This is a genomic window from Parazoarcus sp. PS-13 R2A (assembly GCF_057621855.1).
Window position 1 is genome coordinate 115343 of sequence record NZ_JBYEXN010000008.1, and the last position, 56760, is coordinate 172102.

The window sequence follows — 56760 nt, forward strand, 5'->3', positions numbered from 1 at the left end:
CGCGGACTTCTGGGAGACCCACGCCAAGGGCATGGAGTCGTGGAAGAACGACGGCCACACCTACTACCGCCTGCAGGGCCCGCTGACTGCAGACCTGCAGGTCAACGAATTCCTTTACCAGGATGGCGAAACACCGCTCGAAACGCTGGTGAAGGAGCAAAGCGGTCGCGTCGTGGTGCTGGAAACCCTCACCGACTACAGCCACCAGAAGAACAACATCTGGGGGATTACGTCGCGCAACCGTGAGCAGAATTTCGCGCTCAACCTGCTGATGAACCCCGAGATCGATTTCGTCACCCTGCTCGGCCAGGCCGGCACGGGCAAGACGCTGCTGACGCTGGCAGCAGGTCTGACCCAGGTGCTCGAGACCAAGCGTTACTCCGAGATCATCATGACCCGGGTCACCGTGCCGGTGGGCGAGGACATCGGCTTTCTGCCCGGCACCGAGGAAGAGAAGATGGCGCCGTGGATGGGCGCGCTCGAGGACAACCTCGACGTGCTCAACGGCACGACGGGCGAAGGTGGCGACTGGGGTCGCGCCGCAACACGTGACCTGATCCGCAGCCGGATCAAGATCAAGAGCCTGAACTTCATGCGCGGGCGCACCTTCATCAACAAGTTCCTGATCATCGACGAAGCGCAGAACCTGACGCCCAAGCAGATGAAGACCCTGATCACCCGCGCCGGCCCCGGCACCAAGGTGGTCTGTCTGGGCAACGTCGCCCAGATCGACACGCCCTACCTCACCGAAGGCTCGTCCGGCCTCACGTTTGCGGTCGATCGTTTCAAGGGCTGGCTGCATTCGGGCCACATCACCCTGCAGCGCGGCGAACGCTCCCGCCTCGCCGACCACGCCGCAGAAGTGCTCTAAGTCAGCCGGTAAGGCACAACCCGGGGTCACCCGGGCCGGGCGCGAAGGCGCTCAGGCCTGGGTGACCCCGGTTCCGTTTGCGCCCGCGTTTAGCGCACGGACACGCATCGACAGCGCCCTTGTGGGATGCTGCCCCGATGAAGATTCAAGTATTGCCGGCATCACGCCGTTAACCAGACATGCCCGCTCGACAACTGCTGCCAGGCCCCGGCCGGGCATGGGTTGCCGGGCCCTCCGCCAATACGGAAGCGCGCCCCATGAGCACTACGAACACCAGAGCAGCGGGGAAGGAATCCTTTCTCGACCCGCGACGCCCCATCGTCACCAAGACCGATCTCAAGGGTGTCATCACCTACGCCAATCCGGCCTTCGTCCAGATCAGCGAATACAGCCGCGAAGAGCTCATCGGCTCGAACCACAACATCGTTCGTCATCCCGACATGCCCAGGGCTGCGTTCGCCGACCTCTGGCGAACCATCGCAGCGGGTGCGCCATGGCGCGGAATGGTGAAAAACAGGACCAAGTCCGGGGGCTTCTACTGGGTGGACGCCTACATCACCCCGGTAACCGATGACGGTCGGCACATCGGCTACATGTCCGTACGCAGCGCGCCCAGTCAGCAGGCACGAAGCGAAGCGGAAGCCCTCTACCGTGCAGTCAGTGAAGGCCGCCAGACACTGCAGCCGACCGCCATTGGTGGAGGCGTGTCGCTCGGCGCAACAAGTGCTGCCGGCCTCGCGCTGATCCTTGCACTGGCCGCGGCTCAGGCCTTCGTGGACGGCTGGGTGGGGTTTGCGCTGCTGGGCGTTCAGGCGGCGCTCGCTCTCGCGCTGTGGATGTCGATCAAGACAGCCGTGGTCACGCCGCTGAAGAACATGCTCGGCCTGTTCCGCCAGATTGCCGAAGGCAATCTCAAGGCCGAGGTCGACGACGCCGGCTGCCGCGAAGTCCGCGATCTGCGCACGGCCCTGCGTTCGATGCAGGTGAGCCTGCGCGCCCTGATCGGCGACGTGGTTGCATCCGCCAGCGACACTGCAGCGGAAGCAAGCGCGCTGCATCAGGGGGCCAACAGACTGCATCAGGGCTCGTCCGATCAGGCGGATCAGGTGTCGTCCTCCGCCGCGGCGATGGAGCAGCTTGCGGTATCGGTAGGCGAAATCGCCAGCGCAACCGAAGACAGCGCCAAACAGGCCGGTCAGGCGCTGAAGATCACGCAGGACGGGCAACGCAACATGTCGCTAGCAGCCGAGAACACGCGCCTGGTGGTGTCCGCCGTCGAGGAGAACCAGCGCATGATGGCGGCACTGGGGGCGTCGGTGAAGAAGATCGGTGCGGTTGCCGAGGCCATCAGCGGCATTGCCAAGCGCACCAACCTGCTCGCACTCAATGCGGCGATCGAGGCCGCCCGTGCAGGCGAGCAGGGCCGCGGCTTTGCGGTGGTGGCGGGCGAAGTCACCGAACTGGCCGGTCAGACCCAGCGCAGCACCGAAGACATTGCCCGCCTGGTGACCGAGATCGCGGAGCGTGAGTCCAGCGTCACCGAGAGCATGGCCGGCCTTCAGTCCGGCGTGAGTCGCAGCGTCGAGGCGATTCAGACGCTTGCCGGCGAACTCGAGCAGATCTCGATTGCAAACACGGCCGTGTCATCGAATGCCGAGGACGTGAAGCACATGCTGTCGCAACAGCAACAGGCGTCGACCGACGTCGCCGGCATCATGGAGCGCATGAGTGGAATCACCGAGCGCAATCTCGGCACGGTGGCCGACGTCGAAGCGGCTGCGGCAGGCCTGGAAGACACTGCACGCGAGCTCAAACTGCTGGTGGCGCACTTCGAACAGCGGATCTGAGGCGCTCGCAATCCGCTCAGGCACCCGGGCTTGTCGCAGATCAGTGCCGGGGTGCCGGGTCAAAGCCTATAATCCGGCGATTGATATCTGATTCACAGGCCATGACTGTTACAGCCCCCGACATGCTGGTCGGCGCCAGCTCAGACTTCCTGAAGCGCTTCTCCCCCTTTAACCGGATGGAGCCGGAAGCGCTGGCGTTTCTGGCGCAACGGGCTGCGCTGGCTTTCCATGCGCGCGGGAGCGAGATTCTGACCCCGGAAATGGGGCAGGCGAGGCACTTCTACATCATCCAGCGCGGCAAGGTGCAGTCGCGTCAGACCGGCGCAACCGTGGTCACCGAATACGCCAGCATGTCGATGGGCCCCGGCGAGTGCTTCCCGATCGGCGCCATTTCGGCCAGCCGGCCCTCGACCAACGCCTACGTTGCGGTCGAAGACAGCTTCTGCTTCCAGATCACCGCCGACGACTTCATGCAGCTGATGCAGATGAGCCCGGTCTTCCATCTGTTCTGCACCCAGTACATTGCCAGTCTGCTCAATCAGTCGCGGCAGCAGCTCCAGACCACCTTCTCGCAGCGTGCGGCAGAACAGCAGACCATGACCACGCCGCTGGCCCAGCTGGTCAAGCAGGAGCCGGTCTTCGTCGGCCCGGATTGCAGCACCCGTGAAGCCCTGGAAAAGATGGCAGAGCTTCACATCGGCTGCATGGTCATCGCCGATGCCGAGCAGCGTCCGCTCGGGGTGCTCACCCAGAGCGACCTTCTGCCACGCTTGCTGCTGCCCGGCGTAGACCTGTCCCTCCCGATCAGCGAGGTCATGACCGCCAATCCGCATGAGCTGCTCAGCACGGCTTCGGCCTATGATGCCGCGCTCGCGATGGCAACCCACGGCGTTCGCCACCTGCTGGTCATCGACGCCGATGGCAGGCTGCAAGGCGTGGTGTCGGAACGCGATCTGTTCTCCCTGCAACGCATCAGCCTGCGTCAGATCCGCGCCGGCATCGAGAGTGCGACCGACGCCAAAGCGCTGCAACGCGCAAGCCAGGACATCCGTCAGCTGGCGCTGAACCTGATCGCCCAGGGCATCGGCGCCGAACAGCTCACGCAGTTCATCTCCGCGCTCAACGATGCGCTGACGCGCCGCATCATCAGCCTCGCACTTGAACATCACGACCTGTACGGCATTGATTTCGCGTGGCTGTCCTTCGGCTCCGAGGGGCGACATGAGCAGACGCTGTCGACCGACCAGGATAACGGCATCATCTGGGTCTGCCCCGAGCTGCAGGAGCTCGAGAAACTGCGGGTCCGGCTGGTCAAGTTTGCGCGCGAGGTCAATGACAATCTTGCCGCCTGCGGTTTCCCGCTGTGCAAGGGCAACATCATGGCGAGCAATCCCGACCTGTGCCTCACGCTGGACGAATGGCGCAGTCGTTTCGGCAGCTGGATTCGCGAACCCGATCCGCAAGCCCTGCTCAATGCGTCCATCTTTTTCGACTTCCGCGTCCTCTACGGCAACGAACGGCTGGGCGACCACCTGCGCGCCTGGCTCAACAAGAGCGCAAAATCGAACGCCACCTTCCAGCGCATGATGGCGAGCAATGCGCTGCAGGTCGTGCCGCCGCTGGGCCGCATCCGCGACTTCGTGCTCGACGATGACGGCATGATCGACCTGAAGAAGTCCGGCGCACGCCTCTTCGTCGACGTCGCCCGCATCCTTGCACTGCGCACCGGCGCCGAATCGAGCAGCACGGTCCAGCGCCTGCGACGGGCAGCGGTCAAGATGGGCGTGCCCAACGAAGAAGTGTCGGCCATCATCGACGGCTTTCACTTCATCCAGCTTCTGCGCCTGCGCTCGCAGCATCTCGATACCGAGCACGACGACGTCACCGACAACAAGGTGAACCCCGAGACGCTCAACGAACTCGACCGTCGCATCCTCAAGGAAGCCTTCCGCCAGGCACGCAAGCTGCAATTGCGCCTCAAACTGGATTACCAGCTATGAACTGGCTGGCAAAACTCATGGGCGGGCGCGACGGCGCCACAAGCCCCGACACCAACGTGCTGCAGACCATAGCGGACTGGAAAGCCCTCCCCGCCTGCGACCCCAACCGCCCGCATTTCGAAGCGAGATACACCATCGTCAATACCGAGGCGAGCGGTCTCAACCTCGATCACGACACCCTGCTGTCGGTTGCCGCGATCGGACTCAACGAAGGCATCCTCACCCCCGACGACAGCTTCTACGCGTCCCTGGAACCGCACCCCGCGGCAACGCTGGCCGAGTTGCTCAGGTTTGCAGGCAAGGAACCGCTGGTGGTCTTCAATGCGGGATTCAACCGCAGCATGCTCGAGCGCGCCTTCGACACCCACCTCGGCTTCGTTCCGGAGCTGATCTGGCTCGATCTCTTCATCCTGCTGCCGACGCTCTTCCCCGACAGGATCAACCGCAACGCGCGGCTTGCCGACTGGATGGAAGCCTTCGACATCGAGACCTTCCAGCGCCATCATGCGCTCGGCGACGCATTCGTGATCGCCCAGCTCATGCTTGCCGCGCAGGCCCGTGCGCTGGCACAAGGCGTCAGTACACCACGTGCGCTGGTCGAGATGGAACGGGCGCGACGCCAGCTGCAGCGCCACACCTGACGCGCTGCGCCGCGCACTCATCGTGCCGGTTCGGGCCACCGGGTAGTCTTGCGTCATCTTCGCGGTTTACAGGCACCGCCGTGGTGCGTATAGTCCGGGCGATGCGAATTTCCGTCCACCTTCTTCCCCTGCTGCTAAGCGCGCTTCTCGCGCTACCGGCAACCGTCTCCGCGCAGACGGCACCCACGGACGAAGTGACGGAACAGTCAAACCTCATCGTGCGCTACACCAGCGCTGCCCAGAATCTCGTCAACGAGAGCATGGGCTACCTCGGGATTGGCTACCGTTTTGGCGGCACCTCACCCGAAACCGGCTTCGACTGCAGTGGTCTGGTTCAGGCCGTCTTTCGCAACGCCCTCGGCCTTGACCTGCCGCGTACCGCCCATGAAATGGCAAACCGTGGCGACAAGGTAGCGAAACAGGAACTCAAGCCTGGCGATCTGGTGTTCTTCAACACCATGCGTCGCGCTTTCTCGCATGTCGGCATCTATCTCGGCGACGGACGTTTCGTGCATTCGCCGTCCAGCGGCGGCAGCGTGCGGGTCGAGAGCATGAGCACCAGCTACTGGGCGAAACGCTTCAACGGCGCCCGCCGACTGCTCGACGACGACGCATCCGGCACGGGCTCAAGCGCCACACTCACCAACTGAGCGGTGGCGGCATCCGCTGCCGCCTGAGGCCAGCGCGCGGCACTGCTTCCCCGCCCCCCTTCCCAGCCTTCACACGGCTGCGCGCTCAATGCCTGCGCCGGCCGGTAGCGCTGCGCTCGGGGCAGGCACCGCAGCGATCGCAACTGTCCATCGCAATCCGTTTGTCCAAAGCCTGCTGCAGTGCGCACACCGAGCGCCGGCAACAGACCAGGCTCACCCCTTCGCGGCTGGCCGCCTCGCGGAAGCGCTGCATCACGTTGTGCCCGATGAAGTCGGTAAACAGAATCACCATCTCGATGCCCGCGGGCAAGGGCGCACTGCGCCGCTGGTGCGCACTGTCCCTGCCACTGACGTGCGCAGCGATCCGGATTCCAAACTGCTGCAACACATCGGGAATGTTTCCCAGACGATCGGCACCAACGAGCAGGGCATTCATGATGAGTCCTTATTGAGAATGATTCGCAATCATGATGACCATTACAAGATCCATTTGCAAGTGCGAATTAATCTCGTTACCATCCAGACATCGACAACTCGTTCTGTAAGGCAAACACTTCATGATCAGAAAGGCTCTCGCATCCGCCCTGCTCGCAGGCTTTGGCATTTACGGTGCTCAGGCTGTTGCGGCCGACAACGAGGTCAACATCTACTCGGCACGGCACTACCAGACCGATGAAGCGCTCTACGGCAACTTCACCAAGCAGACCGGCATCAAGGTCAACCGGATCGAAGCCAAGGAAGACGAATTGCTCGAGCGTATCCGCAACGAAGGCGCGAACAGCCCTGCGGACGTCTTCATCGCGGTCGACGCTTCGCGCCTCGCCAACGCAGACGAAATGGGCATCTTCGCCCCGGTGAAGTCGAAGCTGCTGGAGGAGCGCATCCCCGCACATCTGCGTGCCGACAACTGGTTCTCGTACTCCACCCGTGCCCGCGTCATCGTCTACAACAAGGACATGGTGAAGGCCGAGCAGGCGCAGACCTATGAAGGCCTTGCAGACCCGGCGCTGAAAGGCATGGTATGCACCCGTTCCGGCAGCCACCCCTACAACCTCTCGCTCGGCGCAGCGCTGGTGCAGCACGATGGCGCGGCCAAGACCGAGGAATGGGCCAAGGGCATCGTCGCCAACTTTGCGCGCGCACCCAAGGGCGGCGACACCGATCAGATCAAGGCGGTTGCCGCTGGCGAGTGTGGCATTGCCATCGCCAACAGCTACTACCTCGCCCGCCTGATGAACTCCACCAAGCCCGACGATCAGGCCGTGGTCGCCAAGATCACGCCGGTATGGCCCAACCAGAAGTCCTGGGGCACCCATATCAACGTATCCGGTGCGGGCATGCTGAAGACGTCCCCGAACAAGGCGGCTGCGGTCAAGTTCCTCGAATACCTGGCATCCGATGAAGCCCAGGTGTATTTCGCCGATGGCAACAACGAATGGCCGGTGGTCGCCAGCGTGAAGGTCAGCAATCCCGCGCTCGACAAGCTCGGTGCATTCAAGGCCGACACCCTGCCAATCCAGAAACTGGCCGACACGGTCGGTGAAGCGCAGAAGATTTTCGACCGCGCCGGCTATCGCTGATCACGCGTCCGCGAACGCAAACAGCCCACGCCACCCTTCCGGGGTGACGTGGGCTGTTTTCCTTCGTGCCTGGCCAGCACAGCGGGCGCAAGGCCTGATCCACAAGCACTCATCCAGCCTTTGAATCCCTGCCTAGCGCATCGCGCCTCCGTGGCAGCACGGCTTCCTCCCCCGATCATCGATCACTGCACGCTCTACCGGCACACAACACAGCCGACGAAGCGTGCCCATGGCAAGCGCAGCACGCGCCCCTGCCCGACCCATCAAGCTGCCGGTAGCGAGGCCCCGACGAAAGGCTGCTGCGACGCTCCAGCGCCTCAGCCTGCTCGCCGCCCCTTGAGGATCTGCTGCGAAATCACGAACATCGGCAACAACCCCACGACGACGATGGTCAGGGCCGCAGTCGAGGCCTCGGTCAGACGCTCGTCAGAGGCGAGCGTGTGCGCCTGCGTGGCCAGCGTATCGAAGTTGAAGGGGCGAATCACCAGCGTGGCAGGCAGTTCCTTCATCACATCGACAAACACCAGCAGCGAGGCGGTCAGCAAGCTGCCGCGCAGAATCGGAACATGCACCCGCCGCAGCGTTGCCCACTTCCCGTAGCCGAGGCTGCGTGATGCGTCGTCCATGCTCAGCGTGACCTTGCCCAGCGAGGACTCCACCGTCTGCAGGGATACGGTCAGGAAGCGCGCAAGATAGGCGTACACCAGTGCCGCGATGCCGCCCGTCAGCAGCAGCCCGGGGTTTACACCAAACGCGGCTTCCCACCACGCGATCAGCCAGTTGTCGAGCCGCGTCACCGGAATCAGCACGCCGACCGCAATCACGGAGCCCGGGACTGCATAGCCCAGCCCGACGATCCGGTTCAGCACCAGCGGCAGCCGCGAACGTGCCATGCGTGCAGCGTAGGCCAGCACCACCGCCAGCACCACCGCCAGCACCGCCGTCACCGCCGCCAGGGTGAAGCTGTTGCTCGCGAGTTGCACGAAACGCTCGCCGAACTGCGCATCGCCATCGCCGAAAGCCATCCGCAACAGCAGGCCCGCCGGCAGCAGAAAGCCGAAAAACAGCGGCATGAAGCACGCAAATGCCGCAACCGCGCCCGCCAGCGGCGAGAGCCGATGCCGTATCGTCGAACCCGCATTGCGCGATGTGTTGTTGAAACGCGCCCGCCCACGCGTCGCACGTTCGAGCGCCAGCACGATGACCACGAACAGCAGCAGTGCGGCCGACAGCTGTGCGGCGGCAATGCGGTCACCGAGCGAAAACCAGGCACGATAGATACCGGTGGTGAAGGTCTGTACGCCGAAGTAGGCAACCGTGCCGAAATCGGCAAGCGTCTCCATCAGCGCCAGGGCGGTGCCGGCGACCACCGCCGGACGGGCCAGCGGCAGCGACACGCGGAAGAAGCATCCCCACGGCCCGAGGCCAAGCGAACGCCCCGCCTCGAGCATGCCGCCGGCCCGCTCCAGAAAGGCAGAGCGCGAAATCATGTAGGCGTAGGGATAGAGCACGAACATGAACATGACCACCGCGCCACCCACCGTTCGTACGTCAGGAAACCAGTAGTCGGCCCGGCTCCAGCCAAACGTGTCGCGAAGCCAGGTCTGTACCGGCCCGACAAACTGCAGAAAGTCCGTATACACATAGGCCATGACGTAGGCCGGCACGGCCAGCGGCAGGATCAGCGCCCACTCGAAGACGCGCCGCCCGGGAAAGTCATGCATGGTCGTCAACCACGCGGTGGTGACCCCGATCGAGGACACGCCAAGACCGACGCCAATGCACAGAATGACCGTATTGCTCACGAACTCGCCCAGCACCGTGTCGGCCAGATGCGACCATGTGGCGGTCGTCCCGCCAACGAATACGTTCGAGAACACCGACAGCACTGGCGCTGCGATCAGCATCGCGATGACGACGGCCACCGCTGTCAGCCACGACATGCGCAAACCAAAGCGCCCTTCCCATCCCCTGACTCTCATCCTGCTCCCGATATCCCGTATCGCCATGGGCTGAGGCGATCTTACAAGTAAATTATAATTGATCGCATTTCGATCGCTGCAATGCAATAATCCCACAACCTGCACTGGACCGTTAAATCATGTCCCTTCTGCAACTCGTCGACATCGATCTGGCATACGCCGGCAACCGTGTTGTCAAAAGCCTGTCGCTCAGCCTCGAAAAAGGCAGCATCGGCTGCCTGCTGGGTCCGTCCGGCTGCGGCAAGACCACGGTGCTCAGGTGCATCGCCGGTTTCGAACCGGTGTCTGCGGGTGAAATCCTGCTCGACGGGGCGGTCGTGAGTCGCAAGGGCTACAACCTCGCCCCCGAGCGCCGGCGCGTGGGCATGGTATTCCAGGACTACGCCCTCTTCCCCCACCTCACCGTCGCCGAGAATATCGCCTTCGGTCTGCGTGACCGCGGACGCGACGAGAAGCGCGACCGGGTGGACGAATTGCTGGCGCTGGTCGGGCTCGGCACGCAGGGCAACAAGTATCCGCACGAGATGTCGGGCGGTCAGCAACAGCGCGTCGCCCTTGCACGCGCACTCGCACCGGCGCCGAGCCTGCTGCTGCTCGACGAGCCCTTCTCCAACCTCGACGTGGAGCTGCGCGAGCGTCTTTCGCACGAGGTGCGCGACATCATCAAGGCCACCGGGACGACAGCGATTCTCGTGACCCATGACCAGCATGAGGCATTCGCGGTCGCCGATGAGATCGGCATCATGCACGAGGGCCGGATCCAGCAGTGGGACACCCCCTACAATCTTTATCACCGTCCGCAGAATCGCTTCGTCGCCGACTTCATCGGCCAGGGCGTGTTTCTGCCCGGCATGGTGCTCAACGACGGCCGGGTACAGGTCGAAATCGGCACCCTGCGCAGCGACGTGCCCATCGAATGCACTACCAGTTGCGACAACTGCGAACGCAATTGCAGCCTCGACGTATTGCTGCGCCCCGACGATGTCGTGCATGACGACGCCAGCCCGATGCGCGGCGAGGTGGTGCACAAGGCCTTTCGCGGCGCGGACATCCTGTACACCCTGAAGCTCGCCAGCGGGGCGAAAGTGCTCTCGCTGGTACCCAGCCACCACAACCACGCCATCGGGGAGCGCATCGGAATCCGCCTGGACGTGGACCACGTCGTGACCTTCAGGGGCAGCGAGGCCGGCGCAGGCACCCTGCAACTCGTTCAGCTCCCGGGATGATTCCATGGCTGGCCGGCGCACCGGCATTTCCGCCGCTTGACTCCGCGCTCGTCGAACCGAACGGCCTGCTTGCGGCCGGCGGAGCGCTGACGCCCGAGTGGCTGCTGGCTGCGTACCACAGAGGCATTTTCCCCTGGTTCAGCCACGGCGAACCCATCCTGTGGTGGAGCCCCGACCCGCGCCTGGTCCTGGCACCTGCGCACATCCGGATTCGACGCTCACTGCTCAAGGTGCTGCGCCAGCGACGGTTCGAGGTCCGGATCGACACCGCGTTCGCTGCCGTGATGGCCGAATGCGCAGCGCCCCGGGAACCTGAGGGCGGAACCTGGATCACACCCGACATCCAGGCCGCCTACTGCCGCATGCACGAACTCGGCTATGCCCACAGCGTGGAATGCTGGCGCGACGGCAAACTCGTGGGCGGGCTCTACGGCATGGCGGTCGGGCGCGCATTTTTCGGCGAGTCGATGTTTTCGCGCGAGACGGACGCCTCGAAAGTGGCCCTCGCACACCTCGCCCGCGTGCTTGAACAGCGCGATTTCGCCGTGATAGATTGCCAGATGACAACGCCTCACCTGCTTTCCATGGGGGCACGTGAGATTCGTCGCAGCGAGTTCGCGGCAGGCCTGGAACGATGGACACGGGAAGGCGAGCCACCGGGACAATGGTCATCCGGGCCGCTGCAAGGAATCGACTGGCACCATAACGCTGCAGGAGGAGCCGCAGGCGCACATCTATGCAACAGGACTACCCCTACGCCCTGATCCAGTTTTATGCGACAGCGCCCTATGCCTGCTCATATCTGCCCGACCGCGTCGCGCGCTCGCAGGTGGCCTCGCCCGGTCATCTGATCGATCCTCAGGTGTACAGCGACCTCGTTCGCAGGGGTTTTCGGCGCAGCGGGCTGTTCACCTACCGCCCGCACTGTGATCACTGCCAGTCCTGCGTGCCGGTGCGAATCGCCGTCAACCGCTTCGCCCCCGACCGCAGCCAGCGCCGTGCCTGGTCCCGTCACGCCGGCCTCGAAACCAATGAATGCGGGCTTGAGTTTTCCGAAGAGCACTACCGGCTGTATCAGCGCTACCAGGCTTCGCGCCATGCCGGCGGCGGCATGGATCTGGACAATCGGGAGCAGTACACGCACTTCCTGCTGCAAAGCCATGTCGATACCCGGATCATCGAGTTCCGCGACGAAGGCAAGCTGTGCATGGTGAGCGTCATCGACCGCCTGACCGACGGCCTGTCCAGCGTCTACACCTTTTACGATCCGGACGCGGAGCGCTGCGCATTCGGCACCTACGGCATCCTGTGGCAGGTCGAAGTCTGCCGCCGCCTTCGCCTGCCCTATCTGTATCTCGGCTACTGGATTGCCGAGAGCCGGAAAATGGCCTACAAGGCGCGCTTTCGCCCGATTGAAGCCTATCGGCGCGGGGAATGGGGCCCGCTTGAGGTCGAGGCATAGGCGCTGCGCTGAAACATTGCGGACAGCCGCATCGCTTCGCACCGGCCGAATCGTTACAATCCGGCCCCATGCTCTACAACATCGCCCGCCCGCTCCTGTTTTCGCTTGACGCGGAAACCGCCCACGAGTTCACGCTCGCTTCGCTCAATCTCGCCGGCCGCATCCTGCCCGCCGGCAAGCCGGCCGCGTCCGACGCCGTCGAAGTGATGGGCCTGAACTTCCCCAACCGTATCGGCCTCGCTGCCGGTCTGGACAAGAATGGCGAAGCCATCGACGGCCTCGCCCTGATGGGCTTCGGTTTCATCGAGATCGGCACCATCACGCCGCGCCCGCAGCCGGGCAATCCGCGTCCGCGAATGTTCCGCCTGCCCGAAGTGCGCGGCATCATCAACCGCATGGGTTTCAACAACCACGGCGTCGACGCACTGGTTGCCAACGTCAGCAGGGTCAAGTTCAAGGGCATTATCGGCATCAACATCGGCAAGAACTTCGATACGCCGATGGAGAACGCTGCGGACGACTACCTGATCTGCCTCGACAAGGTCTATCCGCACGCGAGCTACGTCACCGTCAATATTTCGTCGCCCAACACCCAGAACCTGCGACAGCTTCAGGGCGAGTCGGAACTCGACGACCTGCTCGGCAAGCTCAAAACCGCGCAGACCCGCCTGGCCGACACCCACGGCCGCTATGTTCCGCTGACGCTGAAGATTGCCCCCGACCTCGAACCCGAGCAGGTCATCAATATCGCTGACGCACTGCGCCGCCATCGCATCGACGGCGTGATTGCCACCAACACCACCATCGCGCGCGACAAGGTGCAGGGCGTGCGCTACGGCGAACAGCAGGGCGGTCTGTCGGGTGCGCCCGTGTTCGAAGCGTCGACCGCTGTCGTGCGCCAGCTGGCCCAGGCGCTTGGCGGCGAGCTGCCGATCATCGCTGCCGGCGGCGTGCTCGACGGCCGTGGCGCCAAGGCAAAGATCGACGCCGGAGCGAGCCTGGTTCAGCTCTATAGCGGACTGGTCTATCGCGGCCCCGAACTCGTGCGCGAATGCGTGCGTGCATGCGCCTGAGGCGCTAACGCACTTAAATGCATAAAGCTATAACGCGTCCGGGCTTGAGTGGCCCGGTGCTCAAGGGGATAATCCAGCGGTTAATCCCGGCCATCGGATCATGAGCAGTTATATTTTCGTTGTCATCGGCGCAGTTCTGGTCAACAACGTGGTTTTCGTCCGTATTCTCGGCCTGTGCCCTTTCATGGGCGTCTCCAAGAAACTCGAAACTGCGGTTGGCATGGGTGCGGCCACCACCTTCGTCCTTACACTGGGCGCCGGTTCCAGCTACCTGATCGATCACTACCTTCTGGTACCGAATGATCTCGCCTACCTGCGCACGCTGTCCTTCATCGTGGTGATTGCCGCAATCGTCCAGCTGACCGAACTCGTCATCCAGAAGACGAGTCCCCTGCTGCACCAGGTGCTGGGCATCTACCTGCCGCTGATCACCACCAACTGTGCCGTGCTGGGCGTTCCGCTGCTCAACGTCGGTCTGCGCCACAACCTGCTCGAGTCGCTGCTGTTCGGTTTCGGCTCCTCGGTCGGCTTCACCCTGGCCCTGGTGCTGTTTGCAGGCATCCGTGAACGTCTCGACGGCGCCGATGTTCCGCAGCCGTTCAAGGGCACCGCGATCGCCATGATCACCGCAGGCTTCATGAGCCTGGCCTTCATGGGCTTCGCCGGACTGGACCGTTTTCACTGATGCGGGTCGCCACTCCACCCACGACGAAACACATTCCTGATCTGGCGCAAGTCCGCGCAGCGCGCAGCAGACTACGCTCGCACCCACTGATCGACTGAAACCGAATGCTCTCTGCCCTACTCATCATGACCGGGATTGCCCTGGTGCTCGGCGCAGCACTGGGCTATGCCGCCATCCGCTTCAAGGTGGAAGGCGACCCCCTGGTCGAGAAAATCGATGCCATCCTGCCGCAGACACAGTGCGGCCAGTGCAGCTATCCGGGGTGCAAGCCCTATGCCGAAGCCATCGCGAAGGGCGAGGCCGACATCAACCAGTGCCCCCCCGGCGGTGAAGAGGGCATCCGCAAGCTCGCTGACCTGCTCGGGCGCGAGTTCAAGCCGCTCTCCGAAGAGCATGGCGTGGAAAAGCCCAAATCCGTGGCCCTGATCGACGAACAGACCTGCATCGGCTGCACGCTGTGCATTCAGGCCTGCCCGGTGGACGCCATCGTTGGCGCCGCCAAGCAGATGCATACCGTCGTCGAACCCCTGTGCACCGGTTGCGAACTCTGTCTTGCGCCCTGCCCTGTCGACTGCATCACCATGGTGCAGGTGCCCGACACGGTGCAGACCTGGAAATGGAAGTATCCGGTCATCGAACTCAGGAAATCCGCATGATCGCGCGCCTCTTCAATTTCCGCGGCGGGGTCAAGCCCGACGCGCACAAGAACGAATCGGCAAACGCCCCCATCCAGGCGGCGCCAATGCCGACCCGCCTGATCGTTCCGCTGCGTCAGAGCACGCGTGCAACCGCGCGCTGCATCGTCAGTCCGGGCCAGCACGTGCTCAAGGGTGAGCGGATCGGCGAAGCCGAAGGCACGCTCGGCACCGCCGTGCACGCGCCGACCTCAGGTACCGTCGTGGAGTTCGGGCTGTATCCGCTGGCCCACCCGTCAGGTCTGAACACGCGCTGCGTGGTGATCGAGCCCGACGGCGATGATCGCTGGGCAGACCATCAGCCCTTCGATTACCACGGAGCAACACGGGAACAGACGCTTGCACAGCTGCGCGACTGCGGCATCGTCGGCCTCGGTGGTGCCACCTTTCCCAGCCACGTCAAGCTCGGCCGTGGCAGCGGCATCGACACCCTGATCCTCAACGGCGCAGAGTGCGAACCCTGGATTACCTGTGACGACAGGCTGATGCGCGAGCGCGCTGCCGACATCCTCGCCGGCGCCACCATCCTGCGCGAACTCATCGGCGCACGCCGTCTCGTGATCGGAATCGAGGACAACAAGCCCGAAGCCATCGCCGCAATGCAGGCTGCGGCAGGCAGCGTCGAAGGCGACGTGGCGGTGATCGCGGTTCCTTCGCTCTACCCGGCAGGCGGCGAAAAGCAGCTGATCCGTGTTCTCACCGGAGTCGAGATTCCCTACGGCAAGCTTGGCGCAGAGTTCGGCGTCCAGTGCTTCAACGTCGGTACCGCACATGCGGTGTACCGGGCACTTGCTCACGGCGAACCGCTGGTGTCCCGTGTGCTCACTCTCACCGGCAATGTCGCCCGTCCCGGCAACTACGAGGTGCTGATCGGCACACCGATTGCGCACCTGCTCACGCTGTGTGCCCCCAAACCCGATACCGACCGCACCCTGATGGGTGGCCCGATGATGGGTTTCGCACTGCCACGCCTCGATGTACCGGTGGTCAAGGGCACGAACTGCATCATTTCGGCATCGCCTGCGCTGTTTCCACCACCGCCGCCCGAGCAGCCCTGCATCCGCTGCGGCGAGTGTGCGCGCGCCTGCCCTGCCGAACTGCAGCCCTTCGAACTCTACTGGTTCAGCCGCGCCCACAACTTCGGCAAGGCCCAGGAGTACAACCTGTTCGACTGCATCGAATGCGGCTGCTGCAGCTACGTCTGCCCGTCCCACATTCCGCTGGTCGATTACTACCGCTTTGCCAAGAGCGAAATCTGGGCGCGCGAGCGTGAAAAATCGGCGGCAGACCAGGCCCGCGACCGATTCGAGTTCCGCAATTTCCGGCAGGAACGCGAAAAGGAAGAGAAAGCCGCCAAGCTCGCGGCCAAGGCGGCGGAAACCCGTGCAAAACTGGCGGACAAGGATGCGACCGCTCCCGCGGCCGCAACCGCAGCAAGTAGCGAGGAAGATCCCAAGAAGGCCCTGATCGCCGCCGCGCTGGCACGTGCCAAAGCGCAGAAGGAGGCCGTGCAGGCGCGTAACACCGAAGCGCTGAGCCCGGACACCGAAAAAGAAATCGCCGAAATCGATGCGCGCCGGATCAAGGCTGCACTGGTCGATCCTGCTGCGCCTGCCGGTGAGCCCCCATCCGAACGCTCACCCGAATCCACCTCCTGAGCCGATGATCCACTCTCCCTACATCCGCAAACCGGCGAGCGTCCAGCGCGTCATGCTCAACGTGCTGCTCGCGCTCATACCCGGCATCGCCGCCTACGTGTGGCAGATCGGCGCCGGCATTCTGGTCAATCTGGCCATCGCGTCGGTCACTGCGGTCGCCGCCGAAGTGCTGATGCTCAGCCTGCGCAAGCGCCCGGTCATGCTGGCCGCAACCGACCTCTCTGCCGTCGTCACCGCATGGCTGGTGGCGCTCGCATTTCCGCCCATCGTGCCATGGTGGCTCACCATGTTTGCCGTGCTCGTTGCCATCGTTGCGGTGAAACACCTTTACGGCGGCCTCGGACAGAACCCCTTCAATCCGGCAATGGCCGCCTACTGCACGATGATCGTGGCCTACCCGTCACTGATGTCGCAATGGCCGGTTGCCGGTACGGTGAGCTTCGACACCCAGCTTCACCTCATTCTCGGCGGACTGCGCGAGCTTGACGCGGTGACCGGCGCGACGGCGCTCGATACCCTGCGCACAGGCCTGCGCGGCGACACCAACGTGGGCGAGCTGCTGCAAACCAGCACCTACGGCCTGCTCGGCGGACGTGGCTGGGAGTGGATTGCCGGCGGCTATCTGCTCGGCGGACTGTTCCTGCTGCTGACCCGCACCATCACCTGGCACCTGCCCACCGGCTTTCTTGCCGGCCTGGCGGTCACGTCCGGCGTATTCTGGCTCTTTCACCCCGATCAGTTCGCCTCGCCCCTGTTTCACCTCGCCACCGGCGGGGCCATGCTGGCCGCGTTCTTCATCGTCACCGACCCGGTATCAGGCGCAACCACGCCGCGCGGCAAGCTCATCTTCGCAGCAGGCATCGGACTGATCGCGTACCTGATCCGCGCCTTCGGCGCCTACCCGGAAGGCATCGCCTTTGCCGTGCTGCTGATGAACATCTGCGTCCCCCTGATCGACATGAAGACCCAGCCCGCGGTCTTCGGCCATCGCGGAGGGCCGAACTCGTGAGCAACAAGTATTCCGCCATGCGAACTTCGCTGCGCACGGCAGCGATCATGATCATCTTCACCGTGGTGTTTACCGCGGTGATGGCTTTCACCTATGACACGACCCGCCCCGCCATCGAGGCCTCGGTTCAGGAAGAGCAGATGCGCCTCATCAACGAGGTCCTGCCACCCGACAGTTACGATAACGATCTGCTCGCCGATGTGATCACGGTCGCCGGCGCACAGGCGCTCGGGCCCGACGATGTCAAACGCGTCTGGCGCGCGCGCAAATCGGGCGAGCCCGTGGCCATGATCCTCGAAGCCGCGGCCGGCGACGGCTACGCAGGCCGTATCGCCTTCATCGTTGCCCTGCGCGGGGATGGAACCGTCATTGGCGTGCGGGTGACAAACCACAAGGAAACGCCGGGACTCGGGGACTACATCGATCCGAAAAAGGACCGCAACAAGAAGCAGCCCTGGATCACCCAGTTCGAAGGCGTGCGCTGGTCCGAGGTCGATAACGCAAAGTGGACCGTTCGCAAGGATGGCGGCACCTTCGACTTTCACACGGGTGCAACCATCAGTGCCCGGGCCATGACCGGCGCGATTGCCCGCGCCGTCGCGTTCGGCGTCGAGCGGGCGGATGCACTGTTCTCCGCCGAGTCGGGCAGCAAGCTGTAAAAGAGGCATTGCCATGAACATGCAGACATTTCGCGAAAGTGCCTTCAACGGCCTGTGGAAACAGAACCCCGGCCTGGCCCAGCTGCTCGGCCTCTGCCCGATTCTTGCCATCAGCACAAATATGGTCAATGCGGTCAGCCTCGGACTGGCCACCATCCTGGTGATGGCGCTGGCCAACCTCGCAGTGGCCAGCCTGCGCAACTTCATCCCCTACGAGATCCGCATTCCCGTGTTCATCCTGATCATCGCCGCGCTCGTCACGGTGGTGGACCTGGCGTTCAACGCCTGGCTGCACAGTCTTTATCTGGTGCTCGGCATCTTCATTCCGCTGATCGTCACCAACTGCATCGTGCTGGCCCGGGTGGAGGCTTTTGCAGCCAAGAACGACGCCCTGTCCTCCACCATCGACGGGCTGCTGATGGGGCTCGGCCTGCTGTGGGTGCTCGCCGTTCTCGGCGGGATCCGCGAGCTGATCGGCACCGGTACGCTGTTTTCGGGCATCGAGATGATCTTCCCCGATGCGTCTGCACTGGTGATTTTCGGCGACGACTACCCCGGCTTCCTGATCACCATCCTGCCGCCGGGCGCATTCTTCGCGCTTGGCTGCCTGATCGCACTCTACAACGCGATCAACACCCGGCTTGCCGCACGTGCCCGCATGCGGCCCGCTGCATCCGCCGAAGCTGAGAGCGCAACCCCTGAAGCAAGGCCCGCGGCCGGTTAAACATGGCGAAGATGAAGCGCGAGGCCATCGAAGCCTTCTTCCACCGCCTCTCGGCCGCCAATCCGGACCCGAAAACCGAGCTTGAATACGCGACGCCCTTCCAGCTGCTGGTCGCCGTCGTGCTCTCGGCGCAGGCGACGGACAAGAGCGTAAACCTCGCGACCCGCCGCCTGTTTGCGGCAGCGCCGACACCCGAAGCGATGATCACGCTCGGCGAAGAAGAGGTTGCCGAACACATCAAGACCATCGGCCTGTTCCGCAACAAGGCGAAGAATACGGTCGCGCTGTCGCGTCTGCTGCTAGAGCGCCATGGCGGAGAAGTGCCGCAGAGCCGCGAGGCGCTGGAGGCCTTGCCGGGTGTGGGACGCAAGACCGCCAATGTGGTCCTCAACACCGTTTTCCGCCAGCCCGTAATGGCAGTGGACACCCATATCTTCCGTGTCTCCAACCGCACCGGCCTCGCACCGGGCAAGGACGTCCTGGAAGTCGAACATGCGCTGATGAAACGCATCCCGAAAGAATATCTGCTCGATGCACACCACTGGCTGATCCTTCACGGACGCTATACCTGCACCGCGCGCAAACCCGCCTGCGAAGCCTGCATCGTGTGGGATCTGTGCGGATTCCGCGACAAGACGGCCTGATGCGGCCGCGCCCCAAACTCAGAGAGCGCCCATGTTCAATCCTTCACGTGACCAGGTTCGCACCTTCTTCATCGACGCCTGGCGCAAGCACACCACGCGCGAGGTGCTGACCCCGCTCGAAACCATTGCAGCCGACATCCTGCAGAACCACCCCGAGTACCACACGCTGGTCGAAGACCCGGAAGCCGTCGATCGCGATTTCGCACCAGAGGACGGGCAGGTCAACCCCTTCCTGCACCTGTCGCTCCACCTTGCGATCGAGGAACAGCTCTCGATCGACCAGCCGCCCGGGCTGCGCGCGGCCTTCGATGCCGCCTGCGCGCAACGGGGCAATCGCCACGATGCGCTTCACGACGTGCTCGAATGCCTCGGCGAGACCATTTTCAACGCCCAGCGCAATAACGCCCCACCGGACGGCCTGGCCTACCTGACCTGCGTACGGCGGCGGGCCGGCCTGCTGTGAGCCGGTGCCCGCGCCCATCTCGACGCTGCGCTAACGCTTGAGCACCAGCCCGCTCTGGCTGGCGTACCACGCAGCGAGATCGGCCAGATCCTGCTTCTCGAGGTTCTCGACCTGGGCCGCCATGATCGGGTTCTTGCGGTCACCGCGCTTGTAGTCCAGCAGCGCGCGCAGCAGGTAATCCTCGTGCTGCCCGGCAATGCGCGGAAACTCCGGTGTCTGACTGTTGCCATCCGCACCGTGACAGGCGGCACAAACCGTTGATTTCTCCTTGCCCTTGAGGGGGTCGGCGCCATGCGCGAGACCGCCGCAAAACAGGCCGAGCACCAGGAGCGGAACCAGACAACGTCGTGTTTGAGCACTCATCGCTCACCTCCGTAGTAGGCCGCGAGGTCTGCCATGTCCTGGTCAGAGAGCGAACCTGCAATGCCCTGCATGCTCTGATGGCTCCGCTCGCCCGCCTTGTAGGCCTGGAGCGCGCGCACGATGTACTCCGGATGCTGCCCGCCCAGCTTCGGCACGGAGTAGACCTCAGGGTAACTCGTCCTGTACCCCGGTATGCCGTGACAGCCGATACAGGCAGCGGTCTTCTCCTTTCCAGCCTCGGCACTCCCGCCTGCTGCCTGTACTCCTGTGCTCAATGCTGCCATCATGGCAGCCAGAAGCAGATGTCGTCCCTGCATGGTGTCTCCTCTGTGTTGGAAGCAGGCTGAACCGCACTTTTTCGGACTGCATGCCGTTTCCATCCGGCGCAATCCTGCATCTGGTTTTATGTCATGCGTGATTCATCGGGAACCCTAGCCCTATAATCAATAAAAATTAATCAGAGGATTCCCGGATGTCCCAACTTCGCTTCGAAGGCAGCGAGCAGTACGTTGCCACGCCCGACCTGATGCTTGCGGTCAATGCAGCCATTCGCCTGCAACGCCCGCTTCTGATCAAGGGAGAGCCAGGCACCGGAAAAACCATGCTTGCCGAAGAGGTGGCGACGGCACTCGGGCTGCCCTTGCTGCAGTGGCACATCAAGTCCACGACCAAGGCCCAGCAGGGTCTCTATGAATACGATGCGGTCTCGCGGCTGCGCGATTCCCAGCTCGGCGACGATCGCGTCAAGGACATCGCCAACTACATCGTGAAGGGGGTGCTGTGGCAGGCTTTCGAGGCTGAAAGCCCGACGGTCGTGCTGATCGACGAGGTCGACAAGGCCGACATCGAATTTCCCAACGACCTCCTGCGCGAGCTCGACCGCATGGAGTTTCATGTCTACGAAACGCGCAACACCGTTCGCGCGCGCCATCGCCCCATCGTCTTCATCACGTCGAACAACGAAAAGGAACTGCCCGACGCCTTCCTGCGCAGGTGCTTCTTCCACTACATCCGTTTTCCCGACCGCGACACCATGCAGCAGATTGTTGACGTGCATTTCCCCGGCATCCGCAAGGCCCTGCTGACCGAGGCCATGGAGGTCTTCTTCGGCCTGCGCGATGTACCCGGCCTGAAGAAAAAGCCGTCGACATCCGAGCTCATCGACTGGCTCAAGCTGCTGGTGGCCGAGGACATCCCGCCCGAAGCCCTGCGCTCACAGGACAACAAGGCCATCGTCCCGCCACTCGCAGGCGCGCTGTTGAAGAACGAACAGGACATGCACCTCTTCGAACGCCTCGTCCATATGGCCCGCCAGAACCGCTGAGATCAGAATCATGTTCAAGACCCTCCTGAACTGGCTCTTCGGACGCCGCACACCGACACCCGCTCCGCAGCCCGTCACTCAGGCCGCAGGCTTCGAGAAACTCAACCGCCAGGCGCCGCTGCGTGCGGGCCCGCCAGCCACAGCGTCCGCCGAGGCCACGGCAGCCGCACAGGAGATCGGCGCCACCTTCATCTGCCGCGAAGCGGTGCTCAACCGCAAACAGAAGATCGCCGGTTACCAGTTCCTGTTGCAGGAGGCGGCACGCAACCACATCCGCAGCAGTTCCCGGCGGGTCCACCACCTTTACGCCGAAGTGCTGGTCAACAGTCTGGTACATGCCGACATCGGCAAGCTGCTTGGGCCGCGATCGGCATTCATCGACGTCCCCGACTCCTTCATTGACCACGAATGCGTTCTGCATCTGCCGGCGGCCAATACGGTTCTTGTCCTGACACGCCTGCCCGATGCGGGCGCGCCGGCGCACGATGCCCTGCTGGCAACGGTCCGCCGTTTGCGTGCCATCGGATATCGAATCGGCCTGCCCGACCCGGTATCCGAACCGGGTTTTGCCGACCTGCTGCCCGAAGCCGACGTCGTCGTCGTCCGTGCCCCGCAGCTCACCGCCGAAGCGGCGCTGGCGCTGACCGCAAGCGTTGTCGAACACGCTCCCCGGGCCACCTTGCTGGTGCGCGAACTGCCCGGCCTGGAAGACTTCAACTTCTGCTTCAAGCTTGGTGCCAGCCTCTTTCAGGGCCCCTTCATCACCAGCCGTGAAGATTGGCAGGACCATAATCTTGGCCCCAATTTCGCACGCCTGGCGATGCTGGCCGGCAAGCTGCGCAAGCAGGCGGAAACCGACGAGATCGTTGCCCTTCTCAAGCAGGACGCCGCACTGGCGGTACGCCTGCTGCGATACATCAACTCTGCGGCGAACGGCCTGTCCGAACACGTTTCCTCAATCGAGCGGGCGCTGATCCTGCTCGGCCGCGACAAACTCTATCGCTGGGTGATGTTGCTGATGTGCAGCACGGACGACAAGGAAGGGCGTGCTTCGGCCGTTCTCGAGACCGCGCTCGTCCGCGCCCGGATGATGGAACTGATCGGCGCCAGGCTCAGCGCGGCTGAACGCGAGTCCCTCTTCCTGACCGGACTGCTGTCGCTCATCGACGTCGTGCTGAAGGTGCCGATGGAGCGCGCGATGACATCGCTCGCCGTTGCCTCCGAGATCGAAGCGGCCATCATGCGCGGTGAGGGCCCCTACGCACCGCAGCTGATGCTGGCCCAGGCGTGCGAACGTGCAGATGCCGAAGCCATCCGCAGCGCGGCCGAACGCAGCCAGACAACCCCGGAGGAGGCTGCCGAATTCCATCTGCAAGCGCTCGCCTGGGCGCTGGAGATCCAGCAGGCCGGGGCGTAATGCTGATCGATTTCTTTCTCCACCTGAAAGCCAGCCGTCTCCCGGTTTCCACCCGCGAGTTTCTGAGCCTGCTCGAAGGTTTGCGCCAGGGCATCTGCGGTCATTCTCTGGATGATTTCTACCTGTGGTCGCGCACCTGCCTGATCAAGGACGAAGCACTCTACGACCGCTTCGACCAGGCCTTCGGGACCTATTTCCGGGAAGTCTCCTCGCTGCCCGGTCTCGACGTCGACCTCCCCGAGGAGTGGCTTCGGGCCGCGATGAAGAAGCACCTCTCCCCCGAGGAGCAGGCCAAGCTCGAGAAACTCGGATGGGACGCCTTGATGGAGACCTTCCGCAAACGCCTCGAAGAGCAGAAAGGCCGGCATCAGGGCGGGTCGAAATGGGTGGGAACTGGCGGTAGCTCGCCATTCGGCAATAACGGCACGCACCCCGAAGGCATTCGTGTCGGCGGCGAATCTGCCGGCAACAGAACCGCGGTCAAGGTGTGGGACCGGCGCGAATACCGGAACCTGGACGACAGCATCGAACTCGGCACGCGCAACATCAAGGTCGCCCTGCGTCGTCTGCGCCGCTTCGCCCGCGAAGGCGCAGCAGAGGAGCTGGATCTCGACGGCACCATCGCCGCCACCGCGCGCAATGCGGGATGGCTCGACCTGATGATGCGTCCCGAGCGCCACAACGCAGTGAAGGTGCTGCTGTTTCTCGACGTCGGCGGCTCGATGGACGATCACGTCAAAGTCTGCGAAGAGCTGTTTTCAGCCTGTCGCAGCGAGTTCAAACACCTCGAGTATTTCTACTTTCACAACTGCGTTTATGAAACCGTATGGCGCGACAGCACACGCCGCCACACTGAACGCATCCCCTTGCAGGACGTCATTCACCGCTTCGGCCCCGACTACAAGCTGATATTCGTCGGCGACGCCACCATGAGCCCGTACGAGATCGTGCACCAGCACGGGTCCATCGAACACATGAACGCCGAACCGGGCGCGGCCTGGCTGCGACGCCTGCTCGATGCCTATCCGGCTGCAGCCTGGCTCAACCCGGAGCCCGAGCGCCTGTGGGACTACCGCAAGTCCATCGAACTGATCCGCCAGCTCGTGGGCGGGCGGATGTTTCCGATGACGCTGGACGGTTTGTCGCGGACGATGCAGTCGCTATCGAAGAAGCACTGAAGCGGCGCAAGCGCCGGACGCATCAGGGTGCGCGATAGTTGTCCTGCGTCATGATATCGACGCCGCACTGCAGGTTCTCGATCCAGTCGAGAAAGCGGTTGACCATCACCTTGCCCTCAAAGCGCGCACCGTGCTGCGGCACGATCATCTCGACATCGAGCTGGCGCACCATGTTCACCCAGAAGCGGCAGATCTTGTTCGAGATCATGTAGCGGCGATGAAAGCCGATCATGAAGGGGATGTGCTCGTCGAAGTTCGTCACCGGCTTCAGTGCAACGTCGTGATCGATGAGCGATGCGCCCATGTCTCCGGTAAACAGAATTTTTGCGACCGGATCGTAGAACTGGAAGTTGCCTTCAGAGTGCATGAAATGCGCGGGAACGGCCTTGATCTTGCTCTCGCCCAGCGGCACCACCATGCCTTCGTCAGGGATGCCGATAATGCGGTCGGAGTAATCCCGTCCGGTCGTGAAGTGCGGCAGGAAGCGCGCCCACAGCTTGGAAATCAGCACACGACAGCGCGTGGTAACCATCCACTTGTTCAGCGAAGCAATGATGTCCGGGTCGGCATGCGAGGCCAGGATGTAGTCCAGATTACGGGACGGAAAATAGCGCTGCATGCCCATCAGCAGACCGTTGTACGTCATGTTGCCACCCGGATCGATCAGGGCGCCATGGTCTCCATCCACGATCAGAAACTGATTGCATTGCACCGCGTGATCGGCTTCTTCGTCGACAAGATCGTAGAAGGCCAGGCATACGTGCCTGCCGTCGTTGTAAAGCTCAACTGCCATGATCCGGATGCCCCGCAAGAAAGAGCCCGCAATAGCGGGAAACAAGCGGGGAACTCTACCGCAGACATCGGTTGCCGTGCCGACTAAGCGCGTCATTTTTGACGTTGATCAAAGAACCATTCAATCGCCATGAACACGCGGGCAGGAAAGCAGCAAAAAAAGGGCGACCCCGTCGGGGTCGCCCTCAAGCTGCTGTCCGCACAAGTGCGAAACGGGTGGCCGGAAAACCCGCCGGCCCGGGTATTCGCTATTCGGTGAAGGGTAGCGGCTGCATGCCGAAACCGTCATCGAGAACCTTGATCTTGTGAAGCAAGCCATCGAGCTCGTTCTGCAGTCTGAGCAGGTCGTCTTCGTCAAGCCGCCGCAGGGCTTCGGGCAGGATGCCTCTTGCGGGTGACGGCGCTCTTGCCAGCAGTGCTTCGCCTTCAGTCGTCAGATACAATCGCACGACGCGCTGGTCCGCACTCGTACGCTCCTTGCGGATCAGCCCGCCGGTCTCGAGCCGGTCAATCATGTTCGACGCAGTCGACTGATGCAGTGCCATGCAGTTGGCCAGTTCGCCAACCCGCAGTCCGGGAACCTCGCTCAGCTCCTGCAGGGCCCAGAGCTGGGCACCGGTTACGCCACTCTGACGCTCAATCCACTGAGAATGACGCTGTGCGGTGCGGATCAGCACGCGGAAACGCTGTAGTACGGACAAAGGTGTGACCTGACGATTCTTCTCTGCAGGTTTTTCAGCAGATTTATTCAAGGGATTCTGTGGCTGGGGCATCAATATTGGCTCCGACTATATTTTCTCAAACAATGATTGTCAAAAAATTCGCAGACAGGTGCGCTCTCGCGTATCGTAACCATCTTGCGGGTTTGCTGCCCGTGGAAGGTGAGCTTTTTGCTCAAAACATCGCTTCAGCATGAGTAAGGTTTAGCTGTTTTTTTTCAAACTCAGGCCGGTCATTGAAAAGACCGCCTCTTCATCCCCAAAAATGCCGCCCCCCGACGCCCCCCCGGAACAGCAGCACAATATCCCTCACCGAGCCTTCAAGCACATCGCTCGCGGCAGCCGTCGCTACGCGCTGCCCTGGCTCTCAATCAGACGCTGGCGCAAAAGGCTGCTGCTTGTCGGCGCCGCACTGCTGGCAGGCATCATTGCCATCGGTTTTGCCATCGGCGCCGAGCTGGCAATCGGTTATCACCAGTCGCTGATGCATGTCAGCCCCTGGCTGACCCTTGTGATCGCCCCGACCGGTTTTGCGGCAATGGCCTGGGTCTCCAGTCGCTTCTTTCCGGGCACCGAAGGCAGCGGAATTCCGCAGGCAATCGCCGCGTCGCTCACCGATGACGGTCAGCTGCGCAGGCAGTTCCTGTCCTTCAAGATTGCCATCGCAAAGGTGTTCCTGACCCTGGGTGGCCTGCTCTCCGGCGCCTCGATCGGTCGCGAGGGCCCTTCGGTCCAGGTCGGCGCATCTGCCATGCACATGCTCGCCGGCAAGCGCTTCGGCAGGATCGCTTCCAGTCGCGACCTGATCATTGCCGGCAGCGGCGCGGGCATTGCTGCAGCATTCAACACGCCGCTCGGCGGCATCATGTTCGCAATCGAGGAAATCTGCCGTCACCACCCTTTCCGCGCCAACAGCACGACGCTGATCGCAGTGATCTTTGCCGGTCTGATGTCACTGGCGGTACTTGGCAACTACACCTATTTCGGACAGACCCCGGCCTCGGTCACCTGGCCCGATGGTGCGTGGCTGGTGCTGCTTTGTGGCGTACTGGGGGGATTGCTCGGCGGTGGATTCTCGCGACTGCTGATTGCGTCCTCGCGCCAGTTGCCCGGGCGCATCGGTGAATTCTCGGTGTCGCGTCCGGTTGCGTTCGCTGCCGGCTGCGGGCTCGCAACCGCGCTCATCGGACTGGCCACCGGAGGCCTCACCTACGGCACCGGCTACGCCGAATCCAAGGCTGCACTGGAGGGCACGGCGCAACTGCCCGCCTACTTCATGGTTGCGAAGCTGGCGGTCATCTGGCTTGCTTTCGTGGCACGCATCCCGGGCGGCATCTTCGCGCCTGCGCTTGCCGTCGGTGCGGGTCTGGGTGCCGACCTGGCACCGTTTATCGGTGACGGACAGGACCCCGCGATACTCGTTCTTGGCATGGTGGCCTTTCTTGCGGCAATGACGCAGGCCCCGATCACCTCGCTGGTGATCGTCATGGAAATGACCGCCAACCACGAAATGCTGCTGCCGCTGATGGCGACTGCCGTGGTCGCGAATGCGGTCTCGAAATCGGTGTGTCCGCTGCCGATCTATCACACGATTGCGCACTCGCTGTTGCGTAATGCCGAGCACAAGGCCAGCCGCCATCACGCCCGCACCAAGCACGCAGCAACACAGGACACCGCCCCCCCGGACAACAAGCCCGCGACAGAGCAGTGACGCACCGGCGCCCCCCGGGGGGCGCCGCATCAGCAGGACATGCGCTGGGCCAGACGCATTACCTGGCCGCGTTCAAGGAGCTGGGCAAAGCGCGGAAAATCCAGGCCCATCCGCCCCTGCAGTTCGCGGGCAATGGACTTCATCCATTTCCACCGCGGCTCGAACGCAGCGTTCCTGAACGCGAAGAGCAGATAATTGCCGTCTTCGCGCACCGACATTGCGATCACGTTGTCGTCAAAGGCTTCGCGGACCAGCGCCACGTGGGGGGCATACGATGCCTTGTCGCCGGCAATGTTCATCACCATGACGCCGCTTCCGGACAACATCGCGCGCGCGTCCTGATAGAAGCCTGAACGGGTCAGCGCGCCGGCAACGCCATCCTCGTCGAACAGATCGACCATCAGCACATCGCACCGCTCCACCCCCGCGCCGACATGGTCGATCGCATCGGCGCACACGACACGAAAGCGCGAATCATCCTGCGGCACCTTGAAGACATCGCGGAACGCAATCACGTCGGGGTCGAGTTCGAGAACCGTGATCGAGGTCGCCGGCAGGTGGCGATAGCAGAACTTCGCGAGCGAGCCTCCGCCAAGGCCTAGCAGGGTCATCGCCCGCGGTCGCGGATTGAACAGCAGGAAGGCCATCATGCCCTGCGTATAGGCCACCTCAAGCGCATGTGGCGCAGCCGTCTGCATGGCACTTTGCTGAAAACGCAGGGAGCCGAAATAGAGCGCACACATGCCTTCATGTTCGAGTACGAACGGCTTGCGGTACTCACCGGACAGGAGTTGCTCGACCAATGCGTCCGCCTGACTGAATGCCGGCTCAAGTAGGCGGACAGTTCCCGGTTCGCCCGGGAAAGGGCTCGGCAGTTCGAGCAAGCCTGCCCTGCCCTGTGCGCTACGCACTCTCCGCGCTGCGACATCTGCTTCGTGTTTGCTGTTGGTCAAGGCTCCGTTCCGGCGCGTACTTCGGCCGCGGCATTCTAAGGCAAGACTTGATCAAACTGTTTGAGCCACAGCGGAATCCATTCGGACGCAGCCTGTGGCCTGCCGTAAAGATAGCCCTGATGAATCATCGAGCCGCGTGCGTTGAGAAAGGCCGCTTGCCTTACAGTCTCCACGCCTTCGGCCACCACCTGCAGATGCAGGCTGTGGGCAACGGCCAGGATGGTTTCGACCAGGGCGGCATCGTCGCTGTTCTCGGGCGCATCCTGCACGAAGCTGCGGTCGATCTTCAACTCATGCAGCGGAAGGCGCTTGAGGTAGGCGAGCGACGAGTACCCGGTTCCAAAGTCATCAACCGAAAGACGAGTGCCGAACGCGGTCAAGGCCTGCATCTTGGCGACCACGCCGTCGATATCCTCGATCATCAGCCCCTCGGTGACCTCCAGCGTGAGGCAGGACGGATCGACGCCATGAATCGACAGCAGCTCGCACACCCAAGGCACGAAATCGGGCTGACGGAAGTGACGCGGGCTGATATTGACCGACAGCCTCAGCTCGCGCCCCGCCGATCCATGCTCAGCCATCAGCCGGCAGGCGTTCTCGAGCACCCATACGCCGAGTTCGCAGATCAGGTCGGACTGCTCCGCGACGGGCACGAAGACCCCGGGCGGTACGAGCCCGCGCTCCGGATGCGCCCAGCGTAAAAGCACCTCGGCACTTTTGATACTCTCACTCTCATCGACCTGCGACTGCAGAAACAGGCGCAGTTCGCCCGCCTGAATTCCGCGCCTGAGCTCGCGTTCGATGCGGAACTTCTGCCTTGCGACATCCCCCATCGCGGTTTCGAAAAAGGCGGTCTGGTTGCCCCCTGCGTCCTTGGCGCGATGAAGCGCGGTATCCGCACGACGCAGAATCTCGAGCGGCGTGTCATCCGCATCGTCGGGACAGGTTGTGATTCCGAGACTGGCTGTAATCACGGCCGTCTCGCTGCCAAGATCGAACGGCTCACGCAATGCAGCGTGGAGCTTCTCTGCCACAGAAAGCGCACGCCGGCTCGCATCCTCGCGATGGATGTCAAGCGCCTGAAGCAAAATCGCGAAATCGGCACCCGCGATTCGGGCGAGCGTATCGCCTTCGCGCAGCAACCCGGAAAGTCGTCTGCCAAGCGCCTGCAAGAGCAGGTCGCCCATTGCGTGCCCACGGGCGTCGTTGAGGGTCTGGAAACGATCGATATTGAACAGGATCAAGGCGTCCTGGCGCGGCTGCCTGCGCGACACAGCCAGCACAAGCCCAAGCCGATCCATCAACAGCGCGCGGTTCGGCAACCCGGTGAGTCCGTCGTAGTAGGCAAGGCGGTTGATCTCGGCCGCAGCCCGCTTCTGCTCGGTGACGTCCTGCTTGATCCCAAGGAAGTGGGTGACGGTTCCATCCTTGCCGCGCACCGGCGCCACGACGGCCAGTTCGACAAACTCGCTGCCATCCTTGCGCCGATTGATGAACTCACCGCGCCAACTCTCGCCACGCATGAGTGTCGCCCAAAAGCCCTTGTACACCTCGGGAGACGTCTTGCCGGAATTCAACACGCGCGGATTCTGCCCGATCACCTCGTCTGCGCAATAACCCGTCGTGAGCTCGAACGCGCGATTGACGTACTCGATACAGCCCCAGAGATCCGTTATCACGATGCTTTCGGGACTTTGCTCGACGGCAAGGGAAAGCTTGCGCAACTGGTCTTCGGCAGCCTTGCGGGCAGAAAGATCGATATCGATGCAGTACATCTCGGGCTCGCCATCACGCCCGTGCAGCATGACGTGACTCGAAAAGACGTGCACCGGGGCGCCATCCCGACGGCGTAGCGTCAACTCGCCGGCAGGAATGCCCTCTCCGCCATTCACCCACTTGTCCACGCCCTCGATCACACCGGCCCGCATGCAGTCCGGGATGATCAGATCCTCCAGGCGGCTTCCAATCGCTTCCTGAGTCGAGTAGCCGTAAAGCTGCTCGCTGAACCGGTTCCAGAAAATGACTCGCCGGTTGCGGTCGTACCCCTGCACGGAAATCTCGGGGGTGTGCTCGAACAGCGTCCGAAAGCGGCGCTCGCTCTCGGTCAGGGCGGACATGCTCTGCGCAGCGCGCCTGCGCTCCAGGCGAATCCTGTGCTGCCCCCAGCCATAAACGATAAGGAGCAGGGCGAACAAGGTCAGCACGGGCACGGTCAGCAGGTCTGTCTCGACAAGCTTCTCAAGAGGCTCGGTGGCTGCCATCACACCAGAACCCCACGTGACCGCTACGAGGCAAAACACACGTCGATGCATGCGAATCGCTTCATCCATAAGCGCCTCCAGCTCGGAACGGGCGCCTTGCCGCTGCTCAGGCGGGCCGCAAGACTGCGCTCCTCATGAATAGAGAATAATGGATGAGCGCAGCCGAACACCAGCGATAAACGTCATGGAATGCCTAACACGCCACGTTCGCTGCAAGAGACAGCAAACAGCGACCTGGCGGCGGAGAAGCCCGCTACCAGACGATCAGATTGCCGCGATAGTCCATGAAACCGCCGGAGTCGGTTGGCACCAGCCCATCGATCACCTTCAGCAGGCGAGCCGCGGCCACCGCAGGGGACTGAACATCGAGCCCGCTGCGCGCGAAAGGTGCTGACAGTGCCGACTCCACTGTACCCGGATGAAGTGCGATGCAGATTGATTTCGGATGGCTGCGGGCCAGCTCGATCGCTGCGGTATGAAGGATCTGGTTCAGTGCAGCCTTGGACGCCCGATACCCGTACCAGCCGCCGAGCCGGTTGTCACCGACGCTGCCAACGCGTGCGGAGAGCGCAGCAAATACCGACTTGCCTTCGCGAGCAAGCAGGGGCATGAAGTGTTTGACCAGCAGGGCCGGACCGATGGCATTGATGGCGAAATTGTGGGCCAGGCTGACGGGGTCGAGATGCCGCCAGCTGCGCTCCGGCCCGCGTCCGCTGTCGTGAAGAAATCCGCTTGCATTGATCAGCAGCCTGAAGGTGGCTGAATGATCCCGCACCTGCTGAGCGGCAGTCGCGATGGACGCCTCGTCGAGCAGATCGAGCGCCAAGGGGGTCCGACGCCCCAGGCGAAGCACGTCGGTAAAACGCCCGCTGCTTTCGATAGCGTCGGCCAGCGCACCACCGATCGCGCCGCTGGCGCCGACGACCACAGCCAACCCACCCGGAGGAAAGGACTCCATCGTCATTCGCTTGTCGGGCACACCGGGCCGGTCGCGAAAACCCGACCGGCCCGGTGTGCCCGCCCCGCATCAGCGTATTCCGGCGCGCTGTATCAGAGCCTGGATCTCGCCAACGATGCCGCGACGGAACAGCATCACACAGATCACGAAGATCCCGCCCATGATCACCGTCACCCAGGAGCCTACGGTGTCGGCAAGTTCGGTTTGCAGCGAGACAACGGTCGCAGCTCCAACCAGCGGTCCGAGAATGGTGCCAAGACCGCCGAGCAGGGTCATCAACACCACTTCACCCGATGTGTGCCAATGCACGTCGGTCAGCGACGCAAGCTGGAACACCAGGGTCTTGGTTGCGCCTGCGAGGCCTGCGAGCGAAGCCGAGATGATGAACGCCATCAGCTTGAACTTGTTGACGTCATAGCCAAGGGAAATCGCGCGCGGTTCGTTCTCACGAATGGCTTTCAGGATCTGGCCGAAGGGCGAATGCACCGTGCGGTAGATGATGAAGAAGCCGATGCAGAACACTGCAAACACGAGGTAATACATCGAAATGTTGTTGGACAGGTCGATGAGGCCGAACAGGTTGCCGCGCGGGACCCCCTGGAAGCCGTCTTCCCCGCCCGTCGCGCGCACCTGCAACACGACGAAATACACCATCTGCGCCAGCGCCAGCGTAATCATCGCGAAGTAGATGCCGGTGCGCCGGATGGCCAGCACACCGAACAACCAGCCCAGCAGGCCGGCGGCAACCGTGCCGCCGATCAGGCCGATCTCGGGGGTGACACCAACATCGCGTACAAGCATGCCGCAGACGTAACCCGCCGTTCCCAGAAAGGCCGCGTGACCGAAGGACAGCAGACCGGCAAATCCCAGCAGCAGATTGAATGCGCAGGCGAACAGGCCAAAACACAGGATCTTCATCAGAAAGGTTGGATACACCGCAAACGGTGCCACCAGACCGATGAGAAAGAGCAGCCCGAACAGAAAGGGCATGATGCGGGTAAAAACGGAATCGTTATTCTTCATGTGCCTATTCCTTGGAACCGCGTCAGGCCTTGCCGAACAGGCCGGCAGGTCGAACCAGCAGGACAATCACCATGATGATGAAGACCACCACCGCAGAGCCTTCGGGATAGAAGACGCGCGTGAGTCCCTCAATCAGTCCAAGGCCGAGTCCGGTGAGGATTGCCCCCATGATCGAACCCATGCCGCCAATCACGACGACCGCGAAGACGACGATGATCAGGTTCGACCCCATCAGCGGATTGACCTGATAGACCGGCGCAGCGAGCACGCCTGCAAAGGCAGCGAGGGCAACGCCGTAACCGTAGGTGAAGGTAATCAGCAGCGGTACGTTGATCCCGAGCGCCTGCACCATCTGCGGATTCTCCGTACCGGCCCGCAGGTAGGCGCCGAGCTTGGTCTTCTCGATCATGAACCAGGTGCCGAAACACACGGCGAGCGCAGCGATGACGATCCAGCCGCGGTAGATGGGCAGATACATGAACCCCAGATTGACGCCCCCCTCCAGCAGTTCCGGCACCGGATAGGACTGACCGGAGATCCCGTACTGATCACGGAACACGCCTTCGAAGATCAGCGCCAGGCCGAAGGTGAGCAGCAGGCCGTAGAGGTGGTCGAGCTTGTACAGCTTGCGCAGCATCGTGCGCTCAAGGAGTACCCCCAGCGCACCGACCGTGATCGGCGCCAACAGCAGGGCAACCCAGTAATTGACACCGAACTTCGTCAGCGCAATCCAGGCCACGAAGGCCCCCATCATGTATTGCGCACCGTGGGCGAAATTGATGATGTTGAGCAGACCGAAGATGATCGCCAGACCAAGACTGAGAATGGCGTAGAACGAGCCATTGATCAGGCCGACCAGCAACTGGCTGCCGAGCAGCGCGCTCGGAACACCGAAAATTTCCATTTGCGACTCCCGTACCGGGACGCGCTTGGCGCCCCGGGTACGATGTGATTAACGAATCAGCGCGAACCGATCACTTCTTGACCAGCGAGCAGCGCGACTCAGACAGCGGCTGGAAAGCCTCCGCTGCCGGAATCGTCTGGCGGACATGGTAGTAATCCCACGGGTACTTGGACTCTTCAGGCTTCTTCACCTGCACCAGGTACATGTCGTGGATCATCCGGCCGTCATCGCGGATCTGACCATTCTTGGCAAAGAAGTCGTTGATCGGCGTCTTCTTCATCTGCGCCATGACCTTGCCAGCCTCATCCGTACCAGCCGCCTTGACCGCGCGCAGGTAGTGCAGCACGGACGAGTACTGACCGGCCTGCACCATCGACGGCATGCGCTTCTGCTTGTCGAAATAGCGCTTCGACCAGGCGCGGGTGGCGTCGTTGAGGTCCCAGTAGAAACCTGTCGTCAGGTACATGGTCTGCGTGCTTCTCAGGCCGAGCGAATGCACGTCGGTGATGAACATCAGCAGACCTGCGAGCGATTGCTTCGGCGTGATGCCGAACTCGGCCGCCTGCTTGATCGCGTTGGTCGTGTCGGCACCGGCGTTGGCCAGACCGATGATCTGCGCCCCGGAGGCCTGAGCCTGCAGCAGGAAGGAGGAGAAGTCGGACGCCGGGAAGGGGTGGCGTACCGAGCCGAGCACCTTGCCGCCATTGGCGGTGACCACTGCCGAGGAGTCCTTTTCGAGCGACTGGCCGAATGCATAGTCTGCGGTCAGGAAGTACCAGGTCTTGCCACCCTGCTTCGTCACCGCCTTCGCCGTACCATTGGCCAGCGAGTAGGTGTCATAGGTGTAATGCACGCTGACGTCGTTGCACTGCTCGTTGGTGATCGGAGTCGAGGCCGGACCGCTCATCAGCGCGATGCGGTTCTTTTCCTTGGCCACCTTCATCACCGCCAGCGCCACCGAGGTGGTCACGAGTTCGGTGGCGGTATCAACGCCTTCGCGCTCGAACCACTCACGCGCCTTGGTCGACGCGATGTCGGCCTTGTTCTGGTGGTCGGCGGAAACCATCTCGATCTTGAAATCGGGTTTTGCTTCGGCGATGAAGTCGTCGATTGCCATCTGGGTGGCAAGCACCGCACCGGAGCCTGCGAGGTCGGAATAGGTACCCGACAGGTCAGTCAACACACCGATCTTGACCATGCCATCCGAGATCTGTGCATTTGCAACACCCGACAGGCCTGCAATTGCGGCGGCGCAGGCTAGCGTCGTCAGTTTCTTCATGTGCATTGTTTTGTCTCCGTCCTGATTGTTGTTCGCGCGAGTCAAACCCCGAGCGTCTGGTGCAGCCAGTCCATCTTCTGCGGCAACTCGGCCGCAGGGATGGTGGCGATGATTTCGCCGTGTTCGAGCACGTAGTGCCGATCGGCGAGCGGTGCAGCAAAGCGGAAATTCTGCTCCACCATGACGATGGTGAAATCACGTTTCTTGAGTTCGGTGATCACCTCGCCAAGCTTCTTGACGATGACCGGAGCGAGGCCTTCGGTGATCTCGTCGAGCAGCAGCAGCTTGGCGCCGGTGCGCAGCACCCGTGCCATCGCCAGCATCTGCTGTTCGCCACCGGAGAGCTTGGTGCCGTGGCTGTTGCGGCGCTCAAGCAGGTTAGGAAACATGCCGTAGATCTCGTCGAGCGACATGCCACCCGTTGCCACCTGGGGCGGCAGCATCAGGTTCTCTTCGGCACTGAGCGAGGCAAAAATGGCACGCTCTTCGGGCACGTAACCGATGCCGTAGCGCGCCATGCGGTGAGTCGGCTCGTCAATGACCTCCTTGCCATTGACCATGATCGACCCGCTGCGGCGACCGACGAGACCAAGAATGGACTTCAGCGTGGTCGAGCGTCCCGAGCCATTGCGCCCGAGCAGCGTGACGCACTCGCCACGCGCCACCTTCAGATCGATGCCATGCAGGATGTGTGATTCACCATAGAACGAATGCAGATCCTGGATCCGCAGCATTTCGGGATGGGGCTTGAAGGCGCTGGTCATAGATTGATGGGCCGGGATCAGTGATGGGCGTCGTTCATGTCGTCGGAACCCACATAGGCTTCGAGCACGCTCGGATTCTTGGACACTTCGTCATACGTGCCTTCGGCAAGCACGCTGCCGCGAGTGAGTACGGTGATGCGGTCACACAGATTTGCGACCACCGACAGGTTGTGCTCGACCATGAGGATGCTGCGATTGGCCGACACCTTGCGAATCAGCTCCACCACCCTGCTGATGTCTTCGTTGCCCATGCCCTGTGTCGGCTCGTCGAGCAGCATCATCTTCGGGTCGAGCGCCAGCGTGGTGGCGATTTCGAGCGCGCGCTTGCGGCCGTAGGGCATCTCCGCCGTCACGGTATCTGCAAACTGCGTCAGATCCACCGACTCAAGCAGGGCCATCGCCTGGTCATTGAGCACATTGAGCGATTTCTCCGAGCGCCAGAAGTGAAACTCGGTGCCGAGCTTGCGCTGCAGGCCGATGCGCACGTTTTCCATCACCGTGAGATGGGGAAAGGTGGCCGAAATCTGGAAGGAGCGCACCATTCCCCGCCGCGCCGTCACCGCAGGCGCTTCGTGGGTAATATCCTTGCCATCGAAACGGATCTTGCCCGCGGTCGGCGGAAGAAACTTGGTGAGCAGATTGAAGACAGTCGTTTTGCCGGCGCCGTTGGGACCGATCAATGCATGGATGTGACCACGCTTGACCTTGAGGTCGACATCGGACACCGCGGCAAACCCTTTGAACTCCTTGGTCAGGCCGTTTGTTTCGAGTATGAACTCGCTCATGCTCCATCCCGGCGTTGATGCAGGTACTGCGGCGGACTTCGCGCATTTCCTGCGTTTGATTGTTTGTTCTTGTGGCCCTAGTCTTGCGTCATCTCCCACGTGCATCAAGTATCGTAAACCCGCATTCCCGCGTCGTCCCAGACCTGTCGGGTGTGCTCTCCGGAGACAACAAAGAGGGCCGCCGCGGTTTCGCGGACAGCCCTCTTCCAAATGATCTGCTGCACACCCGGTCTCACGGGCGGCAGCCGCGTTCTCAGTGAGCGCTCATCGCCATCATCAGCTGGTTGATGCGCTTGACGAAGGTCGCCGGATCATCAAGCGCGCCGCCTTCGGCAAGCAAGGCCTGATCGAACAGCACGGCAGCCCAGTCATCGAAGCTCTTGTCTTCGTATTTCAGGCGCAGCACGGCCGGGTGCTTCGGGTTGATCTCGAGGATCGGCTTCGACATCGGCGCACTCTGCCCTGCGGCCTTCAGGATGCGGGTCAGGTTCATGCCGAGATCGTGCTCGTCGGCCACCAGGCAGGCGGGCGAATCGGTCAGACGCAGGGTGACCTTGACGTCCTTCACGCGGTCGCCAAGGCTGGTCTTCATCTTCTCGATCAGCTCCTTGTACTCGTCGGCCGCCTGCTCGGCTTCCTTCTTCTCCGCTTCGTCTTCCAGCGAGCCGAGATCGAGGCCACCCTTGGCCACCGACTGCAGCTGCTTGCCGTCGAACTCGGTCAGGTTGCCCAGCGCCCATTCGTCGACACGGTCGGACAGCAGCAGCACTTCGATGCCCTTCTTGCGGAACACCTCGAGGTGCGGGCTGTTCTTCGCCGCATTGAAGGTCTCAGCGGTCACGTAGTAGATCTTGTCCTGACCTTCCTTCATGCGCCCGATGTAGTCCTTGAACGAGACCACTTCTTCCGGCGTATCCGCATGGGTCGAAGCAAAACGCAGCAGGCCGGCGATCTTGTCCTTGTTGGCAAAGTCTTCACCCACGCCTTCCTTGAGCACCTTGCCGAACTCTTTCCAGAACGTGGCGTACTTCTCCTGATCGCCCGCCTCGTCGCTGGTGGCGAGGTCTTCGAGCAGGCCCAGCACCTTCTTCGTGCAACCTGCACGAATGGTGTCGATATCCTTGGATTCCTGCAGGATTTCACGCGACACGTTCAGCGGCAGATCGGCCGAATCGACCACACCGCGCACGAAGCGCAGGTAGGTCGGCATCAGCTTCTCGGCGTCGTCCATGATGAACACGCGCTTCACGTACAGCTTGACGCCATGACGCGCATTGCGATCCCACATGTCGAAGGGCGCGTGGGAGGGGATGTACAGCAGCTGGGTGTATTCCTGGCGGCCTTCGACGCGCGCATGGGTCCACGCCAGCGGTTCGTCGAAGTCGTGGCCGACGTGCTTGTAGAAGCCCTTGTACTCTTCTTCGGTGATCTCGTTGCGCGGACGGGCCCACAGGGCGTTGGCCTGGTTGACGGTTTCGTCTTCGTCGGTGAGGACCTGAGCCTTCTTTTCCTCGTCCCACTCTTCCTTCTTCATCACGATCGGCTGCACGATGTGATCGGAGTACTTGCGGATCAGGCTCTTCAGCTTCCAGGCCGAAAGCAGGTCGTCCTGGTCTTCGCGCAGGTGCAGGGTGATCTCGGTACCACGACCGGCCTTCTCGACGGCGGCCACGGTGTACGCGCCGGCGGTCTCGCCGCTCATGCTGCATTCCCACTGCACGCCTTTGCTCACCGGCAGGCCGGCACGGCGGGTCACCACGGTGACCTTGTCGGCCACGATGAATGCGGAATAGAAGCCGACACCGAACTGACCAATCAGGTGGGCGTCCTTCTTCTGGTCGCCGGTCAGCTTGCCGAAGAATTCCTTGGTGCCGGACTTGGCGATGGTGCCGAGGTGAGCAACGACTTCTTCACGGCTCATGCCGATGCCGTTGTCGCTGATGGTGATGGTGCGGGCTTCGGTGTCGAAGGACACGCGGATCTTGAGATCGCTGTCACCCTCGAACAGGGCCGGCTGGTCGATCGCCTCGAAACGCAGTTTGTCGGAAGCGTCGGAAGCGTTCGAGATCAACTCGCGCAGGAAGATCTCGCGGTTCGAATAAAGCGAGTGGATCATGAGGTGAAGCAACTGCTTCACTTCGGCCTGGAAATTCAGGGTTTCGGCGGCGGTCTGGGCGCTGGACATCTTGATGCGTCTCCGATGATGAAAAGTCGTGGCCGAGAGATTGGGACAGCCCCGCCGATTTTCAAGCCCCTGAGACGAGATTGCTGCGCTGGCCGGCACCAGGCTGCTTCGCGCGGCGGTGCGTCGCCTGGTCGTTCTGGCTCACGCGGAGAGCACAGAGAAAACCTTCGCCCGTGTTTTTCTCTGTGCTCTCCGCGCCTCCGCGTGAAACCTTCCGCCCGGACGACGCCCACCCGAGCGCACACAACGCAACGGCTAGATGTACTGAACCTGGAGGATTTCGATCTCGCGCACGCCGGCGGGGCTCATGAAGCGCACCACGTCGCCCTCGCGCGCCTTGATCAGGGCACGCGCGAGCGGGGAGATCCAGCTGATCATGCCTGCGGAGGCGTTGGCCTCGTCGACGCCGACGATCTGCCAGGTCTGCTCCGTTGCATCGGGATCTTCTGCGTCGCAGATGGTGACGGTTGCGCCGAAGAAGACCTGATCGATGTTCTGCTGCGCGGACGGGTCGACCACCTCGGCGTTCTCGATGCGCTTGATCAGGAAACGGATACGACGATCGATCTCGCGCAGGCGCTTCTTGCCGTAGATGTAGTCGCCGTTTTCGGAACGGTCGCCGTTACCCGCCGCCCACGACACGGTCTCGACCATCTTGGGCCGCTCGACGCGCAGCAGCTGGTCCAGTTCCTCGCGCAGCACCAGATTGCCGCGCCGGGTCATGTAATTCTTGCTGCCAGGCGGTAGCCGCAACGAGGGGGACAGCGCGTCCTCATCTTCATCGCTATCGGCTTCCCTGACGAACGCCTTGTTCATGGCACTACTCCTGAAGGCTGGCGAAACGCCCGATCTTAATGGATCCCGGGCAGGCCCGCAGCAGCGCCTTGCGCGACTGCACACGGGCGGATCGGGCCGCGCGCGGCGTCTCCTTCAAACGGGCGAGAGAAGTCGCCGTCTGCCGCTGGCCAAGCAGCGCGCAAAATACCGCACGTGCTCACCTCTTCCTGACATCGCCGGATGCAGAGACCGTGTAGACTCCGCGCTGCAAAGAACTGCAGATGGCGCCCGCCATCGCACCAGCACGACATCCATCGCCCCCGGTCATCCGATGAACACCACACAACAACTCGAGCCTGCTGAAAACGTCGCGCCACCGCCTCCCGGTCCTGGAGAGCTGATTGAGCGGGTGATCGCCGCACGTGGCTTTGCAGGCGTGATGCTGCTTGGCCCGCGCGCGTGGCGGCGCTGGTGGCATGCACTGGTGCGCAGCATCGACCATGCGGCAATCCTGGCGCAGGTGAATGAGGACGCCAGCTTCTCCTTCAATTTCAACTTCATGATTGTCGTGGCCGGCGGCATCGCAACGATCGGCCTGCTGCTCAACTCCCCCGCGGTCATCATCGGCGCGATGCTGATCTCTCCACTGATGGGCCCCATCGTCGCCACCGGCATGGCACTGGCCACGCTTGACGTCGATCTCGGGCGCAAGAGCGCGAAAACGCTGCTACTGGGCACTGCGGCCGCGATCGCGTTCACCTCGCTGATCGTCCTGCTGTCGCCGGTCAAGGATCTGACCCCCGAATTGCTCGCGCGCACCCGGCCCAATCTGTTCGATCTGGTCGTTGCCATCCTGTCCGGCACCGCAGGCGGCTACGCGATGATTCGCGGACGCGGGGGTGCAATCGTCGGCGTGGCCATCGCGACCGCCTTGATGCCACCGCTGGGCACGATCGGCTACGGCCTCGTCACCCAGCAATGGGACATCACCCGCGGCGCCCTGCTGCTTTTTGTCACCAACATGGTGGCCATCAGTCTTGCGGTGGCAGCCGTCGCCGAATGGTACGGCTTCGGCCGCGGCGAACTGCGCAAGCGCTTCGCGCGACAGGCGGTCATCTCGCTGCTCGTGCTGGCACCGCTCGCCGTACCGCTGTTCTATTCGCTGAAGGCCATCGCGTTCGAGAGTTTTGCCCAGGTCCGCATCCGCAGCGTTCTGGATAAAGGCGCCAGTTCGCTCCCCGAAGGGCAGCTGGGCGAAGTCAGCGTGCTCTTCATCGACGGCAAGCCCCCGCGCGTGCGGGCAGTGATCTACAGCGCAGCACCCGAACACGAACTCCAGGCGCGGCTCGATGCCGCCATGGAGGCCGAAGTCGGTCAGCCGATCGATCTGCGTGTCACCCAGCTGCGCACATCCGACGACTTGCCGCCACAGTTGCGGGTGCGTGAAGTCGCTCCCGTCCCTGCACCGGCGCCCGCCCCCGAACCCACGCTGGCGGACACTCTTCGCGACGCCTTCCCGCTTCCGCTGGCCGCATTTGAAGCCGACGGCGAACGACGAACCGCCATCCTGGTTCCAGCGCCCCAGCCGGGTATCGACATTGCCAGCTGGCGCGACATGGAGCACGATCTGAGCGCGCGCCACACGGATTGGACGCTGTCCATCCTGCCACCGATGCAGACCTTGCCGACAGTCCGCTTCGGGCGCGCGAGCAGCACGATCGAAGCCACTGAGCAGGACCGCATCGATGCCATCGTATGGGCGCTCAAGCGCTGGAACATCGAGCGCGTGCAGGTGATTGGTCACGCCAGCAGCGATGGCGGCGGTTCGCTGCGACTCGCCAATGCTCGCGCCAACCGGGTGGCGGAAGCCATTCGTGCCCAGGGACTGGATGCCGAGACCCTGGGGCGTTACCCCCTGCCCAGCCAGCTCGCGGGCGAGCGCGAACTGGGGCAGATCGCATTCAGAGCGGTGTCGATCGTCATACCGGCCCCGGACAGCACCGGCTCAGGAGTGAGGTAATGGACAGTCAGCTGCTCACCAACGCGCTCGAACTCGCCTCACGCCCCTGGTTCCGCCTCGGCGAAACCGACGTCACGTTGCTGCGCATCGTCGGGCTCACGGCAATCCTTGCCTTCTTCTGGTGGTTCGCCTCGGCGCTGGAGCGGGGCATGCGCCGCATAGCGCATGCACGCGCCGTGGTCCGAGTCTCCGAGTCGGCCGTGTTCGCGCTCACGCGCATCGTGCGCTACATGGTGTGGATCATCGGCAGCCTGGTCGGTCTCGCCTATCTCGGCATCGACGTTGCCAGCCTTGCGATCGTCGGCGGCGCAATGGGTGTGGGCATCGGCTTCGGCCTGCAGAACATCTTCAGCAACCTGGTGTCGGGCATCATCATCCTGCTCGAGAAGACACTCAAGCTCGGCGACTTCGTCGATCTGCAGTCGGGCGTCGTCGGCAAGGTCACCGAGATCGGGCTGCGCTACACGCGGGTCACCACCAACGACAATGTCGACGTGATCGTCCCCAACTCCGAGTTCATCAACGGCCGGGTCACGAACTGGACCTTCGACGACGATCTGCGTCGCATCCACATCCCCTTTGGCGTGGCCTACGGCACCGACAAGGACAAGGTGCGCGACGCCGTCGCCGCGGCTGCCCGCAAGGTCGCGGGCACCATCCTGCTGCCCGGCCGCGAACCCGAGGCATGGCTGGTCGGGTTCGGCGACAGCAGCCTCGACTTCGAACTCGTGGTGTGGGTGAATCATGATCTCGCGATGTCCCCCGCCCGGACCCAGGCCCGCTATCTGTGGGAGATCGATAGCGCGCTGCGTGCCGCCGGTATCGAGATCCCCTTCCCGCAACGCGATCTTCATGTGCGCTCGGGGACGCTGAGCGTCGACCTGAAGAGCGGGCCAGCGCAATCCTGAGCGGTCGCCACCACAGACGCTGCCAGCACTCGGACGTTGTCATCGGCGCGGCTGCCGCATACCATTGGCACGATGGACTGCCCGACCAACGGCGCCTCGCGCCAGCCCACCCAGACGGGTTCGCAATGAATGACGACTCCTTCGACGACGTAACCAGCCTGCAGTTTCGCCTGCGAGAGCTGCGTGACGAGCATCGCGACCTCGACGCTGCCATCGCCAGGCTGATCGCAGCGCCCACCGACGACCAGCTCCTGATCCGGCGCATGAAGAAGCGCAAGCTCGCCCTCAAGGACCGCATCTCCGTCATCGAACGCCTGATCGAACCCGACGACCTCGCCTGAGCCTCGCGCTCGACCACTGCATACAAGGTTCCCATGACCCAGACCGGACTCTTCGGGACGGAGACGCTCGCACTCCACGCGGGCCAGTCTCCCGACGCCACACACGGCTCGCGCGCAACACCGATCCACTTCACCACCAGTTACGTGTTTCCGGATGCCGACCATGCCGCGGCCCTGTTCAATCTGGAGCGCCCGGGCCACGTCTACTCGCGCATTTCCAATCCGACCAACGCGGTGCTCGAAGAGCGTATCGCTGCCCTCGAAGGCGGTGTGGGCGCGATCGCGGTCGCCAGTGGTCAGGCGGCGCTGCACCTCGCGGTGACCACGCTGATGGGCTGCGGTGGTCACATCGTTGCCTCACGCTCGCTCTACGGCGGATCGCACAATCTGTTCGCCTACACCCTGCCCCGTTTCGGTATCCAGACCACCTTTGTCGATCCGCGTGACGCCGACGCCTGGCGCGCCGCCATCCGCCCCGAAACCCGCCTGCTGTTCGGCGAGTCGATCGGCAACCCCGGGCTCGACGTGCTCGACATTCCCACCGTGGCCGGAATCGCCCATGCGGCAGGCCTGCCGCTGCTGGTGGACGCCACCCTCGTGAGTCCGGCCCTGCAGCGCCCTTTCGAACTCGGCGCAGATCTGGTCATGCACTCGGCCACCAAGTTCATCGGCGGCCACGGTGTCGCCGTTGGCGGCCTGCTGGTCGACGGCGGTCGGTTCGACTGGGAAGCCTCGGGCCTGTTTCCGACCCTGACCGAGCCCTATGACGGCTTCCACGGCATGAACTTCGCCGAAGAGTCTCCGGTCGCCGCCTTCCTGCTGCGCGCCAGACGCGAAGGCCTGCGCGATTTCGGCGCCTGCATGTCGCCAATGAACGCCTTCCAGATCCTGCAGGGGCTGGAAACCCTGCCGCTGCGCATGCGCGCCCACGTCGACAACACGAACCGGATTGCAGCCCATCTGGCCGCGCATCTGATGGTGGAAAAAGTCGCCTATCCCGGCCTCGACACCCACCCCGACCACGAACTCGCAGCCCGTCTGCTCCCCGACGGCTGTGGTGCCGTGCTGTCCTTCGACCTCAAGGGCGGACGGGAGGCCGGGCGCGCCTTCATCGGCGCGCTGCGCCTGTTCTCGCACCTGGCCAACGTTGGCGACGCCAAGTCGCTGGTCATCCATCCCGCCAGCACCACCCATTTCCGCATGTCTGCAGAAGATCTCGCGGCCGGGGGCATCGGCGAAGGCACGGTCCGGCTGTCCGTGGGCCTGGAGAGCAGCGCCGACCTGCTGGCTGATCTCGATCGCGGCCTCTACGCCGTGGGCAAGCTCAACAAGGCATAAGCAACATGGACATCCTGATCAGGCAACAGACTTGCCGCATCTACACCGGTGGACGCGATTTCGACCGCGAACGCCCCACCGTCGTCCTGATTCACGGCGCCGGACACGACCACAGCGTATGGAACTACCAGGCCCGCCATCTCGCGCATCAGGGCTTCGGCGTGCTCGCACCCGACCTGCCGGGACACGGCGCATCGCAGGGCGTACCGCTGCAGTCGATCGACGCGATGGCCGACTGGCTGCTGGAAATGCTCGATACGGTCGGCGTTGCCCAGGCCAGCCTCGTCGGCCACAGCATGGGCTCGCTGATCGCGCTTGCCGCAACCGCACGCGCCGGTGAACGGGTGAGTGCCCTGGTTCTGGTGGGCAGCGTGGCGCCGATGCCGGTCGCGCCCGCGCTGATCGAGGCAGCATCCAGCAAGCCTGCGCGCGCCCACGCCATGATCAATCAGTGGTCATACAGCCTGTCAGCCCAGCTTGGCGCAAGTGCGACGCCCGGCACCTCGCTGCTCGGCATCAACCAGCGACTGATGGAACGCCAGGCCGCCGGTGTGCTGGCGACCGACCTCAGTGCCTGCAACGCGTGGGCCGATGGCCTCGCGCGCGCACCGGACATCCGCTGCCCGACCCTTCTGGTCAGCGGCGAACGCGACCAGATGACGCCTCCACGTGCGGTAAAACCCTTATACGAAGCACTGGTCAACGCAGCGGGCGGTGCGCGTATGATTACCGTGGCTGGCGCCGGCCACGGAATGATGGCGGAATCACCGGACGCCGTCACAAATGCAATTCGGGGGTTTCTCAGGACATAACAACACGTATTCGAACAGGCGGTACGGATCAGCAGCGCGATTTGGGCGCTGCGGTCAGCTCGCCGCCGGTTCACCCCGTTTTGCTGCAGCGAACATCCAGAATAATGACAGGAGAGAGACATGTCGCAGCCAAACGATGCCGAGCTGGAAGCGGCCGCAGCACTGCCCTTCCCCACCGTGAGGGACGTACCGTTCACTGCACCCATCAGCTGGGTCGCACGCGCATTCGGTGACCTCAGGGCCTGCCCGGTACCAAGCCTGTTCTACGGTTTCTGTTTCGCCGCGATGGGCCTGCTCATCACGTTCGTGTTCGAGCACGCCTACGAATACACCTCTGCGCTGACCTCGGGCTTCCTGCTGCTCGGTCCGTTCTTCGCCATGGGCCTGTACGAGATCAGTCGCCGCCACGAGCGCGGCGAAAACTGCGCGCTCGTCCCGACGCTGACCGTGTGGAAGCGCAACGCGGGCAACATCGGCATCTTCGCCGTCGTGCTGGGCGTGGTCTTCCTGATCTGGGCACGCGCCTCACTGGTCGTGTTCGCGCTCTTCTACTCCAACGAAATGCCCAATCTGTCCGGCTTTCTCGGACAGTTGATGGCGTTCGAGAACATCGAATTCCTGCTGGTCTACTTTGGCGTCGGCATGGTCTTCGCCATCATCGCGTTCGCGGTGAGCGTGGTCTCGATTCCGCTGATGCTGGACCGCAACCAGGACGCCATCAGCTCGATGCTGGCCAGCATCGCGGCGCTCACACGCAATCCCGCGGCGATGATCGTATGGGCCCTCCTGATCGCTACGCTGACGATCGTCGGTTTCCTCAGCTTCCACCTGGGACTGGTCGTTCTGATGCCCGTCATCGGCCATGCAACCTGGTACGCCTACCGCGACCTCATCGAACCGCTGCCGGCAAAGCCGGCCAAGACGGCGGCCTAGGCTGAGTCCATCAGATCGAGGACCACCGGCTGGTGGTCCGACGCGGCCGTCTCCGCCGCCACCCTGAAGCCGGCCACGGCCGGCGCCAGATCCTCGGTCACGCAGAAGAAGTCGCAGCAAAAGCGGTCGTCGGGCCAGTCGGCCCCATGCAGACCCACGGTTGGCGCGTGGGGCAGACCGGGATTCATGATCTGCCAGGCATCGCGCCACTGAGGCACGTCGGGCGCAATCGGCGCCAGCAGCGCAGTGTGATCGGGTGACCCCGGCAAACAGTTGAGATCCCCGCACAACACCGCCGCTGCGGGTCGTGGCCAGGGCCGGAAGCCCGGATTGGAATCCTTCGACAGACCCGGCGCACGGGCGTGGGAGACCGCTTCACGATGCAGTTCGCGCAAGCGCGCAATCTGCGCGCCACGCTGCAATGCCGAGTAGTACTCGAGATGCGTGGTCAGCACCCGCAGCGGCCCGCGAGGCGCCTCGATCACCGCTTCGATGCACAGGCGCTGCATCGCAGGCACGCTGGGATCGGCGGGATACGGCAGGACATGCCGGAAGACCTGACCGAGCGGGCGCCGCGACAGGAGCAGATTGCCGAAACGGGCGCGTCCGCCCTTGCCATCGGGCACATCCAGCGCAGCGCCGAACACCGCTTCGTAGCCGGGAAATGCCGCACTCAGAATCGCAACGCCGTCTTCCGCAGTCGCGCCCTTCAAGCCCGGAAAACACTGCCCAACTTCCTGCAGGCAAATGACATCGATATTCCCGATTTCACGCAGGGCAGCGATGGTCCGGTTCAGATCGACCCGCCCGTCAGCACCACGTCCCCATTGGATATTCCAGCTCACGATACGCATTCTGGTTTCCGCTCACGCTTTCACAATGGCATGATCCTAGCCTGTACCCACCCGCAGCGTCATCTCAACATCCATGCAAGATCACGCGCAACATGATCACGAACACGAAGCCGAGGCCGCCGGCACGAACACCAGCCATGGTCACGACCACCATGACCACAGCCACGCCTCAAGCCGCTGGCTTCCGCTCGCGCTCCTCCTGACCCTCGGATTCGCGGCGGTTGAAGCGATCGCCGGGTGGTGGTCGGGCTCGCTGGCCCTGCTCGGCGATGCCGGGCACATGGTTACCGATGCGCTGGCGCTCGGGATTGCGGCACTCGCTGCGCGCCTCGCGCTGCACCCGGCCAGCATACGGCACTCATTCGGGCTGCCTCGGGTCGAGTCGCTCGCCGCACTCGCCAACAGCGTGTTCATGCTCGGGCTGGTGGCCGCGCTGTTGTGGCAGGCGGTGCTGCGTCTCGGCGACCCGCGCGCGATTGCGGGCGAGACGGTGACCGTTGTGGCGCTGATCGGCCTTGGGGTCAATCTGCTCGTCGCCTGGCTGCTGACGCGGGGCGAAGCGGACCTCAACACCCGTGCCGCCCTGCTGCATGTCCTGGGTGACATCCTCGGCTCGATCGCTGCGCTGGCCTCCGGTCTGGTCATTCAGTACACCGGCTGGCTCGCAATCGACCCCTTGCTCACCATGCTGATCTGCGGGCTGATTCTTGCCTCCACGCTGAACCTGCTGCGGCGCGTGGTGCATACCCTGCTTGAGGGCGTTCCCGAGAACCTTTCACTGCCCGAGGTCGGCCACGCCATGGCTGCCGTCCCGGACGTACGCTCGGTGCACGATCTCCACATCTGGAGCCTCGACTCGCATCACCCGGCCCTGTCCGCTCATCTCGTCATCTCCGATGCGGGACGCTGGCCACGGATCCTGGCCGATCAACGCGCGCTGCTGGCAAGCCGCTTTGGCATCGACCACGTGACCCTTCAACCTGAGCTGCCACCCGACCAGCCACTGGTGTTCTACCCCAGCCGCAGCACGAACCATTCACGTATCGCCGCCGATAGTCGATAATCGGCGTGTTCACAACGGGAATTCACAATGCATTCGGCACAGGAAATCGTCTGTCAGGTCGACGCGCTCGCCACGCTACCCACGGTTTATCACCGCATTCGGGAGCAGCTTGAGTCGGCCAACGGATCGCTGCTCGAGGTCTCGCGACTGATCTCGGCGGACCCGGCGCTGACCGCAGGCGTGCTGCGACTGGTCAACAGTGCCTATTACGGTTTCGGCGGCAAGATCGATACGATCGAGCGCGCAGTGCCGATTCTCGGCCTGCAACAGGTGCACGATGTGGTGCTCGCGATGACGGTCAGCGCGATATTCAAGGGCATGCAGCCCGAGCACATGGACGTCGATCGCTTCTGGCACGGCAGCATGATGTGTGCTCTCGCGGCCCGCAGCCTTGCCCGCACCGCGAAACACCCCGGCGCCGAACGCATGTTCGTGATTGGGCTGCTCTCTGATATCGGTCACCTGGTGATGTACGAAACCGTGCCGCAACTGGCGGATGAGGCGCAGTCGCTTGCGGACGAAAGTGGAGAACCGCTCCACCTCGCCGAGCGCCGCATTGTCGGTTGCGATTACGCCGAAGTCGGTGCCGCGCTGATGGATGGCTGGAAACTGCCGGCCTGTTTTGCCGAAGTGATTGGTGCGCAGGTCCTGCCCCGCCTGGCCGGAAGATTCACCAGCGATGCCAGCGTGCTGCACATTGCCCGCATGATTTCTCATGCCGACCGCTATGGCGAGTCCAGCGACGAGGCTGCTGCGCGACTCGATCCCGTGGTGTGGCTTGACGCCGACCTCGACCCGGCGAGCTTCACGTCCTCCAGGGAAGAGGCCGAGCTCAGCCTCGCGGCCTGCATCTCGGTCTTCCTGCCCCATCGGCATAGCCGCTAACGCTCCCCCCCTTTTCCAAGATTTCACTCAATGATTCGTGATGTATCCCTGTCGGCGATTGTCGCCGGCTTCGTCGCGGTGCTGGTCGGCTATACCAGTTCCGCGGTTCTGATCTTCCAGGCCGCCGACGCCCTCGGTGCGAGTCAGGCCGAAATCGGGTCCTGGATGGGCGCGCTGGGCATCGGCATGGGCCTGAGTTCAATCGCGCTGACCCTGCGCTATCGCGTCCCTGTACTGACGGCGTGGAGTACGCCGGGCGCCGCAATGCTGATCACGGCCGCTGCCGGCGTGCCGATGAACGAAGCGATCGGCGCCTTCCTGGTCTGTGCCGCGCTCATCACGGTGGCGGGGTTCAGCGGCCTGTTCGAGCGCCTGATGGGCCGCATCCCGATCTCGCTGGCAGCAGGCATGCTGGCCGGCGTGTTGCTGCGCTTCGGGCTGGATGTGTTCGTGGCGATGAAGACGGAGTTCATGCTGGTGTTTCCGATGTTCTGCGTCTATCTCGCCGGACGCCGCTTTGCCGCGCGCTACGCCGTCCCCCTCGCGCTGCTGGTGGGCATCGGCATTGCCTCCACCCAGGGCTTGCTGCATGTCGAAGCGCTCGAGCTTGCGCTGGCGCGCCCGGTATTCACCATGCCGGCCTTCTCTTTCAGCGCCCTGATCGGCATCGCGCTGCCCCTGTTCGTGGTCACCATGGCCTCGCAGAACGTGCCGGGCGTTACCGTCATCAAGGCCTCGGGTTACACGGTGCCGGTGTCGCCGGTGATCGGATGGACCGGGGTCACGACGCTCCTGCTTGCACCCTTCGGTGCCTACGCGCTCAACCTCGCGGCGATCACCGCCGCCATCTGCATGGGTCGGGAAGCCCACCCCGACCCGGACCGGCGCTATGTCGCCACCCTGTCGGCGGGCGTTGTCTATCTGGTTCTTGGGGTTTTCGGTGCGACCGTGGGTGCGCTGTTTACCGCCTTTCCGAAAGAGCTGGTGCTCGGCATTGCGGGCCTTGCCCTGCTCGGCACCATCGGCAACGGCATGGCGATGGCGCTGCGCGATGACAACGAACGCGAACCCGCCCTGGTCACCTTTCTGGTCACCGCCTCGGGCGTGTCACTGCTCGGCGTCGGATCGGCCTTCTGGGGCATCGTGGCCGGTACGATCGCCCTGCTGGTGCTGCGCAGCGGCGCCACGCGCAGCAAGCAGGCCTGACACCGACAGGCGCGCGGACAACCAGCGCCAGCCTGCCTCCAGGGCGCTGGCTGCCGGCGCCGACAGCGGCTCACCCAGCTCGAAGGACTCACCCCGCAGCGCAAACACGAACGCGGGCGGCGGCGCCCTGCCCTCGATGCGCTCGAACACCGCAAGCAGGGCCGCCGGCGACAGGGCATGACTGAGCAGCGGCGCAGCCGAATCAGCCTCAATCGGGCGCAGTTCGAACGCCTGCCCCAGACCGACGGCGGCATCGATGAAAAGCACCGCCGCTGCATCGCGCAGGTCCAGCGCGTGCTCGATCTGCAGCTGATACTCGGCCAGCAGTTTCACCCCGGGCGGCGACGCCTGTTCGATGCGCGCACCCAGTTGCGGGCCGAGTGCATCATCGCCACGGGCATCGTTGCCGATCGCGAACACCACCAGCCCGGGGACGGTGCTCAATCGCGCACCACGCGGTCGAACACCTCACCGTCGGCGCCCGCCAGTTCGACCACCAGCGGCATCTGGCCCAGCGCATGGGTGGCACACGACAGGCAGGGGTCGAAGGCGCGGATAGCCACCTCGATATGGTTGAGCAGACCCTCGGTCAGCTTGCGCCCGGACAGGTAACGCTTGGCCACCTCGCGCACCGCGGTGTTCATGGCCTGGTTGTTGTGGGTGGTGGACACGATGAGGTTGCACATCGTCACCAGGTCATCGTCGCCCACCTGGTAATGGTGAATGAGCGTTCCGCGCGGTGCTTCGATGATGCCCACGCCCTCGTGGCCGCGCGTGCCCTTTGCCATCAGCTCGCCCGCAGTGCAGTCCGGGTCGTCGAGCAGGTCGCGGATGACTTCTGCCGCATGCAGCATCTCGATCATCCGCGCCCAGTGATAGGCCAGCGGCGCATGGATGACGTCACCCTTGCCATGGTCGATGAACTCCCGCCGCTCGGCCTCTGCCAGTGGCGAGGGGATGAAATCGCAGTTTTGCACCCGCGCCAGCGGCCCCACCTTGTACCAGCCCAGGTCGGGGCCACGCTCGATGAGATAGGGAAACTTCATGTAGCTCCAGGACTTCACATCTTCCTGCAGCACCTGGTGATAGTCCTGATCCGCCACCTGATCGCGGATGATCCTGCCGTCACCATCGCGGAAACGCAGCACCCCGTCGTAGAGGTCCATCGCGCCATCGCTGCGAATCAGGCTGGCCAGCCCGGAGCGGAAGGTCCCGAAGACGTCGTACAGGCCGGGGGCGGCACGGTGCAGGCGCTTGACCAACTCGACCGCAGCCTGGCTCCACGCCACCATCTGGTCGGCATCGGCACGCAGCATATCGCGGTCGGCCAGCGACAGATGACGGTTCATGCCACCCGGTACGGCGCCGGTGCCATGAATGCGCTTCCCGGCCGTGGCGCGGATGACCTCCTGTCCGAACTTGCGCAGCAGCACGCCCTGGCGTGCAACCTCAGGATAGGCGCCTGCCACACCGACGATATTGCGTTGTCCGACCTCGGCATCGAAACCGAACAACATGTCCGGCGACGACAGGTGAAAGAAGTGCAACGCGTGCGATTGCAGAATCTGGCCATAGTGCATCAGCCGTCTGAGCTGCACGGCGGTCTGCGTCGGCGGCACCGCACCCACTACATGATCGAGCGCCTTCGACGCCGCCAGGTGGTGGCTGACCGGGCAGATGCCGCACAGGCGCTGCACCATGACCGGCACTTCCCAGTACGGACGGCCCTGAATGAAGACCTCGAAGCCACGAAATTCAACGATGTGCAGCCTTGCCTCGCAGATCTGATCATCGTCGTCGATCAGGAGCGTCACGCGACCATGGCCCTCGACCCGGGACACCGGATCGATCGCAACCTTGCGCAGTTTCTCGCGTCCCGCGGCAGTTTCCAGTTCGGCAGTCATTGGCGCCTCAGTCGAAATGCATCATCGGATACGACAGCCGTGGCGTGCGCCCGGCGATCAGATCCGTCAGAAACTTCCAGATCGCCTCGCCCGAAGGCGGGCAACCGGGGATGAAATAGTCGATCCGCACCAGCTCGTGAATCGGCCTCACCTTGTCGAGCAGCAAGGGCAGCTCGGGATCGTTCGGCACCCCGCCTTCGCCCAGACCCTCGCGCGACATGTAGACCTCGCGCAGGCAGGCTTCGAGATCGAGGTGGTTGCGCTGTGCAGGCAGGCCACCGTTGATCGCGCAAGCGCCAACGGCAATCAGGGTCTTGCAGTTACGCCGGAACTCGCGCAGCACGTGCACGTTTTCGGCATTGCACACGCCGCCCTCAATGAGGCCGATATCGCACGGACCGCAGTGCTTGATGTCGGTCAGCGGCGAGCGGTCGAATTCGGCCAGCTCGACCAGTTCGAACAGGTGCTCGTCGATGTCGAGAAAGGACATGTGGCAGCCAAAACAGCCGGCAAGCGAGGTGGTCGCAATGCGAACCTTGGGGCGCAGCGCATTCATTTTCCGTCCTCCATGGCCACGATGTGAATGGGCTTCTCGTCGTACGTGCGGTCGCCGATCGCCTTGGCGAAACCGACACGCTTCTTCAGGATCACGCCCACCGGACAGATGTTGGCCGCAAGGTCATCAGCTGCAAGGTCGGTGTCGCCCAGTCGGCCCGACTCGGCATTGACCACCAGATGCTTGTTGATGCCGCGGTTGGTCAGCGCGAAGACGTTCTTGCCATCGACATCGCGACTGGCCCGCACACACAGCTCACAGAAAATGCAGCGGTTGAAGTCGAGCAGCACGTCGGGGTGCGAGGCATCGACCGGTCGCTCGGGAAAGAAATGCGCGAAGCGCTCGCCGGTCATCTCCAGATCGTAGGCCAGCGCCTGCAGCTGGCAGTTGCCGCTCTTCTCGCACGAGGGACAGAAGTGGTTGCCCTCGACGAAGAGCATCTGCAGCAGCGCACGCCGCTCGCCGTTGATCTCCGGCGTGTTGCTCTCGACCTCCATCCCTTCCTTGGCCGGCATCGCACAGGACGAGACATGGCGCCCGGCCACCTTGACGATGCACAGCTTGCACGACCCATGCGGCGGGAAGTCAGGGTGCCAGCACAGATGCGGAATGTAGTGCCCCGCAGTACGGGCCGCCTGCAAAATGGTCTGTCCATCCTCGAACATGACCGGACGACCGTCAAACAGAAACTGCTTGCTCATCGCGCTGTCCTCAATGTCAGGCTGTCTGATCCGATCCCTCGGAACTGATGTGTGCTGCAGCGTCATCGCGACCGCTGGCACGCCGGGCCGCAGCCAGTGCGGCATCGAGATCGAAGGCAGGCTCGAAATCCAGAGACTGCAATCGGCGTTCGTAGGCGGGGCGGAACTTGAGCAGGGTGTCAATCACCGGGTTGGGCGCGGCCGAGCCGAGCCCGCAATGACTCGCGTTCTTCAGCAGGCGGTCGATCCACTCGATATCGGCGAGGTCGGTCTTTGCGCCCCGCCCGTCCGCGAGCTTCTTCATCGCCTTTTTCAGCAGCGCCGTACCCACCCGGCACGGGGTGCAGAATCCGCAGCTCTCGTGGGCGAAGAAGTCGACGAAGTTGCGCGCCACCTCGAACAGGTCTCGACTCGAATCGAACACCATGAAGGCACCCGCGGTGGGCACGTCCTCGAATGCGATGCGGCGGTGAAACTCGTAACTCGCGAGCGTGATCCCTGCAGCGCCGCCCACCTGCACGGCCTGGATGTCGGACGCACCGCAATCCTCCAGCACGCGCTCGATCGGTACGCCGAAGGGGTACTCGTAGATGCCGGGATGCGCGCAGTCGCCGGAGATCGACAGGAGTTTGGTGCCGGTGGACTGTGCGGTGCCGGTCGCTGCAAACGCCTCACCGCCGCCGAGCGCGATCAGGCAGGTCTTGGCAAGCGTCTCGACGTTGTTCACCACCGTCGGTCGTCCAAGGTAACCGTGCGTCACCGGAAACGGTGGCCGGATACGCGGCGTGCCACGCTTGCCCTCCAGCGACTCGAGCAAGGCGGTTTCCTCGCCACAGACATAGGCGCCGGCACCGAGATGGATCTCGATGTCGAAATCGAAACCGGCAACGCCCTGTATGCCGCGACCGAGAAGATTCTCCGCCCGGCGCAGATCGAGCGCCTCGCGCAGCGGCTCCAGCAGATAGCGGTACTCGCCGCGCAGATAGATGAAGCCCTGCCGCGCGCCCACCGCCCACGCCGCAAGCGTCATGCCTTCGAACACGACATCGGCCATGCGGGTCAGCAGCACCCGGTCCTTGAAGGTGCCGGGCTCGCCCTCGTCGGCATTGCAGACCACCACCTTCTCTGGCGCGGCTGCGTCGCGGCAGGCCATCCATTTCACTGCAGTGGTAAAGCCCGCCCCACCCCGACCGCGCAGGTTGGAAAGCTGCATCTGTTCCATCCAGCCGTCGCGCCCGAGAGCGACCGCCGCACGCAGCGCTGCGCCGGGCGCCATTTCCAGTTTGAGCAAGGCATCGGTGCGATGGATGTTGTCGTCGACACGGAAAAACTCGGGTGGCCACGACGACAGGGGTGCCTCGCGCCGGATGAGCTCCGCAATCTGGTTGATGCGCTGATGCGACAGACGGGTCAGCGGCACGCCATTGACCAGCAGTGCCGGGCCCTGGTCGCCCATGCCGATGCAGGAGGTGGTCTCCACACTGACGAGGCCATCTTCCGACACCCGCCCGGGCTCAACCCACAACTTGCTGCACAGCGAGGCCATGAGCTCTGCCGAGCCCTGCATGCGTTCGGTGATGTTGTCGGCAAACAGCAGATGAAAGCGTCCGACCGGGCGCTTGTGCAGGAAGTGATAGAAACCGGCAACGCCCTCGACCCTGGACCGCGGGATGGAGAGCTCAGCCGCGATCAGCGTAAGCACCTCCGGAGACAGCCAGCGTGTTTCGTCCTGCACATCGATCAGGATCTGCAGCAGACGCGTGGCGTCTCCACCATGCTTGCTGACGATGCGAGGAACGAGAACTGCGGGAACTTCGTGGGAGGTCATGTTTGCCAGGCTCCACTGCAAGAGCACGGCCCATTATAGTCCCGCGGCGTTCGCGGAAAAAAATCAAATCGGCATGTGATGTCGACCAGGGCACGACCGCAGCCATGTTTTCATGGTGCACGACGCGGGCGGTGCCCACCCCCCGATTGAATGGACCGCCCTTCGGCCTTCGACCCCGCCCGAAGTCCGGCAAGACACACGGCCAGCGCTCACACGCTCGCGTCTGCGCGCCCCGGTCGGGCGCAATGCAGACCAACAGGAAGCCGCCGCATCAGCACGCCATGGGGAGAACCCGCATCCACTTCCCGGTTCGCACGAGGGCGCCATGAAATTTCTTGATCGAGCTGCCACGACAAGGGCATTCCGTCGTCGAACAGCGCCCCGACAATGGCGTAAACCCCGCTAAAACACTGGCTTTTCGGGTCGAAACCCGACAAAAAACACCACTACATGTAGTGTAAATTTAGCGCTTGACGCACAAGATAAAATCTTAAACTACTGTTTTTATTTGTTTTTATTTTTTTGCGAAATCAACATTTAGGCGCTATGCTTCGGCTTGTTCCAATCCATACCAAGGCAGATCAAGAAGATCATGAGCGCGACCACTCAGAACACTGTCAAAGCCGATGCCAGCACGCTTGAAATGCAGGAAATTTCGGGCGAAGTCCTGATCGAAAAATATGCCAAGGGCGATGAGCAGACCGTCCACGCGGTCCGTCAGCGCGTTGCCCGTGCACTTGCCGCGATCGAGGCTGAAGACAAGCGCGCTCACTGGGAGGCAAAGTTCCTCGAGGCTCAGGAAAAAGGCTTCGTGCCCGCAGGCCGCATCAACAGCGCCGCCGGCACCACCCTCGCCGCCACCCTGATCAACTGTTTCGTTCAGCCGGTGGGCGACTCCGTCACCGAATCCGTCGATGGCCGTCCCGGCATCTACACCGCCCTCGCCCAGGCCGCAGAGACCATGCGCCGCGGTGGCGGTGTTGGCTACGATTTCTCGTCCATCCGCCCCAAGGGCGCGCTGGTCAAGGGCACGGCCTCGAACGCCTCGGGCCCGGTGTCCTACATGCGCGTGTTCGACCGCTCGTGCGAAACCGTCGAGTCTGCCGGTGCGCGTCGCGGCGCCCAGATGGGCGTGCTGCGCTGCGACCATCCGGACATCGAGGAATTCATCCACGCCAAGGACAAGGGCGACCTCACCAATTTCAACATCTCGGTCGGTGTGACCGACGCCTTCATGAAGGCAGTGGAAAGCGACGGCGACATCGAACTGGTGCACAAGGCCGAGCCGACGCAGGAACTCAAGGACGCAGGTGCCTATCAGCTCGACGACGGCAACTGGGTGTACCGCAAGGTGCGCGCGCGCAGCCTGTGGGATCAGGTCATGCGTTCGACCTACGATCACGCCGAGCCGGGCATCCTCTTCCTCGACCGCATGAACCAGGACAACAACCTGTACTACTGCGAGACCATCGAGGCGACCAACCCCTGCGCCGAACAGCCGCTGCCGCCGTATGGCTGCTGCTGCCTGGGTTCGATCAACCTCACCCCCTTCGTCAAGCATCCGTTTACCGACAAGGCCGAGTTCGACTACGCCGGTTTCGGCAAGGTGGTGGACGTGTCCATCCGCATGCTCGACAACGTGCTCGAAGCCACGCACTGGCCGCTCGAGCAGCAGCGCGCAGAAGCCGACTCCAAGCGCCGCGTCGGTCTGGGCTTCACCGGCCTGGGCGACGCCCTGATCATGCTGCAGAAGCGTTACGACAGCCCCGAAGCACGCGAGGAAGGTCGCAAGATTTCCGAGTACATGCGCAACCGTGCCTATCTCGCCTCGGCCGAACTGGCCCGCGAGCGTGGTGCCTTCCCGCTGTTCAACGCCGACATGTACCTGTCCGGCGGCAACTTCGCCTCGCGCCTGCCGGCCGAGGTGAAGGACAAGATCCGCAAGCACGGCATCCGCAACTCGCATCTGCTGTCGATCGCGCCCACCGGCACCATTTCGCTGGCCTTCGCCGACAACGCATCGAACGGCATCGAGCCGCCGTTCTCCTACACCTACACCCGGCGCAAGCGCATGGCCGACGGCACCTTCAAGGAATACGCCGTCGAAGACTACGCATGGCGCCTGTACAAGCACATGGGTGGCAACGTC

General features: G+C 63.2%; 54 protein-coding genes (2 of these 54 only partly in view). 32 read left to right on the forward strand and 22 right to left on the reverse strand.

Going from position 1 to position 56760, the window contains the following annotated elements:
* The 5 genes from AC22G6_RS09620 to AC22G6_RS09640 form a co-directional block, all read left to right on the forward strand.
* Positions 1–871 carry the 3' portion of a PhoH family protein gene (locus AC22G6_RS09620; RefSeq protein ID WP_108948516.1) on the forward strand. The gene continues 557 nt to the left of window position 1, outside the view, so the window shows 871 of its 1428 coding nt (coding positions 558–1428); its start codon lies off the left edge, out of view; its stop codon occupies positions 869–871.
* 257 nt (positions 872–1128) lie between these two features.
* Positions 1129–2718, forward strand: a complete 1590-nt coding sequence (locus tag AC22G6_RS09625; protein ID WP_487366604.1) for a methyl-accepting chemotaxis protein — start codon at positions 1129–1131, stop codon at positions 2716–2718.
* A 101-nt stretch (positions 2719–2819) separates the two neighbouring features.
* Complete coding sequence (locus AC22G6_RS09630) at positions 2820–4718, forward strand: DUF294 nucleotidyltransferase-like domain-containing protein (protein WP_108975386.1); 1899 nt, start codon at positions 2820–2822, stop codon at positions 4716–4718.
* Positions 4715–5359: a 3'-5' exonuclease gene (locus AC22G6_RS09635; protein WP_487366605.1), complete on the forward strand. Its 645-nt coding sequence runs from the start codon at positions 4715–4717 to the stop codon at positions 5357–5359. Before AC22G6_RS09630 ends, AC22G6_RS09635 begins: the two co-directional genes overlap by 4 nt.
* A gap of 101 nt (positions 5360–5460) precedes the next feature.
* Entirely contained in the window at positions 5461–6009 is a 549-nt protein-coding gene (locus AC22G6_RS09640; protein WP_487366606.1) for a C40 family peptidase, read from the forward strand.
* A gap of 85 nt (positions 6010–6094) precedes the next feature.
* On the opposite strand, the gene AC22G6_RS09645 is transcribed toward AC22G6_RS09640, so the two are convergent.
* Complete coding sequence (locus AC22G6_RS09645) at positions 6095–6445, reverse strand: DUF2325 domain-containing protein (RefSeq protein ID WP_487366607.1); 351 nt, start codon at positions 6443–6445, stop codon at positions 6095–6097.
* Between the two features lie 121 nt (positions 6446–6566).
* Here AC22G6_RS09645 and AC22G6_RS09650 point away from each other — a divergent pair, with 121 nt between their 5' ends.
* Positions 6567–7589 (forward strand): Fe(3+) ABC transporter substrate-binding protein, encoded by a 1023-nt coding sequence (locus AC22G6_RS09650; RefSeq protein ID WP_487366608.1) that lies wholly within the window; start codon positions 6567–6569, stop codon positions 7587–7589.
* A gap of 317 nt (positions 7590–7906) precedes the next feature.
* On the opposite strand, the gene AC22G6_RS09655 is transcribed toward AC22G6_RS09650, so the two are convergent.
* On the reverse strand, positions 7907–9532 hold the full coding sequence (locus tag AC22G6_RS09655; RefSeq protein ID WP_487366609.1) for an ABC transporter permease: 1626 nt from the start codon (positions 9530–9532) through the stop codon (positions 7907–7909).
* A 158-nt stretch (positions 9533–9690) separates the two neighbouring features.
* Here AC22G6_RS09655 and AC22G6_RS09660 point away from each other — a divergent pair, with 158 nt between their 5' ends.
* From AC22G6_RS09660 to AC22G6_RS09715, 12 genes are all read left to right on the forward strand, one after another.
* A complete protein-coding gene (locus AC22G6_RS09660; RefSeq protein ID WP_108948523.1) occupies positions 9691–10797 on the forward strand; it encodes an ABC transporter ATP-binding protein in 1107 nt (368 codons plus the stop codon).
* Complete coding sequence (aat, locus tag AC22G6_RS09665) at positions 10794–11561, forward strand: leucyl/phenylalanyl-tRNA--protein transferase (protein ID WP_487366610.1); 768 nt, start codon at positions 10794–10796, stop codon at positions 11559–11561. The genes AC22G6_RS09660 and aat overlap by 4 nt, the downstream gene beginning before the upstream one ends.
* A complete protein-coding gene (locus AC22G6_RS09670; protein ID WP_487366611.1) occupies positions 11534–12259 on the forward strand; it encodes an arginyltransferase in 726 nt (241 codons plus the stop codon). The genes aat and AC22G6_RS09670 overlap by 28 nt, the downstream gene beginning before the upstream one ends.
* Positions 12260–12327: 68 nt before the next feature.
* Positions 12328–13332: a quinone-dependent dihydroorotate dehydrogenase gene (locus AC22G6_RS09675; RefSeq protein WP_487366612.1), complete on the forward strand. Its 1005-nt coding sequence runs from the start codon at positions 12328–12330 to the stop codon at positions 13330–13332.
* A 100-nt stretch (positions 13333–13432) separates the two neighbouring features.
* Positions 13433–14017, forward strand: a complete 585-nt coding sequence (rsxA, locus tag AC22G6_RS09680) for an electron transport complex subunit RsxA (RefSeq protein ID WP_487366613.1) — start codon at positions 13433–13435, stop codon at positions 14015–14017.
* Between the two features lie 104 nt (positions 14018–14121).
* Entirely contained in the window at positions 14122–14673 is a 552-nt protein-coding gene (rsxB, locus tag AC22G6_RS09685; RefSeq protein WP_108948528.1) for an electron transport complex subunit RsxB, read from the forward strand.
* A complete protein-coding gene (gene rsxC / locus AC22G6_RS09690) occupies positions 14670–16370 on the forward strand; it encodes an electron transport complex subunit RsxC (protein WP_487366614.1) in 1701 nt (566 codons plus the stop codon). Before rsxB ends, rsxC begins: the two co-directional genes overlap by 4 nt.
* Before the next feature lie 4 nt (positions 16371–16374).
* Positions 16375–17379, forward strand: coding sequence for an RnfABCDGE type electron transport complex subunit D (locus AC22G6_RS09695; RefSeq protein ID WP_487366615.1), 1005 nt, complete (start codon positions 16375–16377; stop codon positions 17377–17379).
* On the forward strand, positions 17376–18038 hold the full coding sequence (rsxG, locus tag AC22G6_RS09700; RefSeq protein WP_487366616.1) for an electron transport complex subunit RsxG: 663 nt from the start codon (positions 17376–17378) through the stop codon (positions 18036–18038). The genes AC22G6_RS09695 and rsxG overlap by 4 nt, the downstream gene beginning before the upstream one ends.
* A gap of 13 nt (positions 18039–18051) precedes the next feature.
* A complete protein-coding gene (locus AC22G6_RS09705; protein ID WP_108948532.1) occupies positions 18052–18762 on the forward strand; it encodes an electron transport complex subunit E in 711 nt (236 codons plus the stop codon).
* A gap of 11 nt (positions 18763–18773) precedes the next feature.
* A complete protein-coding gene (nth, locus tag AC22G6_RS09710; protein ID WP_487366655.1) occupies positions 18774–19406 on the forward strand; it encodes an endonuclease III in 633 nt (210 codons plus the stop codon).
* Positions 19407–19437: 31 nt separating this feature from the next.
* On the forward strand, positions 19438–19869 hold the full coding sequence (locus tag AC22G6_RS09715; RefSeq protein WP_487366617.1) for a DUF1841 family protein: 432 nt from the start codon (positions 19438–19440) through the stop codon (positions 19867–19869).
* A 30-nt stretch (positions 19870–19899) separates the two neighbouring features.
* Here AC22G6_RS09715 and AC22G6_RS09720 read toward each other — a convergent pair whose 3' ends face one another.
* Both AC22G6_RS09720 and AC22G6_RS09725 read right to left on the reverse strand, forming a co-directional pair.
* Positions 19900–20232: a c-type cytochrome gene (locus tag AC22G6_RS09720; RefSeq protein WP_487366618.1), complete on the reverse strand. Its 333-nt coding sequence runs from the start codon at positions 20230–20232 to the stop codon at positions 19900–19902.
* The gene (locus tag AC22G6_RS09725; RefSeq protein ID WP_487366619.1) at positions 20229–20549 is read right to left on the reverse strand and encodes a c-type cytochrome; all 321 of its coding nucleotides are present in this window, start codon (positions 20547–20549) and stop codon (positions 20229–20231) included. The genes AC22G6_RS09720 and AC22G6_RS09725 overlap by 4 nt, the downstream gene beginning before the upstream one ends.
* 155 nt (positions 20550–20704) lie before the next feature.
* Here AC22G6_RS09725 and AC22G6_RS09730 point away from each other — a divergent pair, with 155 nt between their 5' ends.
* From AC22G6_RS09730 to AC22G6_RS09740, 3 genes are read left to right on the forward strand one after another with little or no spacing between them, the layout of a single operon-like run.
* Positions 20705–21556 (forward strand): AAA family ATPase, encoded by an 852-nt coding sequence (locus AC22G6_RS09730; protein WP_487366620.1) that lies wholly within the window; start codon positions 20705–20707, stop codon positions 21554–21556.
* 10 nt (positions 21557–21566) lie between these two features.
* Positions 21567–22973 (forward strand): EAL and HDOD domain-containing protein, encoded by a 1407-nt coding sequence (locus tag AC22G6_RS09735; RefSeq protein ID WP_487366621.1) that lies wholly within the window; start codon positions 21567–21569, stop codon positions 22971–22973.
* Positions 22973–24151, forward strand: a complete 1179-nt coding sequence (locus tag AC22G6_RS09740) for a vWA domain-containing protein (protein ID WP_487366622.1) — start codon at positions 22973–22975, stop codon at positions 24149–24151. The genes AC22G6_RS09735 and AC22G6_RS09740 overlap by 1 nt, the downstream gene beginning before the upstream one ends.
* 22 nt (positions 24152–24173) lie before the next feature.
* On the opposite strand, the gene AC22G6_RS09745 is transcribed toward AC22G6_RS09740, so the two are convergent.
* Both AC22G6_RS09745 and AC22G6_RS09750 read right to left on the reverse strand, forming a co-directional pair.
* Positions 24174–24944 carry an oxygen-binding di-iron domain-containing protein gene (locus AC22G6_RS09745; RefSeq protein WP_487366623.1) on the reverse strand — a complete coding sequence of 257 codons (771 nt, stop codon included), beginning with the start codon at positions 24942–24944 and terminating at the stop codon, positions 24174–24176.
* A gap of 247 nt (positions 24945–25191) precedes the next feature.
* Complete coding sequence (locus tag AC22G6_RS09750; RefSeq protein ID WP_487366624.1) at positions 25192–25716, reverse strand: MarR family winged helix-turn-helix transcriptional regulator; 525 nt, start codon at positions 25714–25716, stop codon at positions 25192–25194.
* 211 nt (positions 25717–25927) lie between these two features.
* On the opposite strand from AC22G6_RS09750, the gene AC22G6_RS09755 reads away from it, so the two are divergent.
* Positions 25928–27373 (forward strand): chloride channel protein, encoded by a 1446-nt coding sequence (locus AC22G6_RS09755; protein WP_487366625.1) that lies wholly within the window; start codon positions 25928–25930, stop codon positions 27371–27373.
* Positions 27374–27402: 29 nt separating this feature from the next.
* Here AC22G6_RS09755 and AC22G6_RS09760 read toward each other — a convergent pair whose 3' ends face one another.
* From AC22G6_RS09760 to greB, 10 genes are all read right to left on the reverse strand, one after another.
* Positions 27403–28326 (reverse strand): spermine/spermidine synthase domain-containing protein, encoded by a 924-nt coding sequence (locus AC22G6_RS09760; protein ID WP_487366626.1) that lies wholly within the window; start codon positions 28324–28326, stop codon positions 27403–27405.
* Positions 28327–28361: 35 nt separating this feature from the next.
* Positions 28362–30656, reverse strand: coding sequence for a putative bifunctional diguanylate cyclase/phosphodiesterase (locus AC22G6_RS09765; protein WP_487366627.1), 2295 nt, complete (start codon positions 30654–30656; stop codon positions 28362–28364).
* Positions 30657–30840: 184 nt separating this feature from the next.
* Positions 30841–31551, reverse strand: a complete 711-nt coding sequence (locus tag AC22G6_RS09770) for an SDR family NAD(P)-dependent oxidoreductase (protein ID WP_487366628.1) — start codon at positions 31549–31551, stop codon at positions 30841–30843.
* A 63-nt stretch (positions 31552–31614) separates the two neighbouring features.
* On the reverse strand, positions 31615–32568 hold the full coding sequence (locus tag AC22G6_RS09775; RefSeq protein WP_108948544.1) for a branched-chain amino acid ABC transporter permease: 954 nt from the start codon (positions 32566–32568) through the stop codon (positions 31615–31617).
* 22 nt (positions 32569–32590) lie between these two features.
* Positions 32591–33472, reverse strand: a complete 882-nt coding sequence (locus tag AC22G6_RS09780) for a branched-chain amino acid ABC transporter permease (RefSeq protein WP_108948545.1) — start codon at positions 33470–33472, stop codon at positions 32591–32593.
* A 70-nt stretch (positions 33473–33542) separates the two neighbouring features.
* A complete protein-coding gene (locus tag AC22G6_RS09785) occupies positions 33543–34757 on the reverse strand; it encodes an ABC transporter substrate-binding protein (protein WP_487366629.1) in 1215 nt (404 codons plus the stop codon).
* Between the two features lie 35 nt (positions 34758–34792).
* Positions 34793–35515, reverse strand: a complete 723-nt coding sequence (locus tag AC22G6_RS09790) for an ABC transporter ATP-binding protein (protein WP_487366630.1) — start codon at positions 35513–35515, stop codon at positions 34793–34795.
* 17 nt (positions 35516–35532) lie between these two features.
* Positions 35533–36300, reverse strand: coding sequence for an ABC transporter ATP-binding protein (locus AC22G6_RS09795; RefSeq protein ID WP_108948548.1), 768 nt, complete (start codon positions 36298–36300; stop codon positions 35533–35535).
* A gap of 253 nt (positions 36301–36553) precedes the next feature.
* Positions 36554–38485, reverse strand: a complete 1932-nt coding sequence (gene htpG / locus AC22G6_RS09800; protein ID WP_487366631.1) for a molecular chaperone HtpG — start codon at positions 38483–38485, stop codon at positions 36554–36556.
* 255 nt (positions 38486–38740) lie between these two features.
* Positions 38741–39301, reverse strand: a complete 561-nt coding sequence (gene greB, locus AC22G6_RS09805; RefSeq protein ID WP_487366632.1) for a transcription elongation factor GreB — start codon at positions 39299–39301, stop codon at positions 38741–38743.
* Between the two features lie 292 nt (positions 39302–39593).
* Here greB and AC22G6_RS09810 point away from each other — a divergent pair, with 292 nt between their 5' ends.
* The 6 genes from AC22G6_RS09810 (at position 39594) to AC22G6_RS09835 (ending at position 45614) form a co-directional block, all read left to right on the forward strand.
* Complete coding sequence (locus AC22G6_RS09810; RefSeq protein WP_487366633.1) at positions 39594–41282, forward strand: TIGR00341 family protein; 1689 nt, start codon at positions 39594–39596, stop codon at positions 41280–41282.
* The gene (locus AC22G6_RS09815; RefSeq protein ID WP_487366634.1) at positions 41282–42190 is read left to right on the forward strand and encodes a mechanosensitive ion channel family protein; all 909 of its coding nucleotides are present in this window, start codon (positions 41282–41284) and stop codon (positions 42188–42190) included. The genes AC22G6_RS09810 and AC22G6_RS09815 overlap by 1 nt, the downstream gene beginning before the upstream one ends.
* Positions 42191–42315: 125 nt before the next feature.
* On the forward strand, positions 42316–42531 hold the full coding sequence (locus tag AC22G6_RS09820) for a YdcH family protein (protein WP_108948552.1): 216 nt from the start codon (positions 42316–42318) through the stop codon (positions 42529–42531).
* Positions 42532–42564: 33 nt separating this feature from the next.
* Positions 42565–43869 carry an O-acetylhomoserine aminocarboxypropyltransferase gene (locus AC22G6_RS09825; protein ID WP_487366635.1) on the forward strand — a complete coding sequence of 435 codons (1305 nt, stop codon included), beginning with the start codon at positions 42565–42567 and terminating at the stop codon, positions 43867–43869.
* Positions 43870–43874: 5 nt separating this feature from the next.
* On the forward strand, positions 43875–44681 hold the full coding sequence (locus AC22G6_RS09830; protein WP_487366636.1) for an alpha/beta fold hydrolase: 807 nt from the start codon (positions 43875–43877) through the stop codon (positions 44679–44681).
* Positions 44682–44801: 120 nt separating this feature from the next.
* Positions 44802–45614 carry a DUF2189 domain-containing protein gene (locus AC22G6_RS09835; RefSeq protein ID WP_108948555.1) on the forward strand — a complete coding sequence of 271 codons (813 nt, stop codon included), beginning with the start codon at positions 44802–44804 and terminating at the stop codon, positions 45612–45614.
* Here the strand turns inward: AC22G6_RS09835 and AC22G6_RS09840 are convergent.
* Positions 45611–46468 (reverse strand): endonuclease/exonuclease/phosphatase family protein, encoded by an 858-nt coding sequence (locus AC22G6_RS09840; RefSeq protein ID WP_487366637.1) that lies wholly within the window; start codon positions 46466–46468, stop codon positions 45611–45613. The two genes, AC22G6_RS09835 and AC22G6_RS09840, sit on opposite strands and share 4 nt — an antisense overlap.
* A 73-nt stretch (positions 46469–46541) precedes the next feature.
* Here AC22G6_RS09840 and AC22G6_RS09845 point away from each other — a divergent pair, with 73 nt between their 5' ends.
* Genes AC22G6_RS09845 through AC22G6_RS09855 form a run of 3 tightly spaced genes read left to right on the forward strand, consistent with a single transcriptional unit; the run spans position 46542 to position 49622 of the window.
* A complete protein-coding gene (locus AC22G6_RS09845) occupies positions 46542–47531 on the forward strand; it encodes a cation diffusion facilitator family transporter (RefSeq protein WP_487366638.1) in 990 nt (329 codons plus the stop codon).
* Positions 47532–47558: 27 nt separating this feature from the next.
* Entirely contained in the window at positions 47559–48416 is an 858-nt protein-coding gene (locus tag AC22G6_RS09850) for an HDOD domain-containing protein (protein WP_487366639.1), read from the forward strand.
* Positions 48417–48446: 30 nt separating this feature from the next.
* On the forward strand, positions 48447–49622 hold the full coding sequence (locus AC22G6_RS09855; protein WP_487366640.1) for a benzoate/H(+) symporter BenE family transporter: 1176 nt from the start codon (positions 48447–48449) through the stop codon (positions 49620–49622).
* On the opposite strand, the gene AC22G6_RS09860 is transcribed toward AC22G6_RS09855, so the two are convergent.
* The 5 genes from AC22G6_RS09860 to AC22G6_RS09880 are packed head-to-tail and all read right to left on the reverse strand — an operon-like array spanning position 49524 to position 54611.
* A complete protein-coding gene (locus AC22G6_RS09860) occupies positions 49524–50066 on the reverse strand; it encodes a hydrogenase maturation protease (protein WP_487366641.1) in 543 nt (180 codons plus the stop codon). The two genes, AC22G6_RS09855 and AC22G6_RS09860, sit on opposite strands and share 99 nt — an antisense overlap.
* Positions 50063–51526: a Ni/Fe hydrogenase subunit alpha gene (locus tag AC22G6_RS09865; protein ID WP_487366642.1), complete on the reverse strand. Its 1464-nt coding sequence runs from the start codon at positions 51524–51526 to the stop codon at positions 50063–50065. The genes AC22G6_RS09860 and AC22G6_RS09865 overlap by 4 nt, the downstream gene beginning before the upstream one ends.
* Before the next feature lie 7 nt (positions 51527–51533).
* Positions 51534–52082, reverse strand: coding sequence for an NADH-quinone oxidoreductase subunit B family protein (locus tag AC22G6_RS09870; RefSeq protein WP_487366643.1), 549 nt, complete (start codon positions 52080–52082; stop codon positions 51534–51536).
* Positions 52079–52783, reverse strand: a complete 705-nt coding sequence (locus AC22G6_RS09875; protein WP_487366644.1) for a 2Fe-2S iron-sulfur cluster-binding protein — start codon at positions 52781–52783, stop codon at positions 52079–52081. The genes AC22G6_RS09870 and AC22G6_RS09875 overlap by 4 nt, the downstream gene beginning before the upstream one ends.
* A 16-nt stretch (positions 52784–52799) precedes the next feature.
* Positions 52800–54611, reverse strand: a complete 1812-nt coding sequence (locus AC22G6_RS09880) for an NAD(P)H-dependent oxidoreductase subunit E (RefSeq protein ID WP_487366645.1) — start codon at positions 54609–54611, stop codon at positions 52800–52802.
* A 592-nt stretch (positions 54612–55203) separates the two neighbouring features.
* Between AC22G6_RS09880 and AC22G6_RS09885 the strand changes: the two genes are divergently transcribed.
* On the forward strand, positions 55204–56760 hold the 5' portion of the coding sequence (locus AC22G6_RS09885; RefSeq protein ID WP_487366646.1) for an adenosylcobalamin-dependent ribonucleoside-diphosphate reductase. Its footprint extends 1302 nt past the window's final position; 1557 of the gene's 2859 nt are visible here — the first part of the coding sequence; its start codon is at positions 55204–55206; its stop codon lies off the right edge, out of view.

Bases quoted from the DNA above. Each gene is read 5' to 3' on its own strand.
- AC22G6_RS09625 (WP_487366604.1), top strand. From the start codon at position 1,129: ATGAGCACTACGAACACCAGAGCAGCGGGGAAGGAATCCTTTCTCGAC.
- AC22G6_RS09630 (WP_108975386.1), top strand. From the start codon at position 2,820: ATGACTGTTACAGCCCCCGACATGCTGGTCGGCGCCAGCTCAGACTTC.
- AC22G6_RS09635 (WP_487366605.1), top strand. From the start codon at position 4,715: ATGAACTGGCTGGCAAAACTCATGGGCGGGCGCGACGGCGCCACAAGC.
- AC22G6_RS09640 (WP_487366606.1), top strand. From the start codon at position 5,461: ATGCGAATTTCCGTCCACCTTCTTCCCCTGCTGCTAAGCGCGCTTCTC.
- AC22G6_RS09645 (WP_487366607.1), bottom strand. From the start codon at position 6,445: ATGAATGCCCTGCTCGTTGGTGCCGATCGTCTGGGAAACATTCCCGAT.
- AC22G6_RS09650 (WP_487366608.1), top strand. From the start codon at position 6,567: ATGATCAGAAAGGCTCTCGCATCCGCCCTGCTCGCAGGCTTTGGCATT.
- AC22G6_RS09655 (WP_487366609.1), bottom strand. From the start codon at position 9,532: ATGTCGTGGCTGACAGCGGTGGCCGTCGTCATCGCGATGCTGATCGCA.
- AC22G6_RS09660 (WP_108948523.1), top strand. From the start codon at position 9,691: ATGTCCCTTCTGCAACTCGTCGACATCGATCTGGCATACGCCGGCAAC.
- aat (WP_487366610.1), top strand. From the start codon at position 10,794: ATGATTCCATGGCTGGCCGGCGCACCGGCATTTCCGCCGCTTGACTCC.
- AC22G6_RS09670 (WP_487366611.1), top strand. From the start codon at position 11,534: ATGCAACAGGACTACCCCTACGCCCTGATCCAGTTTTATGCGACAGCG.
- AC22G6_RS09675 (WP_487366612.1), top strand. From the start codon at position 12,328: ATGCTCTACAACATCGCCCGCCCGCTCCTGTTTTCGCTTGACGCGGAA.
- rsxA (WP_487366613.1), top strand. From the start codon at position 13,433: ATGAGCAGTTATATTTTCGTTGTCATCGGCGCAGTTCTGGTCAACAAC.
- rsxB (WP_108948528.1), top strand. From the start codon at position 14,122: ATGCTCTCTGCCCTACTCATCATGACCGGGATTGCCCTGGTGCTCGGC.
- rsxC (WP_487366614.1), top strand. From the start codon at position 14,670: ATGATCGCGCGCCTCTTCAATTTCCGCGGCGGGGTCAAGCCCGACGCG.
- AC22G6_RS09695 (WP_487366615.1), top strand. From the start codon at position 16,375: ATGATCCACTCTCCCTACATCCGCAAACCGGCGAGCGTCCAGCGCGTC.
- AC22G6_RS09705 (WP_108948532.1), top strand. From the start codon at position 18,052: ATGAACATGCAGACATTTCGCGAAAGTGCCTTCAACGGCCTGTGGAAA.
- nth (WP_487366655.1), top strand. From the start codon at position 18,774: ATGAAGCGCGAGGCCATCGAAGCCTTCTTCCACCGCCTCTCGGCCGCC.
- AC22G6_RS09715 (WP_487366617.1), top strand. From the start codon at position 19,438: ATGTTCAATCCTTCACGTGACCAGGTTCGCACCTTCTTCATCGACGCC.
- AC22G6_RS09720 (WP_487366618.1), bottom strand. From the start codon at position 20,232: ATGAGTGCTCAAACACGACGTTGTCTGGTTCCGCTCCTGGTGCTCGGC.
- AC22G6_RS09725 (WP_487366619.1), bottom strand. From the start codon at position 20,549: ATGCAGGGACGACATCTGCTTCTGGCTGCCATGATGGCAGCATTGAGC.
- AC22G6_RS09730 (WP_487366620.1), top strand. From the start codon at position 20,705: ATGTCCCAACTTCGCTTCGAAGGCAGCGAGCAGTACGTTGCCACGCCC.
- AC22G6_RS09735 (WP_487366621.1), top strand. From the start codon at position 21,567: ATGTTCAAGACCCTCCTGAACTGGCTCTTCGGACGCCGCACACCGACA.
- AC22G6_RS09740 (WP_487366622.1), top strand. From the start codon at position 22,973: ATGCTGATCGATTTCTTTCTCCACCTGAAAGCCAGCCGTCTCCCGGTT.
- AC22G6_RS09745 (WP_487366623.1), bottom strand. From the start codon at position 24,944: ATGGCAGTTGAGCTTTACAACGACGGCAGGCACGTATGCCTGGCCTTC.
- AC22G6_RS09750 (WP_487366624.1), bottom strand. From the start codon at position 25,716: ATGCCCCAGCCACAGAATCCCTTGAATAAATCTGCTGAAAAACCTGCA.
- AC22G6_RS09755 (WP_487366625.1), top strand. From the start codon at position 25,928: ATGCCGCCCCCCGACGCCCCCCCGGAACAGCAGCACAATATCCCTCAC.
- AC22G6_RS09765 (WP_487366627.1), bottom strand. From the start codon at position 30,656: ATGGATGAAGCGATTCGCATGCATCGACGTGTGTTTTGCCTCGTAGCG.
- AC22G6_RS09770 (WP_487366628.1), bottom strand. From the start codon at position 31,551: ATGACGATGGAGTCCTTTCCTCCGGGTGGGTTGGCTGTGGTCGTCGGC.
- AC22G6_RS09775 (WP_108948544.1), bottom strand. From the start codon at position 32,568: ATGAAGAATAACGATTCCGTTTTTACCCGCATCATGCCCTTTCTGTTC.
- AC22G6_RS09780 (WP_108948545.1), bottom strand. From the start codon at position 33,472: ATGGAAATTTTCGGTGTTCCGAGCGCGCTGCTCGGCAGCCAGTTGCTG.
- AC22G6_RS09785 (WP_487366629.1), bottom strand. From the start codon at position 34,757: ATGCACATGAAGAAACTGACGACGCTAGCCTGCGCCGCCGCAATTGCA.
- AC22G6_RS09790 (WP_487366630.1), bottom strand. From the start codon at position 35,515: ATGACCAGCGCCTTCAAGCCCCATCCCGAAATGCTGCGGATCCAGGAT.
- AC22G6_RS09795 (WP_108948548.1), bottom strand. From the start codon at position 36,300: ATGAGCGAGTTCATACTCGAAACAAACGGCCTGACCAAGGAGTTCAAA.
- htpG (WP_487366631.1), bottom strand. From the start codon at position 38,485: ATGTCCAGCGCCCAGACCGCCGCCGAAACCCTGAATTTCCAGGCCGAA.
- greB (WP_487366632.1), bottom strand. From the start codon at position 39,301: ATGAACAAGGCGTTCGTCAGGGAAGCCGATAGCGATGAAGATGAGGAC.
- AC22G6_RS09810 (WP_487366633.1), top strand. From the start codon at position 39,594: ATGAACACCACACAACAACTCGAGCCTGCTGAAAACGTCGCGCCACCG.
- AC22G6_RS09815 (WP_487366634.1), top strand. From the start codon at position 41,282: ATGGACAGTCAGCTGCTCACCAACGCGCTCGAACTCGCCTCACGCCCC.
- AC22G6_RS09820 (WP_108948552.1), top strand. From the start codon at position 42,316: ATGAATGACGACTCCTTCGACGACGTAACCAGCCTGCAGTTTCGCCTG.
- AC22G6_RS09825 (WP_487366635.1), top strand. From the start codon at position 42,565: ATGACCCAGACCGGACTCTTCGGGACGGAGACGCTCGCACTCCACGCG.
- AC22G6_RS09830 (WP_487366636.1), top strand. From the start codon at position 43,875: ATGGACATCCTGATCAGGCAACAGACTTGCCGCATCTACACCGGTGGA.
- AC22G6_RS09835 (WP_108948555.1), top strand. From the start codon at position 44,802: ATGTCGCAGCCAAACGATGCCGAGCTGGAAGCGGCCGCAGCACTGCCC.
- AC22G6_RS09840 (WP_487366637.1), bottom strand. From the start codon at position 46,468: ATGCGTATCGTGAGCTGGAATATCCAATGGGGACGTGGTGCTGACGGG.
- AC22G6_RS09845 (WP_487366638.1), top strand. From the start codon at position 46,542: ATGCAAGATCACGCGCAACATGATCACGAACACGAAGCCGAGGCCGCC.
- AC22G6_RS09850 (WP_487366639.1), top strand. From the start codon at position 47,559: ATGCATTCGGCACAGGAAATCGTCTGTCAGGTCGACGCGCTCGCCACG.
- AC22G6_RS09855 (WP_487366640.1), top strand. From the start codon at position 48,447: ATGATTCGTGATGTATCCCTGTCGGCGATTGTCGCCGGCTTCGTCGCG.
- AC22G6_RS09865 (WP_487366642.1), bottom strand. From the start codon at position 51,526: ATGACTGCCGAACTGGAAACTGCCGCGGGACGCGAGAAACTGCGCAAG.
- AC22G6_RS09870 (WP_487366643.1), bottom strand. From the start codon at position 52,082: ATGAATGCGCTGCGCCCCAAGGTTCGCATTGCGACCACCTCGCTTGCC.
- AC22G6_RS09875 (WP_487366644.1), bottom strand. From the start codon at position 52,783: ATGAGCAAGCAGTTTCTGTTTGACGGTCGTCCGGTCATGTTCGAGGAT.
- AC22G6_RS09880 (WP_487366645.1), bottom strand. From the start codon at position 54,611: ATGACCTCCCACGAAGTTCCCGCAGTTCTCGTTCCTCGCATCGTCAGC.